Source organism: Paenibacillus rhizoryzae, from assembly GCF_059686995.1.
In genome coordinates this window covers 461374-519044 of record NZ_JCAALT010000002.1, presented here as the reverse complement: position 1 = coordinate 519044, position 57671 = coordinate 461374, and the positions used below count along the sequence as shown (strand labels likewise).

Sequence of the window (57671 nt, the reverse complement as noted above, 5' to 3'; positions counted from 1 at the left end):
GCTCCTACCTCAAGCAACCTCACACACCACCACCCAACCAGCATTAAATCAGACTCCTACACTGTTCAACCGCTCAGCTCACCGCCGCCGAATCGGAATGGAATCACTCAAGCAGAAATCCTCAGGACGCTTGATGCTTTTTGGCATGCCATGTTTTTGTAAACGCTTATATGCACGCAACCGCCAGGTGCTGGAATCACCCAATTAACAGATCAAGAGGAGGCTGCTTGAATGAAAATCGAGCACGTACGCGTCTTTATTGTGAATGGTGAGAAAGCCCATGCCCAGCAAGTGAGGCAGGGGAGCGTCAATACGGAGGGCTCCTGGTTGTCGGAAACGGTAATTGCGAATCCGATGTCCAATTACCCGGAATACTTCGACCGCAGGTCTAGCTGGCTTGGCATGGGAGGCCGCGTAATCGTGCAGATCATTGCCGACAATGGACTCGAGGGGTTCGGCGAGAGCACCGGAGGCATGGCGACGGCGTCGATCATTAACGAGCATATCAGCCGCATATTGCTGGGAAAGGATCCTTTTCAAATCGAGAAGCTGTGGGACATGATGTTCAAAATCACGCTGCCTTACGGTCGCAAAGGCATTCCGATCATGGCCGTTTCCGCTGTCGATTTGGCGCTGTGGGATCTGATTGCCAAGGCCAGGCAAGAGCCGCTTTATGTCAGCTTGGGCGGCGCAACGAAGGACAAAGTGCAGGCTTATGTCACGGGAAATGAATCCACCAAAATCAAAGACCGCGGCTTCATGGGCCAAAAGCTCGCCATGCCGTACGGTCCGTCCTCGGGCTGGGAGGGCATGAAGCGCAATGTGGCGCTGGTGGCGGAAACAAGGGATATTTTGGGTCCGGATATGGAAATTATGCTGGACTGTTATATGGCGTGGAATGTGGAATATACGATTCGGATGGCGGAGCTGGTCGCACCTTACCGCGTCAAATGGATCGAAGAAACGCTGCCGCCGGACGATATTGACGGCTACGCGGAGCTCAACCGCAAAGTCATCACTTCCGCTATTGCGACAGGAGAGCACGAATATACGCGTTACGGCTACCAACAGCTGATTCAAGCGCGCGGAGCTCAAATTCTGCAGCCGGACATTTGCTGGGTCGGCGGGGTATCGGAAGCGCGCAAAATATGCACGATGGCATCCGCATGCAATCTTGAAGTTATTCCGCATGCAGGAGGCCTGCAGCCTTGGGCGCTGCATCTGATTTTCGCGCAGGTGAACATTCCTTATGCGGAGTTTGCTTATTACCATGGTGCGGATAAAACCAACTACGACGTCGTGTTCGATGGCGTACAGCTGCCGCAGGACGGATGGTTTACGCTGCCGGAATGCATTGGCACCGGACTTTCGCTGCGCGAAGGGGCACTTGAAGTGCTGGATGAGCTGACTAAATAGGAGGCATCTCAAGTGAGCGTCTATACGATCAAATGCTTGCGAACCGCGACGCACAGCGCGCCGAAGCCGGTTTTTCTATTCATGGAAGGGTTCGGGGAGCAGGTGCATGTCAATTGCTATTTCTGGCTGATTCAAGGTGCCGGACGGAACATCCTTGTGGACACTGGGATGGGCGGTACGCATCAGCTCAGCTACGGCGGCGAATACGGTGAGGAGTTTCATAGGCTCGATCAGAATAGTCATGCCGGTTTCCCGGTCGCCGAGGGTGAAGATACGATATCGCTGCTTGCAAAATGCGATAGCTTGCAGCCTCAGGATATCGATACGGTCATTCTGACGCATCTGCATTATGACCATATCGCCAACATTCCGCTCTTCGTCAACGCCAAGATCTACGTGAATCGCAGAGGCTGGGATTTTGCGGTCGAACGTGGCGTTCCGATCTTCGATACGTTCCCCCATGCCCTCCTTCGGTACATGGACAACGAAATGAAAGAACAGCTTACGCTCGTGCCGGACGAGGCTGAAATTGTGCCGGGTATTCGGGTTATCCATGTGGGCGGACATACACGCTGCTCGCAAGCGGTGCTGATTCAAATGGAGGACGGCATAGCCGCCATTACCGGCGATGTTGCATTTTTGTACGAAAATTTGGAGCGAGAGCATCCGATCGGATTCGGGTTCAGCGCGGAGGACAGCGTATATGCGATTCGCCGATTGAAGCGGGAAGCGGATATTTTGCTGCCTGGGCATGATACGGCGATATTGGAACGATATCCGGATGGATGGGTGAGGGGGAATCGACCTTGAACTTGGACTTGAGCTTGAGCGGGAAATTGCAGGGGCAAGTCGCAATTGTAACCGGCGGAAGCCGCGGCATCGGCAGGGGAATCTGCGGGGAGCTTGCCGCTGCGGGAGCGACGGTTATCGTGAACTACGCCAGTCATGAAGAAGCTGCCCAAGAGGTGGTTGCCGAGATCCGGCAGCGGGGCGGGCAAGCGGAGGCAATTGGCGCGGACATTGGGGTTAAGGCGGAAATCGATCGCATGGTCAGCGATGTGAAATCGCGATATGGCCGCATCGATATTCTCGTCAATAATGCGGGCATTTGCCCATTTCGCGATTTCTTCGCTATCGAGGAAGAGACGTGGAATCGGACGATTGCCGTCAATCTGGCAGGCGCTTTCTTCTGTTCGCAGGCTGCCGGGGCAGTGATGCGGGAGCAAGGGCGGGGAGCGATCGTTCATATCAGCACTGTCACGACGATGAGGGGCGGACCCGAGCAGGTGCATTATGCGGCGAGCAAAGGCGGCATGAATTCGCTAACCTCGTCGATGGCAAACGCGCTTGGCAAGTACGGCATCCGAGTCAATGCGATTCTATGCGGCGGTGTGGCTACGGACATTAATCTTGAGCAGCGCAAGCAGGCCGGAGTACAGAGCGATGAATGGGCGTCGAATTTACCGGCCAGACGCGGGGGACGACCGAGCGATCTCGGTAAGGCAATTGTTTATCTGACATCGCCGGATGCAGAGTGGGTCACCGGTGCCTTGCTTGCTGTCGACGGCGGCGCACTGATCATGTAATAGGGGGAAGAGGGGATAGCCATGAAAGCAGTCATGTGGACAGGACCGGAGCAAATGTCGTTCATTGATTTGGCTTTACCGGAGCCGAAGGAACAGGAAGTGGTCATCAAAGTCAGCCATGCGGGCATCTGCGGATCTGACCTGGAGGGGTATCTCGGGCATAACAGCTTGCGGCATCCGCCGCTGCTGATGGGCCATGAATTTGCCGGCGAAATTATCGGCGCTGCTGCAAGCTTCGCGGTAGGCGAGCGAGTTGTCGTGAACCCGCTTATCCACTGCGGAACATGCCCGCGCTGTGTTCGCGCGCAGTATAACCTATGCGATCGCAGACAAATTATCGGCATCCACCGTCCCGGTGCTTATGCGGAGCAAATTACGGTGCCGGCGGCACAAGTGGTGCGCATTCAAGATGCGCTCTCCTATCGCCGAGCTGCGTTGACCGAGCCGCTGGCATGCTCCTTGCGCGCAACCAGGCGCGCAATGGCGACTGTTCCGTTTGGCAATGTGGCCATAATTGGAGCAGGCGCAATCGGATTGCTTTGTGCGTTTACGGCACGATTGCTGGGAGCGGGCAAAGTGTTCGTGCTTGATAACAATCCGCTGCGGCTGGAACTGGTCTCACAAATGGGCTTCGACGGCGCAGTGGACAGCACAAGCGATTCATCCCTTGCTGCTATGAGGCAGGCGACGAACGGCAAAGGCATTGATATCGTCATTGATGCGGCAGGGTTCAGCGTAACGCGAAGCCTGGCGAAGGCAATCGTCAATACCGGCGGTACGATCATGAATATCGGGCTCGGCAGCGCCGAGTCGCCGCTTCCGATCAACGATATGATTCGCTGCGAGACGAATGTACTCGGTTCGTTCTGCTATACGCCGCAGGATTTCGCCGATGCGCTGGAGCTGCTGACCGAAGGGAAAGTGACGGAGGAAGGCTGGACAACAGAAAAACCGCTGGAGGAAGGACCGAGAAGCTTCCAGCGGCTGGTGAAAGGTGAAATTCAATACGGTAAAATCATTCTGGCCGTCTAGGCGAAGGGAGCGAGAAGCTGTACATCAGCTCTCCTTCATCTTGGTCAGAAAAGCGGAAATCGCGTAATGAGCGGCGCCCCGCACAGCAGACTTGTCACCTTGCTCCGCATAGAGCAGGCAGAACTGTTCCCGGTGATAAGCAAGCGCGCGGCTGCCGACCGTGGCGGCGACGGCTTCGCGAATCCACGGTTCCGCGCGGCGCATCCGGTTGCCGATGATCACAACATTCGGATTGAATACATTGACGATGTTCGCAATCCCCGTTCCGATCCATTCCCCGATACGATGAAACAGGGCGATGACTTGCTCATCGCCTTTTTCGGCTGCGCCGATAAGAGCATCCAAATCCGAATAGCCAAGCGGCTCCGCCTGTTCAAGCAGCGCGTTCTCGGAGGCATACAGCTCCCAGCAGCCGCGGTTGCCGCAGCGGCATGGCGTGCCATCCGCCATAACGGAGAGATGGCCAAGCTCACCGGAGAAGCCGGCCGCCCCTTTATACAGCTCCTTGTTCAAAATAATGCCCGTCCCGATCCCGATCCCGATACTGACATAAATCTGATTCGCAATGCCGCGTCCGGCGCCGTATTTCTGCTCCCCCTGCGCCCCTGCGTTCGCTTCATTGTCAATCGTGGCCGGCACACCGAAACGTTCCTCGATCATCGCCCGAAGCGGAACCTGCGGCCAAGACAAGTTAGGGGCGAACAAGATCGTGCCCTCGCCATTGACGATCCCAGGCACGCCGATCCCAATGCCAACTAGTCCATAAGGACTCGCAGGCATGGATGACTTCAGCTCTTCGATGCAATCCATCAGCTTCGGCAGCACAATATCGGCCTCATGATTGTCGATGGTCAGCTCGCGTTCGAGCACGACGGCGCCTTCCAGATCCGTCAAGATGCCGCGGATATAATTAACCCCAAGATCAATGCCGATCGCGTAACCCGCACGGGCATGGAATAAGAGGAGAAACGGCTTGCGGCCGCCGCTCGATTCACCGGGGCCGATGTCGAGCACGAGATGGCGGTCGATCAAATCCTGCACGAGGCTCGACACCGTAGCTTTGTTCAGTCCGGTCCGCTCTGATATTTGAGCACGTGAAAGAGGCGCGTGACGAAGCACCGCCTCCAGCACGATTGCGGTATTCATTTGTTTGACTAAGGTCAAATCTCCGGTCTTCTTAATGGCCATAACGTCCCCCGAATCCGCCTTGCGGATGATTTGGGTACGATTTTACCACGAGGAAGATGAAGTTGCACTTTTTTTATTCCTCGTCGTCGTATACCTCAACGATCCACACATTGGACTCCGCTGTGCCGCTGACCGGATGTCCGCCTTCTGCGAACGTAAAGCTGGCATGCGCCTGGTTCTCTAATTTGTGGCCCGGCGGCTCCAGTTTTACCCTGGCCTTGAACGAAACCGTCGCGAATGTACCGGCTGGTATTGTGCCAATTGGAATACCAGGGAAGCCCGGAGTAGCATCAGGCAGCCGTTCGCCGTTGACCGATACACTGCCCGGAATAAAGGCGGCTTCCATCGGAAGCGGATCTCGCAGTACTACGTTGTGTGCGGCATATGGCGTCGGATTTCGAACAACAAGCGAATACGTGATGCGATCGCCGACAACTACGGAGATGGCGCTCGATGTTTTCTCGACAAGCAGACCAACGACCGTAACGAGCGCGCGCGCCTCGGAAGGAGCCGTTTCGTTCGAGCTGATCACAGCCGTGTTGACGACTTGGGAACCGATCTGTACATCCTGTGGCAGGATGAACCACAGCGATCCTCGTTGATTCGCGCCAGGCGTCAGTTCATCCAGATGGAAGTCATACCGGGCTGCTGAATCGGCCAAATGAATATTATGCAAGGTGACGTTTCCGCTGTTGATGAAGAACAGTTCCATTCTTAGCTTGCCGCCCGGAACTCCGATAATCGGCAGTCTCTTGGTCAAATCAAGCCGTGGCTGCGGAAGGACGAGCACGGATCTCTCCGCGACGGCAGGCGGTGTTTCGCTGGAAGTTACCGTCACAACGTTGGTGATAATGGTATACGCCAATGTGCCCGCTGGTACGATGTAGTCCGATCGCAGCGTAAAGGAATCGCCGATATCCAAGGTGCTGATCGTTTCAATGATGCCAATCAGCGGATCGCTTAACACCAGATTCGTCAAAATCGCATTGGAGGTATTGGTTACCTTCGTTTCGAACGTAATCGTTCCGCCCGGCAGCACTTCCGTTTGCGCCGACGTCTTCCGAACATCAAGCGAGTAAATCGGCAAAATATCCAGATTCGTCATGGCTTCTTGCGGGGTGGTTTGGTCAGAGACGGCCACAACGGTATTGAATATTTTGGTTCCCGCAGGTATTCCGAGAGGGACTAGATACGGAACGTTCAGAAGAACAGAGTTTTGAGGTTCCAGCTGCGATATGACCTCATTCAGATTGAGCAAGCTATCCGTTAAGCGAATGCCGGTTAAGGCCACATTGCCTGTATTGGTGACCGTGATCAAATAATTGACGAACTGTCCCGGGGTGGCTGCTCTCGTACTCTCGCGTTTCTCCAAACGCAAGGAAGGAGCAGCGGCCACGGTAACGGCAGCATCGGCGGAAGCGGGCAGCGTCTGGTCTGAAGTTACGGTTGCGACATTGTCAATAATGGTGCCTGCAGCCGTTCGCGCCGGAATCACGAAATCGACCGTAACCGCTCTTGCCACTCCTGCAGGAATGAACGGAGCAACAATGGATAAGTTAAGCAGCTCATCGGTAAGCATCACATTCGTTAAAACAATTGCAGAAGTATTAATGACCTCAATCGTGAATGTAACGGTTTCGCCCGGAGCGGCCGAAGCAGGGCTGACCGACTTCGTAATGGAAATGCTCGCCGGCGTATTTACGCTAATCGATGCGGATGCCGTGACCGGCGTCGGAGTTTGATCCGAGACGACAGATGCCGTATTCGTAATGACCGTTCCGGGAGGCACGGGAGGGACTAGGAATTGCACGACGGAAGGCACGCTTTGGCCGATCGCGAGCAATGGAATCAATTCCGCAAAGCCAAGTGTCGCATCGGTAACCGATACATTCGTCAGCGGAACGTTTCCGGTATTCGTGACCGTAATGGTGTAGTTAATAAGGTCACCCGGCAGGGCAGTCTGTTGACTGGCCGTCTTGGTCAAATTGACAGCCGCAATCCCGTTCACCGTGATTGTTGCAGTGGCCGTCTGGGTTTCACCGAGCGCATCGACGAAGACGGTATTGACGATTAACGTGCCTCCAGGTGTACCAAGCGGAACTGTATAAGGCACGCTGAGTGTATAGGCGCTTTGTGGCGGCAGTTCGGCCAATGTCTCGCTGATCCCAAGGACAGGGTCCGTAATAAGAAGATTGGTCACGAGCGCGCCGGAGTCGTTAAACACAATAATCGTGTAAAAGATCGTTTCGCCCGGATCGGCGGTTAATGTGCTGACAAGCTTCTGCACTTTAATATCTCCGGCAGGAATCGGCAGTATTTCGACCATGGCGCTTGCCGTGCGATCGCCGGTCTGTATGCTGCTCGCAGTCGCTGTGTTCACAATCGTCGAGCCGGGAACGGCATCCTCCGGAATGGTGAACGGAATCATATACGTCCGAACCGTGTTAGGATCAAGCTCCGTAATCACGGTCTGCAGGCCAAGGACGGGGTCCGACACCTGAACATTGAAGAGGGATACGTTCCCTGTATTTTCAACCTCGATGGTGTACGTAATGGTTTGACCCGGCAAGGCCGTTGCGAAATTGACCGACTTCGTAATCGTCATATCAAACACATTCTCGGTGGTGACGGAAGCTGATGCGGAAACCGGCGGCATCTGGTCGGAGGAGACCGTTACGGTATTCACAAACACGGTTCCTCCTAGTGCCTCAAGCGGAATCGTGAAATCTGCATTGATCGTTCGGGATTCACCCGGTGCGAGACTGTCGAACGTATAGTCCAAATTGAAGAACTCATCGACGAGCAGCACGTTCGTTAATACGACCGCAGACGTATTCGTCAGTGTAATCGTGAAGGTGACCGTTTCTCCCGGAAGCGCGGTAGGCTGACTTACGACCTTGGTGAGCGAAATGGTCGGCGGCGTACCGACGGTTACAAAAGCGTCGGCGAACACCGGAGTCGGCGTCTCGGTTGATGTTGCGTTAGCCACATTATGAATGATCGTTCCCGGCGGCAAAGCCGGAATTGCCGATGGGACGTTGAACACGGCCTGCCCGCCTTGCGCGATAAGCGGAATCGTAGTATCCACGCCAAGGAGAGGATCTTGAACGCGGACCTGGGTTAAGCTCGTGTTGCCGGTATTGGTGACGGTAAACGTATAGGTGAGCGGCGTACCCGCCGGACCGCTGGTTGGCACGACGGTTTTGGCTAAGCTAAGCGATGGTGCGGCCGTGATAATAACCATCGTCGTTGCCGTTGCCGGCTCTGTCTGATCAGAGTCGGCTGTTGCGGTATTCGTCAAGATGGTCCCGGCAGGCGTGCCAGCAGGAACAGTGTATGGAATGTCATACATACACGTAGCGCCGTCAGGGAAAGTGGCGATCGTTTCCGTAAAGGACAGCAGATCGTCCGTAATGGTCACATTTGTCAGATCGGCATTGGAAGTATTCGTGACCGTAATGGTGTAGTTGATAATTTGGCCGGGTACAGCCGTACTCACATCCGCTTTCTTATCCAGCGATAAGCTATATACCGCTGCGACAACCACTTCGGCCGTTTCAGAAATTGCGGGGGTTTGATCGGTTATTACGGTTGCGGTATTGATGATCTTCGTCCCGGCCGGCGTTCCGAGCGGAACCAAATAAGAGGCATTTGCGACATAGTGCCCGCCAACCGGAAGAATAGGCACGGTAACGGAGAAGGACAATACCGGGTCGGTAATGAAGACATCGGTAAGCGGGATGTTTCCCGTATTGGTTACCGTAATGTCGTAGAAGACGGTTTCGCCCGGCGTTACCAGCGTCGCGCTTGGTGTTTTGGTTATTGTGATGCTGGGGGCTGCGAGGATGGTGACATCCGTACTCGCGGTTTGTGTACCAAGTGATGAGACGAGTGTCGCGGTATTGTGAATGACCGTGCCAGCAGGCGTTCCGGCGGGAACCGTATACATGCCATGAAAAACGACCGACGCTTGCGGATCGAGCTTCGCAATCGTTTGATTGACTTGAAGCAGCGGATCTGTCAGTACGAGATCGAACAGTGTCGTTGCTTTCGACTCATTGCTGACGGTAAGGGTGTACGTAATGGTTTGGCCCGGTACTGCTGTGGCAGTATCCGCTGACTTGGTTAATACGACAGACGGCGTTTCGGTGATGAATACAGTAGCCATAGCGGTGAGGGTTTGAGGTAAATTGCTGGCCGTCAATGTGGCGGTGTTCACGAAGTTGCTGCCAATTGGCGTGTTTGGCGGAATGACGAACGGCACGGTTGCCAGCTGCCCATTCGTCGCAGTCGGAAACGTCACATCAAGGCCAAGGATCGGGTCGACCAGGTGCACATTCTGCAAGGTAACCGCATCCGGAAGAACAAGCGTAAAGGTGTACATGACCGTATCGCCCTGCATAGCCGAAGTAGGCTGTACGGATTTAATCAATTGGGCGTTAATCGGTCCGGTTATGTTGATGGTAACGGAGGCGGATAGCGGAGGTGTTTGGGCCGTTTGTACGGTTGCGGTATTTAAGTAGCTGCTGCCAGGGGCACCGGGCTTGATCGCGGATTGGATGGTAAACGTCGCTGATTGCCCGGCCAGGAGTTCCATGATCGTTTGATCAAACGATAGCTCTGGGTCGGTAATGTGAATGTTGGACAATGTGCCGGCGCCTGTGTTCGTAACTTTAATGACATAGGTAAGCGGAGTTCCCGGAGGACCGCTTACGGAGCTGCCTCCATTGACGGTCTTCTCGATCTTCACCCTTGGGGTACAGAACACTTCCGGCAGACAGCCTGTAAATGGGACGTGATGCTCTTCGATCGAGCCTGTCGTATTCGTCAGCGAATCGACAACAATCGTACCGTCGATGTTGCCAAATCCGGATGCGCTCCACGCAGCGAACGGTGCGAGTACAGAGCCTTTAATCGACAGGTTGAGGTTGAACGCATTTTGCGCTTGGAAGAAATTCCATAGAATGACGGCCCCGTTCGATGGGGAGGATTGACCGCCGTTGATGAATATCGCATAGCTCCCGAAGCCGACATTGGTCCCGGAAATATTCACAAGAACAGTGGAGCCGGGCGGCGTGATGATGTTGATGCCGTTTGCGGTGGCAAGCGAAACGCCTGAGCCCGCTACGTTATTGCCGTTGATGTTGAAAATATTCAGGGTAGGGCTGTTACCGCTTAATACGATTTGGCCGAAGTTGACGAAGGCGGTTCCGTTCGGACTGAGGGTGCCCCAGGAGCTTGAGGCACAGGTCAAATATTGTTCTGCTGCAGCAAAATCAATCGGCGTGGCCCGGAAAGGCTGTCCGGTGACGCCGTTATTGTTCGTCATCGTGTAGTTGATAATCGTTCCGGTAGGGCTGATGACGCTGTTTCCGCTGAAATTGGTCCCGCCGATAATGTTCATATTGCCGCCAACGATCAAGTCGGCACGCGTGGTCGATGAGGGGAGTGCATTACCGATGCCATAGGAGTTGTAAGTAGCGTTTCCGCCAACCGCAACACGCCCGCCGGAATCGACGAAGGATTGGGTATGGTTCGTCAGCACGAATACGTTAAAATCGTTTGCCACGCCTAAATTGCCGCAGGCCATCCACGTTCGCCTCCTGTATGTTAAAAATAAACTATGTACAATGTATGCGAGCAAGCCGGGATGAATGCCTGTATTTGGATTGCGGATTTTATGAAAAAAACTTACTTTGTTTAGTAGACAAACTAAGTTTGATGATGCTAGAATAGCTGTAAGAGCGTTTTCAATACATTTCATTCTAGGAGGAATTATTCATGGCTTATTTTCAAAATATCGGTAAAATCGCGTACGAAGGCAAAGGTTCCGACAACCCGCTGGCATTTAAACATTACAATCCTAAAGAAGTAGTACTTGGCAAAACCATGGAAGAGCATCTGCGCTTTGCGGTTGCTTACTGGCATACATTCACTGGAGCAGGTTCCGATCCGTTCGGCGTAGGCACTGCGGTTCGCGGCTGGGATTCCGCTAATGAGATGGACCAAGCGAAAGCTCGCGTAGAAGCGAACTTCGAATTCCTGAACAAAATCGGCATTCCTTACTTCTGCTTCCATGACCGCGATATCGCTCCTGAAGGCGCGACGCTGGCTGAAACAAACAAGAACCTTGACATTATCGTGGACCTGATGGAAGAGAACATGAAGGCTTCCGGCGCGAAGCTGCTGTGGAACACGGCGAATATGTTCACGAACCCGCGTTTCGTACATGGCGCAGGCACAACATCGAATGCAGATGTGTTCGCTTATGCCGGTGCACAATTGAAGAAGAGCCTTGAAGTGGGTAAACGTCTCGGCGCTGAGAACTATGTATTCTGGGGCGGCCGCGAAGGCTACGAAACGCTTCTTAACACAGATATGGCGCTTGAGCTCGACAACCTGGCACGTTTGCTTCACATGGCTGTTGCTTACTCCAAAGAAATCGGATTTGGCGCTCAATTCCTGATCGAACCGAAGCCGAAAGAGCCGACTAAACACCAATATGACTTTGACGCGGCAACGACAATTGCGTTCCTGCAGAAGTACGATCTGAAAGAATACTTCAAGCTTAATCTTGAAGCGAATCATGCAACGCTTGCGGGCCACACATTCGAGCATGAAATCCGCGTTGCTGCTATCAATGGCATGCTTGGCTCGCTCGATGCGAACCAAGGCGACTTGCTGCTTGGCTGGGATACAGATGAGTTCCCTACAGATCTGTACTCCACAACGCTTACAATGTATGAAGTGCTTAAAGCCGGCGGTATTGGCAAAGGCGGCGTAAACTTCGACGCTAAAGTACGCCGTGGCTCTTTCGAAGATGTGGATTTGTTCCTCGCTCACATCGCAGGTATGGACACGTATGCTTGGGGTCTGAAAGCAGCTGCGAAGCTGATCGACGAGAAAATCATCGACAACATCGTGGACAATCGTTACCGCAGCTTCAAAGACGGCATCGGTGCCGAAATCGTTGCCGGCCGCGCTACACTGCAATCGCTTGAGCAATATGCAATGCAAAACAACACAATCAAGAACGAGTCCGGCCGTCTTGAGCGGATCAAATTGGTGCTGAACGAAGTTATCTACAGCGTTTAAGTCGAGGGGGTCCATTAACGCATGTCCTATGTTATCGGAATTGACCTTGGTACAAGCGCCGTCAAAGCGCTTCTCCTGGATCGGAACGGCACTGTAGCTGCCGAAGCTTCCCGCGATTATCCGCTGTATCATGAACACTCCGGCTGGAGCGAGCAAACGCCGGATGACTGGGTGGAAGGTACGATCGGCGCGCTTCGCGAGCTTGTGGAGCAATCCGGCGTACCGGCTGATGCGATCGAAGGCATCAGCTTCTCCGGTCAAATGCATGGCTTGGTGCTGCTGAATGCTTCGGGAGATCCGGTTCGCAAAGCCATTCTATGGAACGATACGCGCACCACGGCGGAATGCCGCGAGATTGAAGCATTAGTGGGCCAAGAGCTGCTGCTTACGGTAACACGTAATCCGGCGCTTGAAGGCTTCACGCTGCCGAAGATTCTATGGGTGCGCAAGCACGAACCGGAAGTCTTCGCGCAGGCGGTTTCGTTCTTGCTGCCGAAGGATTATGTGCGTTATCGCCTAACAGGCGCACTGCACATGGACTATTCGGATGCAGCAGGCACCTTGCTGCTTGATGTGGCGAACAAACGCTGGAGCAGCGAGGTGCTCGAAGCGGTCGGTCTTCCGGCTTCCTTCGCGCCGCCGCTAGTGGAATCCCATGCGTTGACCGGCACATTGCTGCCTGATCAAGCTGCAGCTTCCGGTCTAACCGAGAGCACGAAGGTGTTCGCGGGCGGTGCGGATAATGCTTGCGGAGCCATTGGCTCCGGTATTCTGCAAGAGGGGCTGACGATGTGCAGCATCGGCACCTCCGGCGTCATCCTTTCGTTCGAGCAAGGCAGCGGCAACGATTTCCGCGGCAAAGTGCATTTCTTCAACCACGGGAAAGAGAATGCGTTCTACGCGATGGGCGTTACGCTCGCGGCAGGCTACAGTCTCAGCTGGTTTAAGAATACGTTTGCCAAAGGGGAATCGTTCGACGAGCTGCTTGCCGATATTGGCGATGTGAAGCCGGGGGCTAACGGACTTCTGTTCACTCCGTACCTAGTCGGTGAGCGTACGCCGCACGCCGATTCGGTCATTCGCGGCAGCTTCATCGGGATCGATGGTTCGCATGAACGGATTCATTTTGCCCGCGCGGTTATGGAAGGCATTACGTTCTCGCTGAATGAATCGGTGGATCTGTTCAGACAAGCCGGCAAAACGGTCGATACCATCATTTCCATCGGCGGCGGTGCCCAGAACCCAGTATGGCTTCAAATGCAGGCTGATATTTTCGGTGCGGATGTCGTATCCTTGGAGAATGAGCAAGGTCCGGGGCTTGGTGCGGCGATGCTCGCAGCTTATGGCTGCGGATGGTTCGAAAGCTTGGAAGCTTGCGCGGAACTATTCGTCAAACGCGCTGCTGTATATCATCCGGATCCGGCTGCTGTCAGCGCCTATGCAGGGCTGTTCCGTATCTATCAGGACGTTTACGCGCAGACGAAATCGTTGAACGCAGGATTGCAGCCTTATCGCAATTAGATGTCTTTGATGAAGCCGCTTCTCTCGAAAGTTGAGAGAAGCGGCTTTTTTTGCTGCGAGTGAAAATTCTTCTTTCTTTAATTATTTCACTTTAAGCAAAAATATGGTAGATTAACAAAATAGGTATTTGGCGCTAAAATGGAGGTTTTACTTGGCATAATCCGATAACGGGAAATGTCGAAAAATGTAATTATTAAAGTGAACAATTTCCAAGTATACTGGAAACATTACTGAAATGAATGGCGTTAACTTATCTGGGGCAGAGGCGGAGATCAACATGGGGAAGAAGAATGGAAAGGTTAGATTTACGGTTGGAGCCAAGCTGATGATTTCCTTTATCAGCGTTCTGCTTTTGCTGCTTGTGAATGGAGTATTGAGCTCCCTCATGATGACCAAAATCAATGACAACACGAAGCTGATTGCGGATAAGTGGCTTGTAGGCGTCGAAACGATCAACAACATCAACTACATGGCGGATCATGTGCTCACGCTGCAGTACAAGATTCTTCTTGAAACCAATGCAAGCTTGAAGAAGCAATATGTCTCCGATACCGAAGCAACGGTTAAGAAAGTCGATGAGAGTCTCGCAGCTTACAAAGCAATTATGACGGAGGGGGATCAGACGGATCAGGAGCTGTTCACGAAGCTTGAGGAAGCGTGGAAAGGCTACCAGGACGTGACGAAGAAAGTGTCCGCGAGCAACAAGCAAGCGCTGAGCACCGAAGAGATCGTTACGCTGATGAAAGATTCGGAGCATTCCTATTCGGCGATTCAGAGCAGCATTGATTATTTGGTCCGTAACAACCATACCGGCGCAGAAGAAGCGAAGGCGCAAAACATCACCATTAATGCGCAATCGCTGCGGACAAGCCAGATTGCGCTGGTTGTCGGTACGATTCTGGTCATTTTCTTGACCTGGTATGTACGCAGAACGATATCGAAGCCAATTAAGCAAGCGGCTGTCGTTGTCAATGAAGTCGCAAGCGGCAATTTGGTTACGCAGATGCCGAAGATTCGCAATAAGGACGAGATCGGCGCTTTGTTTAACTCGCTCTCCGGTATGATTCTGCAATTGCGCTCCGCCATGCAAGGCGTACAGGAAGCGTCGGCAGGCATTGCCTCTTCTTCCCAGCAGATGCTGGCGATCTCGGAGCAGAATGCAGGCTCGTCGCAGCAAGCCGCTGAATCGGTTGCGGAGATGGCTGCCGGAACAGAGATCACCTTGCAGCGATTCGAGGAAGTAAGCAAGACGACGCAGGATCTTGGCGAAGGCATCAACCGCATAGCGGAATCGACCTCGCTTGTTGCGAGCTTATCGGCAGACGCCAGCCGTCAGGCGGCGATCGGGCATGAAGCGGTTTCGCAGGCAATGGTACGTATGTCGGCTATTCACGATACCGTGCAGCAAGCAACCGAGCAAGTGAACCGACTCGAAATGCATACCCGCAACATTGGCGGCATTTCGAAGCTGATCGGTGAAGTGTCGAAGCACACGAACTTGCTCGCTCTGAATGCGGCGATTGAAGCTGCTCGCGCAGGCGAGCATGGCCGCGGTTTTGCCGTAGTCGCGGACGAGGTTCGGAAGCTGGCGCTTCAAACGTCGCAAGCGATCGAAGAGATTGAGCAAGTCATCGAGCATGTCACGAATGACACCCTTACAGTCGTGGAAACGATGCGCTCGAGCTCCGTAGAAGTGGAAGCCGGTCTGCGCAGCGTGCGTGAAGCGGGAGCATCCTTCGCCGGCATCGCAGCAGCGTCGGAGCGTGTATCCGGTCAGGTGCAAGAGGTGGCAGCAGCGTCGGAGCAAATGGCAGCAGGCTCGGAGCAGGTCATCAGCTCGATGCAGCGTTTGCAGGAGATTGCAAGAAACAGCTCCGAGACGGCGATGACGGTGGCAGCTACGACAGAGGAGCAGACGGCATCCGCGGAGCAAATTGCGAATTCCTCCCGTTCGCTGAGCGATATTGCGCTTGAGATGAATGAATTGACAGCGAAGTTCAAACTATAACCGTCCGAAGAAGGACCGTCTCAGAAGTGTGCAATACGACTTATGAGGGCGGTTCTTTTGTCTGCAGGCAGGTAATGGCTGGTTGCTGCCGAAAAAGAAAGGAGCTAAGCGAGTTAATCCGCTTAGCTCCATTTTACAATCTTAATCACCCCAAATTTCCCCCGGCTCCACGCCGAGCTCTGCCGCGATCAAATGGGCGGTTAATCGCTGCGGTTTCTTGATCTTACCGTTTCGAATATTGGAAATCGTTGTTAATGAGATTTGGGTGTTCTCAGCAAGCTGGGTGACCGAAAGCTTCTTCTCCACCATCAGCAGACGCAGCTTATAGGCCGGATCGATATCCGCTTCGCGCATTTCGCTCTTAAAGGCTTGGGTTTGTTTGCGAATGGCTTGTCCAAACTTGGATAAGTGAATGGCATTCATGGCAAGCGTTAAGATGGCATAGCATTTAAAGCTGTCATCCGCATTGTAGAAGGGCTGGACGAGTGCTGTCGTAAGGTACCGATCTTCAAATAGCTTCAGTGTGTACGTGATTTGACCTGACTGGCGGCTTGCACGTAGCGAGTGAAAGAAGCTGAGGACACGGGGTTGGTCCTCTTCGACTACAAAGTCTTTGTTATGTTTCAGGGAAAGCTTGTATCTGTCGTATGGAATCGAGCTGCGATAGCTGCGAAGCGATGTCATTAAGCCGCCGCTTGTATAAATGACCGATGAAACAACATTCTGTTTCAGCACCATCTCTTCAATCCATTTGTGCTCTGAGCGGTCAACAAGTTTCACGGTGTAGTAGACAGCGTTAATAATTTCAAGTTGTTGAATGTGAACTTCCGCGAAAATAGGTTTATCTTCCCGGACAGTAAGGTTGCATTCCGCGTATGCGCTGTTCTTCTGCTCCGAGATGGTGTCACAAAGCCGGTTAATAAGCTCCCACAGCGTGTTGGCAGTATCAGGCTGCAGCGTAGCAATATTTTGCCCGACCAGTTGCTCAGACGTAAAGCCGGTATTAGTCGTGAAGGCATTATTAATCGTATGTATTGTACGTACACCTTGATTCTCATGAATGATCATGATTGCATCTGTATAATACGTAAATAAATCATCCATTATTATGCACCCCTGCACCTGTTGTTCGTTTATTATAACATATAATTAATGGAAGGGAATGGATAAACATGCTTCACATCACAAATGGCGATCATGCCGCATCATTATTAGGACAAATTGGACGATTTGAATCAGACCGTATTCTGCCTTGGAGAGAGAGCTGGATCGATGGCCCCACGCCTCTGGAATGGTGGGGACAGGCAGAGACAAATAAGCGTGCGGCATGGATTGAACGTGATTTTGGCGTGCCGAGTCAAAGCTACCTTCGCGAGTGTGAAGCGCAATTAGCGGTGCTGGCTAGTGCGGTAAAAGAAGGCGAGGAAATCGTGCTCTGGTTCGAATATGATTTGTTCGATCAGGCGATGCTTGCGGCACTGCTGTATTGGCTGCGGCGCTCGGAAATGCAGCTTGGACAAGCTCTGAAGCTTAGCTGGATTATCGCTGTAGAGGTTGACGGCGTTGTGGATTTCCGAGGCCTGGGACAGTTGACACCGGAGCAGCTTGGCGGCTTGTGGCCGGAGCGTAAGCCGATTTCCGTTGAGGAGCTCGCTGCAGGAGCCTGTGCATGGGAGGCTTATGCGGCAGGAGGAAGAAAACCGATAGAGGCTTGGCTGCTGAGCGAAGATGCTGCTGTTCTTCCTGTGATGGCAGCCGCGTTTCGGTTCCATTTGCAGCGTATTCCTTCTGAAGCTGAAGGAGAGATCGGAATTGTGGAGCGTTTAACTCTGGAAGCACTGGCAGCGGGGCAAGGTCCATTGACCCCGGATCAGTTATTTCGTACCGTTTCGGCGGCATTGCCGATGCTGGGCATGGGCGATTTATCGTATTGGTCTGTACTCAATAGGATGGCAGCCGGTGATTCACCGCTCATTATCATTGATAGCGAAGAGGCGCTGCCTGGGTATGATGCGGTACATCCGATTGAATGGAGCAAGTGGCAAATTCGACCTGCAGCGAGCTGAATTGGCAGGTGGAGGAATGACTTCTCGCGAAATGGGTATTCTAAACGGGAATGGACTATTTTGCCGGAGAAGGGTGTGCCTGAAAGATGCAGAACGATACTGCGTTATTTTTTCAATTCGGTGACAGCAAGACCGCCGCGCTCGCGTGCAGCACGCTTCAGGAGTTAGGTTACGATCCTGTCATCCAGCAGGAGATGGGGGTGCACATTCATTTGCACGGCAGTGATCTCACTTCTGCACTTGAGATTGCGCAGGCGCATGGCGGCCAGCTCGCGGTCCAGTCCTCCATACCGGATATTGAGCTCACGAATGATGCTTACAATATGGAAAATATTACGATACCGGCCCATGTGGTCAACGAGGACCTCATCGCTCAAGAAGAAACGCAAACCGGATTGACCAATTGGGACGACGACGCCCCGCAGCAGGATGAGTTCTTCCCGGACGACGGCTCGTACGGGTATTTCTCCGGAGATGTACATACGTAAGCTCGCACAGGCTGCGAGTTCTTTTGAAAAGCTGACCGGCTGCTGCTGGTTGGCTTTTTTGCTGTTTCCAGAATTCAAGCTCTCAAACGCAGCGCTTGAGATGTGGAGTTTTCTAACGAACCGTACAGGTCTTATTTGACCGAATGTTGGTATTTGGGAGCCGATTATCCCGCAATAACGTCTCTACGGTTCGTTAGAATCTCAGAGCCTCGAAATACGGCCGAATAACGCCCCTACGGTTCGTTAGATTTTCGCGGCATGACCGACATACGGTACGCGTGCAGGTTCAGATGTCAAAATAACAACAGACACAAGTAAAGATATTCTATTAATGCGTTTTGCGAATCGCAGTACAATAGCTGTGAAAACTTGAAAGCGCTTCAATCGAGCGAAATACATACATGCTACTCACTTGAGCGGTTACAGAATCCATTGAAGGAGGCGTTGCAGCGGGGACAGGGAATGGCCCGAAACGCATAATGCTACTGGGACAAACAGATTGATGGAGCAAACAAACGGGAGGTTATATGAGCATGTTCAGACGAATAAATGCCATTATTCTTACAACCACAATGCTGATCGGCTTGATCGGCTTCGGTGTCGCTCCGGCGAGCCGGGCATACGCAGCTGATGATCAGGTAGTATCGGCAGGTCCGACTACGCAAGAAGAGGTTATTAACGGTTTCGAGAATGTTGCAGATTGGGAGGCTAACGATAAGGGCTCGATGACTGTTGCAGCAGATACGGTGAATAAGACGGAAGGTGCACAGTCTGTCAGCGTGACTTATCCGGTGCCGACATCGGGGGGTGACAACGCATGGCGAGAAATTCTATGGAAAACATCCGCAAATCCCATTGACGTATCAACTGCAACACAGTTGAAGGTCGACATTCGCCCCGTAAGTAGTCAAACGGCGGGAGATTATGAGCCGATCCGTTTCAAGCTGTACAACGAAACAACAGATAAAGTGTTGTTCGAGGCCGCACTTCCGAAACAAACGGCGGATCAATGGAATACATTCACTTTGGATTTAAGCGATATGTCAGTTGCTGACAAAGCTTCGATCAGCCATATTGTTTTCTACATTTGGAATAATGATTCTGCTGTGGAAGGCAGAACGACACTGCAATACGAGTTTGATAATTTAAGAGTGTTGAAGCCGATTCAAGTGGGCGAGACCGTTATTAACGGCTTCGAGAATGCGGCAGATTGGGAGCCAAATGATGAGGGCTCGATGAACGTTACAGCAGATACGGAGAATAAAACAGAGGGCACACAATCTTTAAAAGTGACTTATCCGGTACCAACTCCGGGAGGAGACAACGCTTGGCGCGAAATTCTATGGAACGTAAAGGATAATCCTCTCGACTTATCCACTGCCACACAGTTAAAGGTTGACATTCGCCCCGTTGGCAGTCAAACAGCAGGGGATTACGAGCCGCTTCGATTCAAGCTGTACAACGAAACGACCGATGAGGTGTTGTTCGAAGACGCGCTTCCAAAACAAACGGCGGATCAATGGAATACATTCACGCTGGATTTAAGCAATATGTCGGTTGCTGATAAAGCTTCAATCAGCCATGTTGTTTTCTACGTTTGGAATAATGATCCTTCTGTGGGAGGCAGGACGACGCTGCAATACGAGTTTGATAATTTAAGAGTAATGAAGCCTGTTGACACGTTAATGGAAAGTGTCCTAAATGGGTATGAAAATTTGGATGATTGGCAAGGTACAGCAGCTGTTGCCAATACAGAAACTAAAACGGAGGGAACGCAGGCTGCCGATGTCACATTTACCGTCCCGAGTGCGGATAAAGGAAATGCATGGGTCGAGTATCATTGGGATGTCACTGCAAATCCAGTCGACTTGTCCCCGGCAACGGAAATCAAGTTCGACATTCGCCCAGTAGGCAGCCAAACGGCAGGCGATTACGAGCCGATCCGTTTTAAGCTGATGGATGCAGTGGGCGGCGTTCTTTATGAAGAGTCGGTCCCTGTTCAGACGGTAGATCAGTGGCATACATTCACATTGGCTCTAAATAATATTCCGGCAGCGAAACGCTCGCATATTACGAACATCATCTTTTACGTGTTTAATGGCGATTCCGCTGTTGCCGGCCGAAGTTCGCTGCACTATCTGCTCGACAATATGAGAATACTTACGAGCCAAGTTCAACGTGTAACGGCAATGCCGGGTTCTTCGGTAGTTACGTCTGGCACAGCGGTAAGCCTTACTACGCCGTCTGTGGGAGCAAATATTTACTATACGCTTGATGGGTCCGATCCCAGGAGCTCCGTTACCAAAACGTTGTACAGTGCTCCGATTACAATCTCAGATGTAACGACGATTAAAGCGTATGCAGATATCCCTGGTAAACCGCAAAGTTCGGTTTCGGTCTTCGATTACAAAATTGGAACCGGTTTGCCGGGAGAAGAGGTTTATGGCATTCGCTCTGGAGTTGCAGATATTTGGACCAGCATGCTTGCGGGACTCCAGCGTCCGAGTGCAGTCGATTCAGACGGTTTTGTGAGTGATTGGAGCGGGCAGGCCACGTTCGATCTGCCGTCTGCAAGTAAACAAATCCAAATTTCCGGATGGAAAGGGATAGACGATTTGTCGGCTCAAGCATCACTTGCTTATGATGACAACAGCCTCTATATGCATGTAAACGTGAAGGACGCGAATCAGTTCGATAATAAGGGCGGAGATATCTGGCTAGGCGACAGTGTTCAGGTTGCTTTCTCCAAAGACGGGGCCATATACGGTCCGGAATATGGTTTCTCTTACGGCAGTGGCGCTCCGAGCAAATTCAGCTGGAATAGCGGAAGCGCTAAGCTTGGCGTCGATGCCATCAAAATGAAAGTCAGTCGGGATGAGGAAGCGAAAGTAACGGCGTATGATCTGGTTATTCCGTGGTTAGCTGCATTGCCAACGGCACCGGGAGATAAGGTTCCTTTTACAATGCTGATTAATGACAATGACGGTTCCGGCAGAAAAGGCTACATCGAATGGACGCCGGGCATCGGTAACGGCAAAGATGCAACCAGCCTTGGTTCTTTGATGCTTATGGGTAAAGACCAAACCTGGAGCACTTGGATGCATGGTCCACAAGATATCCTTCAGAATACGGAGTACGACTATTCGATTGCAGTAGCTAACTTCGGAGAAGAAGCGGAAACGTTCCGGATCTCCCTTCCGCATGTAAGTGGCTCAGAAGTTCAAGAAATCACTGTACCAGCTGGGAAAGTGCTCAAAAAAGCAATTCCGGCATCATTCCCGGGTGTCGGCGATCAGCAATTTGATGTCGTCATCATCAATAAAAAAACAGGTGAGTCCAAGCAAGAAACGATTGCCGTATCCGTAAAACGAAATGCGGAAGCCTTGTTAAGTTTGTTGGATGAGCTGAATGAGAAGCTGCCGGCGCTTGCGGATCTGCTGGCGACAGCCAAAGATCAGAATATTCCGGTAGACTACGAGACGGTGAATTACACGGTCATTAAGAACTTTATCCAGTATGGCAAAGATGATATTACGAACAATCTGTTACCACGGGCCGATTATGTCGTGAATGAGCTGGAACGCCTCTATAATGAAGCTACTGCGAATGTGCAAGCTTACTTGAGCGGCGAGAAAACAGCATTAAGTGTTCCGAGATATGTTACTGCTCAATCAAAACTGGACGGTTTCTCGTTTGTCGGTCCAACGAAAACATCAACTTCGACTGCAACCGTTGAACGACCGATTTTCTTCACAGGGTATGGTCACTTCAATCAAGCGAAAGCTGATATTCCGCAGTTTAGCGATTATGGCACGAATATCATCCAGATGGAGCTTGGTCCGGACGGCACGGTACTGGCACCGGGTACAATGGATAAGCCAGAAGCGGGAAGTACCGAGGATTTCGACATTTCCACAGAATTAATTAAGAACAGCGTTATCCCTACATTGGAAAATGCAGCGGAGCATAATATCGCTGTCAGCCTGCTCATTTCGCCGCATTATTTCCCGGGGTGGGCGACGAAAGAGTGGCCGGACTTGGTCAACAACAACGATGGCTTCTTGAAATACAACATAAACGCGCCGAAAGCGCGTGAAATCATTGAAGCTTACATCAAAGCCTTAGTTCCGCTAGTGAAGACTTCGCCTGCTCTGCACAGTATAATCATCAGCAATGAGCCGAAGTATGATACGAGAACGGATTCTTTCGCAGTGGCGCCTTGGCACCAATTCCTAGAGAACAAATACACGACGATTGCAAGCTTAAGTGAGAACTATGGCAAGCCATACGGCTCATTTGACGATGTTCCAATGCCTTCCGTCAAGGATGCAACTCCTTATTATTACGACTGGACGGTATTCAACAATGAGTATTTCTCATCATGGCATGCATGGATGGCAGAGCTGGTGAAGGAGCTTGCTCCTGATGTTCCTGTCAGTGCCAAAATCATGGCCAACCTGTCCGGTGCAACAACGTATGGGGTTGATCCGGAGGACTTCAGCGAGTTATCGGATATGAACGGCGATGATAACTGGAACTATCTCGGAAGCGGTATCGGCGGCTATATCAGCGAGAACCGGTTCTATGATTTGCAAGGTTCGTTTAGAAAGGCGCCAATCTTTAACTCTGAGACCCATGTGATTCCGGACAGAGATAAGGTATACACACCGGAGCAAGCCAAGCATGTAGAAACATCACTTTGGCAATCTGCGGTACATGGCAAGAATGCATCTGCGATTTGGGTATGGGAGAGATCCTATGATCCGAACAGTGATTTCTACGGCAGCGTGTTACAGCGTCCGGATGTTGTGCAGACAATCGGGAAATTGAATTTGGATTTGAACCGATTGGCTTATCAGGTTACTGAGTTGCAAAATATTGCGCCGAAGGCAGCCATTCTTTACTCGCTTCCGTCCATGGTTTACTCGAATGCATACTTAGAGACAATGGACCGCGCGTATGAAGCGCTGACGTTCAGCGGCCAACGAGTAGGTTTTGTGTCCGAGAAGCAATCGCAGGATGGCGATCTAACTAATTTCAAGCTGCTAATTATTCCACAAGCTACGAATGTTTCGGCTACTACATTGACAGCCATTAAAGCTTTCGTTGCTGCAGGCGGGAAGGTCATCATGATCGGTGACAATTCTCTGAGTGCAGATGAGAACAACAAGTCGTTGAGTGGTGCAGACAGAGATGCTGTTATAGCCGGTGCGAAGGTACTTGGCAGTGACACCGACAACGGCGCGTTGAAGCAATCCGTCAGAGCTAGCTTAACTGAATTAGGCTTAATGAACGTTGTTCTGAAGGATAAGGCAACCGGGCAGCCAATCGATGGAGTTGAATGGCTGAGCACGAATTATGATGGCAAGCTGCTCATCAACATTGCAAACTATGACCCGACTACAGCGTCCAAAACGATTTCAATCGAAGTGAATGGCAAAGCTGCAGGAAATGCACAAGAATTAATCAATGGCGGGACCATTGATACAAGTAATTTCACGGTTGCGCTTGAGAAGCCTTACCTGCTTTCTATTGATCAAGGAAGCAGCGGAGGACCCGTTTACTTTGGCAACCAAACAGAGGTCAAAGACACCGTAATAAAAGTGACGCCTACATTGAAAGATGGCAAAGCGACAGCTTCGATTTCGGAGGGTGATTTTGCCAAAGCACTTCAAGCTGCGAAGAAGGATGACCAAGGCAACAGCGTGGTTACCGTTGCAGTTGGTGCTCTTACAGGTGCAAATGGTTTCGTGCTGGATCAGCCGGCTTCCCTATTCTCGGAGAAGAATGCTGCGACTAAAGTGGAGATTCAAACAGGTGATGCTGAGGTCGTGCTTCCACTTAATATGTTTGCGGATAAAGAGATTGCAGGTGCGAAGACAATTTCGCTGTCGATCAGCCGTGTGCTGAAGGATGGCAAACCGGTTGTCGATATCAGCTTCACGGCGGATGGCAAAGCACTGCATTGGAACAATCCGAATGCGCCGGTAGTCGTATCGATTCCTTACGCACCAACGAAGGAAGAGCTTGAGCATCCGGAGCATATCGTCATTTGGTATCTCGACGAGGCTGGACATGCGATTGCTGTGCCGAATGCCAAGTATGATGCTGAGTCAGGCAAGGTCGTGTTTACGACAACGCACTTCAGCAAATATGCGGTAGCTTACAGCGTGAAGACTTTTGCAGATGCAGCGAAGTACAAATGGGCACTGCAAGCGATCGAGGCTGTAGCTTCCAAAGGTATCTTGAGCGGAACCAGCGAGACGCAGTTTAGTCCTGCGAAGAACATTACAAGAGCGGACTTTGTCGATGGTCTGGTGAAGGCGCTGGGACTGTCTGCGAAATTCGAATCAAACTTCAGCGATATCGACAAGTCGGCTTCGTACTACGAGTCGCTTGGTATTGCGAAGGCGATCGGTTTGTCGCTAGGAATAGGCGGCAATAAATTCAACCCGAGCGGTGAAATCACAAGACAAGAGATGGCTGCACTTGTTGTCAGAGCCATGAAGTTGGCGAAGGCTTCGTTGACTGCAGGCTCAGGCAGTGACCTTAAGGCATTTGCTGATGCTTCACAAATTGCCGGCTATGCGGTTCCAAGTATGGTATCCCTTGTGAAAGAAGGGATCCTAGTAGGCGACGGAGGCAAAATCTCGCCTACAGGTCACTTAACAAGAGCGCAAGCTGCAGTCGTGCTCTACCGACTGATTACTAGAGAGTAGCGGCAGGGTGAAGAACAAGTCCACGATGGATGTGAACTGCACCCCACTTGTTAGATGAGTCTAACAAATGGGGGTCACATCAATGTCGTGGACTTGTTTTTGTTGGGTCGCGATCGCTCGTATAGTAGCTCGATAGACGCTCGAAAGTCCCTCATCGGTACGCCGACAAGTCGCTCGCTGCTCTCTCAGTTTTTTCTTCCTGGAGCCTTTGCCAATCTCTTAACCACTCTAACGAACCGTAGAGGCCTTATTTTGGAGAAAAGGGCTCCTCAATTATTCTAACGAACCACTGAGACCTTATTTAGTCAAAATAGGCAGGAATACATGTACTTCTAGCCAAATAACGCCTGAAGGGTTCGTTAGAATTTCGGATCGATGTTTTTTGATCAATTAAGGCTTCTAGGATTCGTTAGAATAATGGAGTCCGCAAGGTGTAGGTACGATAGCGCAGTTTACCATTTGCGACAATAAGCAGTTGGTGTTCGACTAATTTGTGAAGTACAAGCCGTGCCTGATTGTCCGAAACTCGTAGATGGGAGGCCAATTCTAGCGGTGTAAACGGACGAAATAACCTTCGTGCGAAACGAATGGTCTCGGCTTCGAAACAATTCAAACTTTCGGGCACATCTATGGCAATAAACTTGCCGATAAAGGAAAGAATGAGCTGCTGACAGCGTTTGGGTTCATCTGTAATTGACAGATAGGCAATCGGTAGGAAAATCCAATCGTCAAGCGCCAATAAACAATGCCGCCAGCATAAGTCTTTAAAGCGGCGTACATCGAGATCCCTCGCGTGAGGACCGTATCCTTGAATTTCGATTCCTCCTTTTACATCGCTGCTTGGCATATAAGCTAGATCGAGATATCGATATCCATTAGTAGCATCTCGCACTTCCCATTCGGGATATAGATGATTGAAGTTTCGTAAGGCCGGAAACCAAACGGAGCGTAGAAACTCAATCGTGCCGTGGCCGAGTCCATTCTCCAACATTTCGCGTCTTCTGTGATTCTGTTCTTGGGCAATGTTTGATGATATCCATTCCTCGTAGGCTTCGTCAAATCTAGTAATAGCTCCTCGCATCCTTCCTAATTAGCCGCAGAAACAGAAAAAGCCGCTTCAACACATTCACACCTCTCAATGAGGTGTATGTGCTAAAGCGGCGTGTGCTTCACGACCGTTAATATACGACTAGTATAGCAAAACTGGAAGTCGCTGTCATAAAAAAGTCCTAACGAGATTTCTAACGAACCGTTGAGGTCTTATTTTGGAGAAATTGGCACTTCAAAAATTCTAACGAACCACAGAGGTCTTATATAGCCGAAATAGGCAGAAATGCGCGAGTATTTGAGCGAATAGGACCTGTAGGATTCGTTAGAATTTCAAAACGATGTTTTTGTATCAAATAAGGCCTGTACGGTTCGTTAGAGGTGGTGGTGGTTAGGGGAGCGTGAGGTTGGGAGCGGATTAGTTAATAAAGGATGAGTGTAGTTGCGGAAATGCGGTTTGGTGGGGAGTGGGGCAAGACGCATCTCCAACAAAGAACCTTTTATGCTATAATTCCCATAACTATGTATGCCTAAGGAGCGTTGGTGGAAGTGCATCAGATACGAGGGGCCAACAACAGGCGGGTCAAAAGCCTTAACCGAAGCGCGGTACTGCAGTACATTCGCAAGCAGGGACAAGCGTCCAAAGCCGACATTGCGGCGCAAACACATCTGAGTTTTACAGCGGTAAAGGGCATAATTGATGAATTGCTCTCCTATTCATTCATCTGTGAGGTAGGCTATGATGAATCAACAGGCGGCAGGAAGCCGCTCCTATATAAGCTCAAGGAAGACCGATTCTACTCGGTTGGTCTTCATCTCAGTGTCGCCCGCATTCAGGTTGTCGTTCTGAATCTATCAGGCGGCGTACACGCACAATACGAGACGGAGACGAATTCGGATGCACTGCAATCGACCGCTATCGTCGATCAGATGATCAGCTGCATCGAAACAGCAATCGCAAAGTCGAACGTGGAGCGCTCTCGAATACTCGGTATTGGCATGGCGATTCCCGGACCGCTTGATCCTTTCGGAGGCGTCGTGCTGTCACCGCCAAACATGAAGGGGCTTGCGGGGCTGCCGCTTAAACAGCTGATGACGGATCATTTTCACATTGAGACCTTTATTGAAAAGGATGCTAACTTGATCGCGCTGGGCGAATATTGGCATGGCGCCGCGCAAGGGAAGCAAAATGCATTCTATCTCGATGCTGACATTGGGATCGGAAGCGGCATGATTATTGACGGTAAACTGCACTATGGATCGCCGTACGGTGCAGGTGAAGTGGGCCACGGAACGATCAATATTGATGGCCCTCGCTGCAACTGTGGGAATTACGGGTGTCTCGAAGCAGTTGCGTCGGGTCTCGCGATTGAGCGGCGTGCGGGGGAAGAAATTCGTAGAGGGGCAGAAGCACCGTATCGAGATCGTTACCTTGCGGATGAGGAATCGGTCTCAGTTGCCACGATTCTAGATGCGGCGCGTGAGGGAGATGCATTGTCGATGCAGCTGTTAACGGAATCAGCGCGCTATGTGGGCATTGCGATAGGCAATGTCATTCATCTGCTGATGCCGGAAATCATCATTATTGGCGGGGCGCTTACGCATGCGTATCCTCCGTACTTCGAGCATACGAAGGACATTGCGATGAGCCGGATTTTTGATTCCTTTGCCAACCATATTCGAATCTACAAAGCCGAATTAGGTGTGCTGGGCGGGGCAATCGGTGCGGGAACGCTGGTGCTGGAGCAGTTTTTTCAAAAGGAGTTAAGCGAAGGGATAGACATGAAGCCGCTGCTTAGTTAAGGGTGGCTTTTGTATTGCTATCTTCTTAAATGCATATTCAAAAGGTGGAGAAATTCCATTGACGCACGAATAGGTCAGTTGTAAAATCTATCCTATAATCACTACTTATTAATATCATATTAATAAGATTAGCGAAAGGAATCGATTGCTTATGAACCCGCATCTGAATGTGCTTCAAAGCAAATACCCGGAGCTTGCAGGTTGCCTCACGGATATCCAGCGCAGCTTCGAGCTGATGGAAGCCTGCTACCGGCAGGGTGGGCAAGTATTGGTAGCCGGCAATGGAGGCAGTGCTGCCGACAGCGAGCATATCGTCGGGGAGTTGATGAAAGGGTTTATGCTGCCGCGTCCGGTTCCGCAGTCTTTCAGAGAGTCACTAACCAAACTGTTCCCGGCAGAAGGGGATTCGCTTTGCAACAGCTTGCAAGGCGCGCTTCCCGCAATTTCGCTCGTCAGCCACAGCGCGCTTATTACGGCATTCGCCAACGATGTAGCTGCTGATATGGTCTTTGCCCAGCAGGTATATGGCTATGGCCGGGCAGGGGATGTATTCCTCGGGATCAGCACCTCGGGCAATTCCCGCAACATCATTCAAGCGATTCAAGTAGCCAAAGCGAAAGGGATGATCAGCATCGGCTTAACCGGCGGCTCAGGCGGTAAAATGAAAGCGCTTAACGATTGTGCGATCGTTGTCCCGCATGCGGTAACGCCGGACATCCAGGAGCGTCATCTGCCCATCTATCATACGCTGTGCATCATGCTAGAGGAGGCGTTCTTTGGATGATAGAAGAGACCTATGCCGGGCTTGATATCGGAGGCACGAAATGTGCGGTTACGCTGGGGCGTGCAGCAGGGGCAGCGGGTGAGCTAATCGAATTGGTAGATAAGGTTACGTTTCCAACCGAATCCACTCCTGAAGCTACGCTAGAAAAGTTAAAAGCACAAGTGGAACTTCTCCTTGAGCGGCATCCAACTGAGAAGGGACAACTCAAGGCGATCGGCATCAGCTGCGGTGGTCCACTGGATAGCCGTAGCGGGCTAATTCTATCGCCGCCGAATCTACCGAATTGGGATCGCGTAGATGTCATCACGCCGTTCAAGCAACGCTTCGGCGTCCCGGTCGGCCTGCAGAACGACGCCAATGCATGTGCGCTCGCAGAATGGCAGTGGGGAGCGGGACAAGGGACGCGGAACATGATCTTCTTGACGTTCGGTACGGGCATGGGAGCCGGACTCATTCTGGATGGCCGCCTGTATACCGGAACGAACGATAATGCAGGCGAGGTGGGGCATATTCGCCTTGCGGAGGGAGGACCGGTTGGGTACAACAAGGCCGGTTCCTTCGAAGGATTTTGCAGCGGAGGCGGGATTGCCAGACTTGCGCAGTCGAAGGTAGCTGAGCGTATTGAAGCTGGCCACGAACTTCCGTCCTACTACCAGCCATCACAAGAGATTACGACTAAAGCTGTCGCGGAAGCGGCAAGGCAAGGGGATCCACTGGCCTTACAAATCTTTCAAGAGGTTGGACGGATGCTGGGGCGAGGAGCCGCTGTCCTGATCGATATTATTAATCCGCAGCGTATTGTCATTGGCAGTATCTATGCTAGGCAGCAAGAATTGCTGGATCCCTATATGTTCGAAGAGCTGCGCCGTGAAGCGCTGAGCGGTTCCGCAGCCGTTTGTGAAATCGTTCCTGCCGGACTTGGAGAGCATGTCGGCGATTATGCCGCGTTATCCGTGGCCCGGAATCTAACGGAGAAGAGGGATTGAATCGATGAATAACAGCATTCAGCTGCATATGATCGGCAATGCGCATTTGGACCCGGTTTGGCTATGGCAATGGCAGGAGGGTTATGCGGAGATTAAAGCGACGTTCCGCTCCGCGCTTGATCGGATGAACGAGTTTCCGGACTTTATTTTTACATGCGCAGGGGCTGCTTACTACGAGTGGATAGAGCAAAATGCACCCGAGATGTTTAAAGAGATTCGCGCCAGAGTGAGCGAAGGCCGCTGGGTTATCGTAGGAGGCTGGTGGATTCAGCCGGATTGTAATCTGCCTTCGGGCGAATCGTTCGTTCGGCATGGTTTGTACAGTCAGCGTTATTTTCAAGAGAAATTCGGCGTGATGGCGAAGGTCGGCTACAATGTCGATTCCTTCGGTCATAACAATATGCTGCCGCAAATCTTGAAGAAAAGCGGCATGGACAGCTACGTCTACATGCGCCCGCAAGAGCAGGAGAAGAGCATGGAGCGCAATGTGTTCTGGTGGAAGAGCCTCGACGGCAGCCAAGTGCTGGCTTTCCGCAATCCGATCAGCTATAACAACTCATCCTCTATCAAACATGACGATCCCGTTTATGGAAAATCGCTGGAGGTCATGGAGCTGGCTGAACAGCACGAGCACAATTTCATGGGTTTCTATGGCGTTGGCAATCACGGCGGCGGTCCGACCATCGCTAACATTAAGTCTATTCATCGGCTGCAGTCGGATCTGGGCCGCGAACGCTTCCGTTTCAGTTCTCCGAATGCTTATTTTGAAGAGATGATACATAGCGGTGTGCAGTTCCCGGTATTCGAGGATGATTTGCAGCATCATGCGAGCGGCTGCTACTCGACCCATTCCGAGTCCAAGGCGTTGAACCGCAAAGCGGAGCACCGGCTCATCACAGCGGAGAAGTTCGGTACACTCGCTCACTTGCTCGCAGGCTACGATTACTCCGCACAAGACATTCAGCGGGGCTGGAAGAATGTGATGTTCAATCAGTTCCATGACATCATGGGCGGCTGCTCCATCCAGGAGGCTTTTACCGATGCAAGGGAAGCGTATGGGGAATCGCTGAATATTGCGGCCGTCACCCTGAATGCGGCGCTGCAACGAATCTCGTGGTCGATCGATACCATGAAGGACGAAATCCAGTCGCTCAGCAAAGATATGGATTGGGTGCTCTGGGAGCAGAAGGACGCTGGCGTTCCGGTTGTCGTGTTTAATCCGTTGTCCTGGGAAGTGAATGCGCTGATCCAAGTGAACAAGAAAGTGACGAGCGTCACCGATGACCAAGGCGTCGTCGCCCAGCATCAAATCGTGCGCGGTTCGCGGACGAACGGCAGTGATGACAAGTTCGATACAGCGTTCATGGCGCGCGTTCCGGCACTAGGCTACCGAGTATATTGGATCTATAAGGAGAAGAACCTTGGAGAAGCAGCCAAGTCGGAGCATCAGTTGATCGCAGAACCGGCAGCACTTGAAAACGACTGGCATCGCGTAGAATTTGAACCGCAAACGGGGCATATCCGCAGGTTGTATGACAAGAAGAATGCAGTGGACGTGCTCAGCGGAAACGGAGCAGTGCCGATTGTAATCGACGAGCATCATTGCGATACTTGGGCGCATGGCGTGTTTGAGTTCCGCAATGAAGTCGCGAGATTCGGAGACGCGGAGGTTAAGCTGCTAGAGTCAGGGCCGCTGCGCGCGGTCATGAGAGTGACGAATCGCAGCGGTCAATCGGAGCTGCGGCAGGACTTTATCCTGTACCGCGACAAGCCGGGCATTGAGGTTCGAGCGAAGCTGGATTGGCGGGAGAAGCACAAGATGCTCAAGCTGTCCTTCCCTGTTCGTGTCAGTCAGCCGAAGGCGACGTACGAAATCCCGTACGGCTATATTGAGCGTCCGGTGAACGGCGAGGAAGAACCGGGCCAGCAGTGGCTAGATGTGAGCGGCTCCCCTGATGTAGCGGGACTATCGCAATACGGCTTAACGCTGCTGAACGATTCGAAGTACAGCTCGGATGTGAAGGATAACGATCTGCGGATGACCGTCGTTCGCAGTCCGATCTATGCGGACCACTTCGGCGAGCGAGATGAATACTGCGAATATATGGATCAAGGGCTGCAGCAATTCCGTTACATGCTCATTCCGCACGAAGGTGAATGGCAGCAAGCGCAGGTGTCCAAGCAGGCACTCGAGCTCAATGTCCCGCCGATTCATATCGTGGAAACGTACCATAAAGGCTCGCTGCCTCAGACGTCGGAGGGAATCCGGGTTTCCGCTGATAATCTGATCGTTACGGCATTTAAGCCTGCGGAGGATGGCGATGGTTATGTGCTGCGATGTTATGAAGCGTGCGGGCATGGCGGCGAGGCTGTCATCGAGGTTCCGGCGCTGAAGCGAAAATGGACGCTGCAGTTTGGCCCATGCGAGATTAAGACATTCCGAATTCCTTCGGATCCGCATCAAGACGTGACCGAGGTGAACATGATCGAGTTTCCTATTTAGCGTGTTCCATCAGAATAGTCCGTTCCTGGGTGGCAGGGACGGACTGTTTGCGCTGTTCATCGCGAAATCTATCACGAATTTAGTAGCAGGAAGTATAAAATCTAATGAACGAAAGGCCCTTCTCCCTTTATAATTTAAGTAATTAAGGTGAGATGAGGTTCAGGATGCAGAAGATGCGGACTAAAGTGCTGCTATTTCCCTACCATTGGATAACCAAGTCGCTCTATCGGAAAATTTGGTTCTGCTTCTTCATTACGATCTCGATCACCGTTTCGGCGCTGGGGCTGGATTACTATATCCAAACCTCCTCGGACATCAAGCAGCGAGCAGTCGGCAATATGGAGCAGATCAGCAGTCAGTCGGCCGCTACACTGGAATCGTACATGCTGAACGTGAAGAACTTCGCATGGGACTATTTTGGCAATAAAGATTTCCAGCAGTTTGTGAACAAAATGGGAGCTGATCCGGATGCCTACTCCCACTATTCCGCGAAATTCAGCCAGTTTCTGACCGATAACCCGGTCGTGGATTATATCATGGTCAGCCAATTGGACGGCTACATGCTCTCGAGCGGCAGAATGAACGAAACGAACGAGCTGGACTTTGATTTCGAGCCGATCGAGAAGGCCGCTGTCGCCAAGGATGGGAAAGGCATTTGGGTGCCGACGCATACGATCGACGCGGCGACGAATCAACAGGTCAATACATTGATGTTCGCGCAAGCGGTCAAAATCATCAATTTCAATATCGACACCCCGATTGTCGGTGTCCTCTATATTCGGCTCTCGCCGGAGTATCTGAAGAAATGGCTCGGCGATATTGCGAGCGACGAACAAGGCAATTATATGCTGGTCGACTCGGCAAGCGGGCAGGTGATGCTTTCGGACCACGAACGGACAGACGCGCAGCTGCAAGGTCTGAGCGGACTCTTCCGGTTCAGCTACGGCATTTCGTCCAGATACATGTTCGGCGATGACCATGGCGTGGAGACATTGTTTGTTTCCAACGAGCTGAACAATACGTCCTGGGCGCTCATTGGGAAAGTCCCTCTGCAGGTGCTGCTGAAGCAGGTGAATACGTTTGCCCTCCGCACGCTTGTAATCGGGATGATCTGTCTGCTTGGCGCGATGGTGATCGCGAGCGTTCTGGCCAGCCGCATTATTACGCCGCTTAAGCTGCTGAAGAATGGCATTATTTCCATCGAGCAAGGGAATTACGAGGTTTCTGTGCCCGTTACCTCCAAGGACGAGATCGGCTACTTTATCCGACATTTTAATCAGATGGCAAAGGAGATCAACTCGCTCATCGTGAAAGTATACGAGACGGAGCTGGTGAAGAAGGATGCGGAGATCAAATCGCTGCAATCCCAAATCAATCCGCATTTTCTCTACAACACGCTTGGGATGATCGACAGTCTGGCCTCGCTTCACGAGGATGACCGAATTAGTCTAATCAGCTCCTCTCTTGCCAAAATGTTCCGGTATAACATCAGCGGCGGCCACATGTCCACGCTGCAAACCGAAATTCGGCAGCTCGAAATCTATCTGTCGATTCAGCAAATCCGGTTCGGCGAACGGCTTCGGTATTCGATCGAGATCGAGGAGGGACTTCACGCGACGCTGACGCCAAAGCTGCTCCTGCAGCCGCTTGTCGAGAACAGCTTTATTCACGGGATTGATCACCTGACGCAAGGCGGGGAAATTCGCATTCGGGCTTACAGCCTCTCGGATACGGACGCCGCTATTACGGTTTGGAATAATGGCCCTGCGATTGAAACGGAGAAATTAATGGTGCTGCAAGGGAAGCTGGAGCAATGCCAGCAGCTTAACTACTCGGATCACACGGCTTCATCCATCGGCCTGTTCAATGTGCTATACCGCATCAAGCTTGTCTTCGGCAGCAGCTACGGGTTAACCGTTCAAAGCAGCCAAGATCAGGGGACGACGGTAACGGTTCTGATCAAAAAAACGCGAGTGGAGGAGCCTTCCTATGAAATTGCTAGTCGTAGATGATGAACAGCTGATGCGGCAGGGCATTATAAAGAAAATTCAGATGTCCGGACTGCCGCTCACATCGGTCACCGAAGCGGGAGACGGAGCGGAAGCGCTGCGAGTGCTGCGCGAGGCGAAGCCTGATATCGTCATCACCGATATTCGGATGCCGCTAATGGATGGGCTCACCTTCTTGAAGGAAGCGGCGCAGGCGATGCCTGAGCTGCAGTTCATTGTCATCAGCGGCTACGGGGAGTTCGATTATGCCCGCAAAGCGATTCAATTCGGCGTGACGGATTATTTGCTTAAGCCGGTCGACAAGGAAGAGCTGAAGGAGAGCTTGCTGCGGGTCATGGGCAAAATCCGGCAGCGTCTTGAACAGTCCGAAGCAGGCGAGCAGATCAAGCATCTGCAGAGCAGCGCGGAAGAGTCGATCCGCGAGCGGATGCTGAGCAAGCTTATCCAGTACGGTCCCGGCGGTGAGCCCCAGGCGGAGAGAGACGAGCTGCTGGCGCTTCGGGAGAGCTGCAGTTATTTTGTAGCGGTGGTCTTCGTACTGCAGTCGGTGAAGCTGCCGCACCTATCCTTTCGGCAAGGAGACGAGAAGCTGTTATCATTTGCCGTACAAAATATGATCTCGACCGTACTCGAATCAACGGAGCGCAAAGGTGTATTATTCCGACACGCGATGCTGGAAAATGAGCTTGTTTACGTGCTGGGCGGCCACTCGCCGGTGGAGACGGACACGCTTCATCGGGAGCTTGAAGAGATTCTCGGCGGTATTCAGCGCCATCTCAAGCTGCAAGCTACAATCGGATGCGGCGGTGCCGTGAATCAGATGGAGATCATACAGCAGTCGTACCAGCAAGCGAAGCAGGCGCTACGCAACTGCATTATTCACGGCAATGGCCGTATCTATATGAACGACGCCGGCGAACAAGTGAAGGCCGGGTTGCATTCCGTTATCTCCAGAGAAGATGAAGCACTGCTGCTGCGCTTCCTGAGCGAGTGTAACGTCACTGCGCTGACCGGATGGATTGATGAGCGTGTACAGCAGATTGCGACAGGCAAACAGGTGTACTTCGCCCATATGGAAAGCTTCTGCGTCGAGTTTCATCTGCTGCTGCGCAAATACCTGCTCACCCAAACGAGCATCCCGGAGTGGATTATCGGGGAGCTGGATGATTTGCTTACCTGGCTGCATGGTCTTACGCAGTGGCAGGACATTCAAGAGCATTTAAGCGAAATGGTCCACAATATCGTCGGACACTTGTACAAACTGCGCCATTCCTCGGAATACAGCGTCATCGACGAGGTGAAGCTTTTCATCGACAGCTCCCTGCATGAGCCGATTAACCTACAAACCATTGCAGATCGTTTCTACTTCCATCCCAGCTATTTCTCCCGCCGCTTCAAAGAACGATTCGGCGAGAGCTTCGTGAACTATCTGACGGCTGCCAGATTGCGTAAATCCGAACAGTTTCTCCGAGATTCCAATCTGAAAATTCAAGAGATTGCCGAGCTGGTCGGCTTCAAGGATGCTGCTTATTTCAGCAGCGTCTTCCGGAAGTCTACCGGCATGACACCGGTACAATTCCGTGCCACGGTATCATCAAAATTTTAATAGCGCAAAAGTTCGTTATTTCCATTAACGAGTTCAGCCGATCCAGCTATGATTAACCTGTAACCGGCGGCGGTGATGGTGACCGTGCTGTTTACGCTCAGGAGGTAAGGAATGAGAAAGCCGGAGATTCCTAACAGGCTGTCCACTTTCATACTGGCAGCTGCCTTATGCCCAGTACTGCTTAGCGCATGTAATTCCAATAATAATCTTTCGGGCTCGGCTGTAGGCGAGGCTAACAATGGGGCTGCGGCGGCGGAGAATAACGAAGCTGCCGTAGATTCCTCGTTGGATGAGAAGGAGCCAATCATCGAGATTACCGCTTGGGATCAACCGGCGCCGGACGATCCCGGCAAGCCATTCGTAGAGAGCCGGTTCAAGCGATTCGAGGAGCTTCATCCGAACATTAAGGTTAAGCATGTCGAAGCGTTCCAGACGAATGTTCGCGAGAAATTCATGACAGCGGTTGCAGGCGGAGAAGGACCCGATGTGATGGAGCAGCCGTTCCCGGACATGCAGCTCTATATGCAGAAGGGAATTGCCGCAGACATTACGGAGATGATGAATAACTCGCCGGATAAGAGCCGTTTCATCGACGGCGCGTTTGATCTGGCAACGAAGGACGGCCGAATTTACGGCATTCCAAGCTTCATGTATTCATCCGGCTTGCTCTACAACAAGTCGATGTTCAAGAAAGCGGGGATCGACAGTCCGCCTAGGACGTGGGATGAATTTGCAGAGGCAGCCAAGAAGGTGCAGCAGTATAATCCGGATACGATCGGCTTTGATATTCTGGGCATGGACTGGGCCGATTGGCATTTCGAATATTATGTATGGCAGGCAGGCGGCGACTTGACGGAGCTTCAACCTAACGGGACCGTTAAGCTGATGTTCAGCTCGGATGCGGCCGTAAAGGCGCTCCAATATTATAAAGATCTGAAGTGGACCCATAAAGTGACGCAGAAGAACGTCGTTCAAGATTATAACGAGAATTTGCGAGACTTCTACACCGGTCGTTCCGCGATGATTCTTGGCAGCTCCGACAGCTTCGGGAACTTCTTGAAGCAAGGGATGAAAGCGGAGGATATCGGGTTTACCCCTTTCCCAATGGGACCTTCCGGCAGAGCGCCTTCGCAAGTAGGCGGGAACTTCTGGATGCTGAATCCGAAATCGACGCCGGAGCAGCAGAAGGCCGCATTCGAATATGCGATGTTCTTCCTATCGAAGGAGCATATGGATGCATGGGCGCAATTCTGCTTGGATAATGGTTTTGCGATAAATCCGCTGTCCATTGTCAAAGATTTCGACGTAACGAAGTGGGTCAAGGATTTACCTCCCGATTATGTAGCCGCCGTCCAGGCGACGGCGAGGAACAAACATCTGGAATATTATTTGAAAAGCAGCCTGAGCAGCTACCTCGTGAAGCCGATTCAGAAGATTCTGCTTGATCCAAGCGCCGACCCGGCCACAGAGCTCAAGGCGGCTGAAGCACTTGCCCAGAAGGAAGTGATTGATAAGTATAACAGCGATATTTTGGCAGGTGCCAAATAGCTGATCTGATCCGAGCAATTCATTACTGCACCGCGCCGCGCGGCTTGACGATCCAATAGAGCGGCACGGTGCAGCAAGTAGGTGGTGAGGAAATGGTGAATAAATGGAAGATCCCGTGGACACCGATTTTGTTCCTGCTTCCTTCTGTCGTCGTATTTTTCATATTCAAATATTATTTGCTGTTCAAAGCGGTCTATATCAGTCTCTTTAATTACGATATTATGACGCCGCCCGGCAAATTTGTCGGCCTTGGCAACTATTTCGAGTTTCTCGGCAGTCACACGTTCTGGGTTGCGATGAAGAACACCTTTATATTCTTCGGCCTGTCGGTGCTGCTCGTATTCTGGGTTCCGATTGTACAGGCGCTTTTCCTCAGTCATCTTAAGCGGCATAGCGGATTCTATCTGGTGCTCTATCAAATTCCGAACGTGCTGCCGCTTGTTGCAGGCGCATTGCTGTGGAAGTGGATGTATAATCCCGATCATGGATTGTTCAACTATCTGCTAGGCAAGCTCGGGCTCGGCCCGTATGGTTTTCTGAACGACCTCCGCATGACCAAGCTTGCGATTGTACTGCCCGGCTTCTTCGCCAGCGGCGGTATCGGTGTGCTGCTCTACTATGCAGCCATCAAATCCATTTCATCCGAGCTATTCGAAGCAGCGAAAATTGACGGCTGCGGACCTTGGCGGCGCATGCTGATTATGATTTTGCCGAACCTATCGTTTGTCATCATCATTCAGTTCGTTGGGTTTATGTCAGGTGTTCTGCTGTCGTTTGATACCATTTTTGTCATGACGCAAGGCGGACCGGCAGATGCTTCGCTAGTGGTGGCGCTGATGATTCAGAAGACGGCCTTCGAGCAATCGAGATTCGGCGTTTCGGCGGCGCTCTCCTTCTTCATGTTCCTCTTGATCGCCGTTCTGACCGTGATTCAATTCCGTTTGCAAAGAGAGGACGACTGAATGTAAATGAGACCTAACCGCATTGTGGAAAAGGGCGAACGCAAGCTGGACGTCGCTTCCTATCTGGTTACGATCGTGTTCGTCGTGCTTGGACTGCTTCCGCTGGTTTGGCTGCTCGTAACGTCCGTCATGGATAACGAATCGATTGAATCGACGACACCGAGATTTCTCCCGAGGATTCCGCATTCGATTGAGCTGACGCTGGATTACTCCGGGCAAGCGAATAGAGAGCAAACGTTCTATGAGAAAGATGCGATGAAAGCGATCTGGTATCCGTGGCGAGCCTTCATGCGGGACAATATCGGAGAGATTACCGTCATCGGCATTAAGGACGGGCTCAAGCTGTACAGGGCGAAAACCACCGCAGCGGAGTTCTATGTCGGTCAGCCCTTTATCGTGTCAACCGATCGTTTCTCTGACAAAATCATGAATACGAAGCTGACCCAAATTCGAGAGCGCCGCCTATCGGACTTCGCGTGGTATGGGATTTCGGAAGGAGATGCGTACCGAGGGCAGCCTTACTTATCGGGTGAGCCGCTGAGTACGCAGCTGCGAGCTTATTTCGACGAAAGTGGATTACTGGACGGCAAAGTGGTGGCAATGGAGCAATCTCGTAATTGGCTGCGTTTGTTCGATAGCTTTCGAAGCTTGAATCTACTTGCGGTGGAAACAGCGGGCAGCCTCGGATTCTACCGTTTCTTCCTAAACAGCCTCATCATTTGTCTGGTGGTTATCGCGTGGCAGCTCTTCTTCGGGGCGTTGTCCAGCTATGCGCTGTCACAGCTCATTCCGAATCGGCGGATTCGATTCATCGTCCTGATGTATTTCCTCGCGACAATTATGATCCCGAGCGTTTCCGTGCTTATTCCGCAATATTTGCTTATGCAGAAGCTTGGCCTCGTGGACAATATCTGGGCGATCATACTGCCCCATTTTGCATGGGGGTTCGTCATCTTTCTGTTCAAAGGGTTCTTTGATCAATTGCCCAAGGAACTGCTTCAAGCAGCACGCGTAGATGGCGCATCGGAGCTTCGGACCTTCCTGCGTATCGTAGTTCCGATGTCTGTTCCGGTCTTTACGATCGTGGCTGTGCTGACCTTCATTCCGGTATGGAATGATTTCCTCTGGCCTTACGTTGTATCGAGGTCGCCGCATAATTGGACGTTCACGGTGGCGATGAACGATATGCAGAGCGGACAGAACCCGCGGCCCAACTGGATCAGCGCGAGCGGTGTCATCTCCATTCTGCCGCTGCTGCTCGTATTTATGGGCACGCAAGGCGCGCTGGAGAAGGGGATTTTGTTTAGCGGTGTGAAGGGCTGATAGGGCTAGATTTAAAAAAATGGCGGCAATAGGGTTCCCCTTATCGCCGCCATTTTGTGCTGTGATAATCTATTCACTCGTACCGGTCTGCATCGCGGCATGACTGCCTGCAGTGTAGCCGGTCGAGAAAGCAGCCGTGATGTTGTAGCCGCCGGTATAGCCATGGATATCCAGGATCTCGCCGCAGAAGTAGAGTCCTTCTTTGCATTTAGACTGCATCGTCTTCGGATCTATTTCTTTCAAATTCACGCCGCCGCCCGTAACGAAAGCCTCTTCTATCGATAGAGTCCCGTTAACATAGATCGGGAATGCTTTCATGAGTTTGCTGAGCTCACGCCACTCTTGTTTTGGAATATTATCATAGGTGACATAGGGATCGAGTGTGGTTCGTCCAAGCACAATCGGTAGAATGCGTTCAGGCACATACCCTTTAAGCACATTGATAATGGCTTTCTTGGACTCCGATTTCGCGGCATTCAACGTTTGATTGTAGAGGTCCTCTACGGTTAAGTCCGGGAAGAAGTCGATCGTTAGCTGAATGGGCGCTTTGGTTTTGACCCGCTGCTTCACGACGAATTGACTGCAGCGCAGTACAATCGGGCCAGAGATCCCGAAGTGCGTAAACAGCATGTCGCCTCGGTGCGTGATGATCGATTTGCCTTTCTCATTATGGACGCTGAGCGCGACGTCTCTTAAAGCAAGTCCTTGAATCTCCCGTTTCACGATAAAATCTTCCTTCGATGTCAGCGGAACCTCAGTCGGGAATAACGGCGTTATGGTGTGTCCTGCTGCTTCTGCCCACGCGTATCCATCTCCGGTCGAGCCAGTGTGAGGCACCGATTTGCCTCCGACAGCGACGATAACGGCGCTGCCGTCGATTCGTTTGCCGCTGGCAAGCTTTACGCCAAGCACTTTCTCTTCATCATATAGCACACTCGCAACCGGTGAGTTGACGAGCAAGTCCACGTCGTAGCGTTTCACTTGGCCCACCAAGGCATCGACTACCGTCTTCGCTTTGTCCGAGACGGGGAACATGCGGCCGTTATCTTCCTCTTTAAGCGCGATGCCAAGTCCCTCGAAGAACTCGATGATCTGTTTATTGGAGAAATTGCTCAGTGCGCTGTGAAGGAAGCGTCCGTTGCCTGGGATGTTTTTGATAAGCTCGTCGGTATCTTTATTGTTCGTTACATTACAGCGTCCGCCGCCGGAGATGCCGAGCTTGCGCCCGAGCTTGTCTCCTTTGTCGAGCAGCAGTATTCTGGCACCGAGCTTGCCGGCTGCGACAGCAGCCATCAGACCGGCAGAGCCTGCACCGACGATGATAATATCATAGGATTTCATTTCTAGTATTCCGCCTTTATAGAGTGGGACCGTGTCCACGAATTTCGCTAATTATTTACCGTATAATACTGCGATTTGCCGTTATTTATCATACTACCCGGAACATGCCGCGTCTACTCACTAGTCAGTTTGAAAACTACCATTTTGAAACGTTGTAAATTTCCAAGACCTATGTTTTAATCGGATTAACAGGTTTTTTCTATTACATATACTGGGTTTCTAGGTGCTAGTAGGAAGGTGGGACTTGTTTTTGTGTGGAAGCTAATACTCCTGCAAATTATCGTAGCTTTATTGCCTGTATTCGCCTTTCAAGTTTGGTACGATTATTCGAAACCGCGCAAAAATATTCCCAACGTTCTCATCCTCATCTGTGGTGCTTGCGTCCTTCTTGGACTCGAGGTCTGTATCGAAATTAAAGAGTTTTACTTGGATTATCACTATGTGCCGCTCTTGCTAGGTTCGTTGTATGGCGGCCTCGGAGTGTTGATTCCACTGGCAGCCATTTTCATCGCTTCGGAACTGTATATGATGGACGGATTATGGACTTGGATTGACGTTATTGGCATGCTGCTTCTGCTTTTTCCTATTATTTATAAGTATCATAAAGGATTTCTGAACTTCTCCAGACAACGGAAACTTGCGATTGTCATGGCTTCTACAGGAGTTATTCTAATGATTCGCGCAAGCGCATTCATTTATTATTATCGGGCCGAACAACCAGACCTGACCTCCACTGAACTCTTCTACATCATCGGCCATGAGCTTTTCTACTTCGTGCTCATGTGGATGACGCTTTCCTTTGCCGATAATTTTATCCGCAGGCAAATGGTCGCGTACGAGCTCAATGGCATTTCCAACAACTATCGCATCGAGGTTCAGAAGCTGCAGCAATTTATTGATGAAACGCCGCTCGGCGTTATCTTCGTCGATCAGCAGGGGACCATTACGCATATCAACGAAATGGCGATTCACCTGCTGCGCGATAAAGTAGGCGGCAAATCGCGACACGAGCTGCTCGGCCAACCATTCACGATTATGTACGATCATATCGAGAAGGATGTTCTGGGCAGGCTGCTCTATCAGGCGCTCAACGGGCATCGGCTGACGACGGAGTATGTGCAGGAGCAGGGCAAAATGTACGTTAACTCCGGCATCTGTGTTCGTGATATGCAAAATAATGAAATCATCGGAGCCGCTCTCATCGCTCACGATATAACCGAGCTAAGCCGTCTGCGCGATGAAATCGGGCGGATGGAACGATTGAGTTTGGTCGGGCAAATGGCGGCCAGTATTACCCATGAAATCCGGAACCCGATGGCTGTTATTCGCGGCTTTGTCCAATTAATGCGAGAGCGGAGTCCGGAGAATCAGCATGAATATTTCCGTATTGTAATGGACGAGCTGGACCGAGCTAACAGTATCATTAATGACTTTCTCTCTCTGGCACAGAATCGGATCATTGAGAAAGAAAGCTGCTCCTTGCATGATATTTTAAACGAGATTATGCCGCTGCTCTGGGCAGACGCCAATTTGCGCGGACAGTCGATTGAGCTTCGTTTGGCTGAGCGGATACCGTCTTTAATGTTGAATGAGAAAGAAATGAAGCAGCTGATCTTGAATCTGGCCCGCAACGGGATGGAGGCTATGGATCAGCATGGCGTGCTCACGATCCAGACGGAATCGCACACGGATTATGTGGAGCTTCGAGTAAATGATAACGGAAGCGGGATTCCGCAGGAGAAGCTGGAGCGTCTGTTCGAACCTTTCTTTACGACTAAATCCCGCGGTACCGGCCTTGGCTTACCATTATGTTTGAGTATTATCGAGCGTCACGGCGGTGGCATACAGGTGGATTCCAAAGAAGGAATCGGTACGACGTTCATTGTCAAGATCGACAGAACCCGTAATCACAATGAAGCAGCCGCAGCACTGAGCAGCTACTAAGGAGAGCAGAACATGTCTGAAGTGATCGAAATCGGCCCTCTGCGCCTGGATGCGATGCTGCTTGCCAGTCTTCTATCTGCGGCAGCCGGGCTGGCCTTGTTTAAGCTATGGATTGCGCGCTCGTCCCTTCAAGGTGAGAGCGGTTGGCTGGATATCGGATTAAATGCTGTTATTTGTACAATTATTGGCTGGAAGCTGGCTTTTCTTGTCCGCGATCCGGAGATCCTGTGGGAACGGCCCAGTGCACTGATTCTCGTTCGCGGAAGTGCATCCGATACGGTTGTCGGCTTTCTTCTTGCTTGCGGGTATATCGCGTATGCGGGCTGGAAACGTAAAATTCCGCTTAAAAAGCTGCTGGATGTGTGGCCTTATGCGATATTGCCCGGCTGCTTCGTGTGGACGTTGTTAACGGACTTTCCTTATGGAATTCCATACGCGCCGCTGCTCGCTTGCGTGTACGGAATCTTGTTTCGCACCGGGGCTTCAAGCCGAATCGGCAGCGGAGATTCCGCATCGCTCAGCCTGCTTGGCTCGGGTATCGGCGGATTGTTCGTTAGTTTGTTTGCGGCTTATCCTCCAGGGGCGTTACCGCCATTGACTTTTGGTTTGACAATGCTGCAATGGCTGTTTATCGTGTTGTCTTTCATCGGTATTTTCATGCCCAGGATGGGACGGATAAGCTGATTGCGACCCGCGCATACTAGCGGTGGAAGGGGGTGCCAGCATTGGGAAACAAACAACGGCAGCACAATGCCGGGGCACAAGAAGCCGCAGCAAGCAATAAGCAGCGCAGCAGCGGTAAAGCACCGGAATCGGAAGGTTACGACAAGAAATTAGACGGCCCTAATCGCCCTGCGGACTAAGGGGGACTGAGCATGAGCAAGGATAAAGAGCGGGACTCGGACGCTTATCCGCTAGCATTCAGCAAGGATGATCCGGGTTTGGATCCTTACGAAATCAACTTCCTACCGGAGTTCCGCAATAATAGGGGGCCGCGGGGTCCGTTTGTGAACAGCAGCGGCGTCGTTATCGGGGATCATCAGTATGAGTCGCCGGAGTCTCCGCTCAGTCAATGGACGGAGGAAACGGATCCGGCCATTATGGCAGGCAGTGAGTGGGTGCATCCGTTTAAGGATATCGGATTTCTCACTAGCGAGAACCGGGATTATTTTGAACAAGGAATCGCTCCGCAAGGCGGCATTTTCTTGCATGAAGATAAGAATGCGGCTTCCGGAATTGCGGAGAATGAGCCTGCCGAGGATAAGTAAAGTGGTAAATAAAGAGCAATCGGGCGCAGGTCCGGTTGCTTTTTCTTTGCTTTCAAATTGAGCGGGGCGTATAATAGAAAGAAAAATGAACTTTTAAGGAGCGATTATACATGTCGATGTCTTTTGAAAAATACATGGTGGATATGGTGCAGCCAATGCGCGATGATTTAACTCGAATCGGAATTGAGGAGCTTCGTACACCTGACGAGGTTGCTGCTAAATTGACGGATGCCAAAGGAACTGCGCTTGTCGTTGTTAACTCCGTTTGCGGTTGTGCCGCAGGTCAATGCCGTCCGGGCGTTGCGCAAGCTTTGCAACATGACATCACTCCGGATCACCTGTACACGGTATTTGCCGGTCAAGATAAAGAAGCAACTGCCAAAGCGCGTGAATTCTTCGCGCCATACCCGCCGTCTTCTCCTTCCATCGCGCTGATGAAAGACGGAGAGCTTGTTCATTTCATTGAACGTCATCAAATCGAGAACCGTTCGGCTGCTGACATTGCTGCAGATTTGACATCTGCTTTCGAGCGTTTCTGCCGTTAAGAGGTGTAGGAGACATGGGGATGAGCTTGCAGGACGAAATTATTAAGCAATTGGGCGTAAAGCCTGAAATCGATCCAGAGCAGGAAATTCGCCGCAGGGTTGATTTCCTTAAGGAATATGTGCGGAAGTCCGGCACGACGGGGTTGCTCATTGCGATCAGCGGCGGGATCGATAGCGCGGTAGCAACAGGTCTCTGCAAGAAAGCAACCGATGAATTGTCCGCTGAGACGGGCAAAGAATATATGACGCTCGGCGTATTCCAGCCATACGGTGACCAGGTGGATATTGCAGACAGCTACGCGGTTGCGGAAGCGTTCAATCTGAAATACCGCGTGGAAACCAACATTCAAGAGGCCGTCGATGAGATCGCCCTTGAAGTGGAACACAGCATGAAGTCGATCGGCATTTCGCGCCACATCAGCCGTGGGGGCAAAGGCAACGTAAAAGCCCGTACCCGCATGGTGGCCCAGTATGCGCTCGCGTTCGAACTTAATCTGCTCGTTGTCGGGACAGACCATGCATCCGAAGCCGTCACTGGCTTCTACACCAAATGGGGCGACGGCGCGGTCGATATTACGCCGCTCACGTCCTTGAACAAGCGGCAGGTTCGCCAGCTGGCAGCTGCACTCGGCGTACCGGGCGCAGTCGTCACCAAGGCGCCGACCGCCGGCCTCTGGGATGGCCAAACCGACGAGAACGAGCTCGGCATCACCTACGATGACAACAGCTCCTACCTCGAAGGCAAACAAATCGATGACGCGACTCGCGAGAAGCTCGAGAAGCAATTCATCAAAACCGCTCACAAACGTGACCCGATCCCGGGGATCTAATTGTAAACCGCCCCGCCGGCTCTCGGCGGGGCGGTTTTTTGTGTTGGGGTTGGCGTGCGGCGCTGGTGCGCCAAGTGCGAAATACGCATAACCGCCGCCAAAACCGGCTCTCAGCGTCCAAACTAACCCCAAATCTCCCGTTCTTGGTGCTGAGAGTCGCCAAATGGAACTCTCAGCACCAAAACTAATCGAAAAGAAGCTGAGAGTATGGAAATGGAACTCTCAGCGTCCAAACTAACCCCAAATCTCCCGTTCTTGGTGCTGAGAGTCGCCAAATGGAACTCTCAGCACCAAAACTAATCGAAAAAGAAGCTGAGAGTACGGAAATGGAACTCTCAGCGTCCAAACTAACCCCAAATCTCCCGTTCTTGGTGCTGAGAGTCGCCAAATGGAACTCTCAGCATCGAAAAAATCCAATCCATTTCATTAGCTTTGTGATTGTCATAAGGTCATGGTACAATCAAAGCAAATCTTTAGGTTGTGAAGCACACACCGCCCGATTGGACGCGTCTGTCCGATTGTGGCGGTTTTTTTATGTTCATTTTGAGGGAGGATGAGTGGTATGTCGTTTCAAGCAGCGTATCAACAATGGTTGGATCATCAATTGCTGGTGCAGAAGGGGGAAAGAAGACGCAAGTTAGAGGAGGGGCAAGGCCATGCGGAACGTTTGTTTTTGCAGCAAGTGTGGTATCCGGCATTTCGAAATTTCGATCATCTATTCGGTGAATATGAAGTGGCCGATTTCAAGGACGGCAATCGGTATTTGGACTTTGCTTACATTCGGGAACCAATCAAGCTGGCCATCGAAATCGACGGATATGGTCCCCATTCATCCAAAGTCACCCGCTGGCAATTCTCCGACTCCTTAATGCGTCAAAATCACCTCATCATCGACGGTTGGCAGCTCCTTCGCTTCTCTTATGATGACATCAATGAACGTCCACGAATGTGTGAGCAGATTCTCCAACAGTTTATGGGTTGCTGGCTTGGCGGCGTCCATGGTCGCAGACGTCTGCGAGGAGCAACGGAGCTTCTCGAGGCGGAGGTTCTTCGGCATGGCCTACGCCTAGATCGTCCTCTGCGACCACGGGATGTCATGGAGGTATTGCAGATCCCTAGGGTGAAAGCTTATCGACTCCTTCATCAGATGCTCCAAAATAATCTCTTGATCCCAGCAGGCAAAGGTACCAAGACGATTCGTGGCTTCCTAATCAATCGTGAACTAGTAGGAGAGCAGCGCTGAGAGTTCGATTTCCGCACTCTCAGATACTTTTTAGCTTGGTTTCGGAGCTGAAAGTTCCATTTAGAGACTTTCAGCTACCGAAGCGTTGGGTTTGGGGTTAGATTGAATGCTGAGAGTTCGATTTCCGCACTCTCAGCACCAGTTTGGCTTGGTTTTGGAGCTGAAGGTTCCATTTGGGAATTTTCGATTCGGAAAGGCAACGATAGGGGAGTTAAGACATCTATTTCGCCATGAAACTATATTGCACAAGTGGTATGATAAGGAAAGTAACGCATGTAAATCATCTTGGAGATGCAGCGCCGCGAATCAAAGTTGTGTGAGTTCAATAGAACCTCATGGGGAGGAAGCTCAGCAAATGAATGCAGCCGTGTGGAAACATCGCAATCCATTAGTACATACGCGCAAGGCACTGTCCGAGGGACAGTTGACGGTTGGTTTTATCGGCGGTTCGATTACAGATGCGCGTCCTCGGCACAATTGGCCGGAGCCCGTTATTGCTTGGCTGGTTGAGCGATACCCTGGTGTAAGAATCATTGTTGAAAATGCTGCAATCGGAGCAACGGGCAGCGAGCTTGCGGTATTCCGTGCAAAACGCGATCTTATTGATCGTGGCTGCCAGCTCGTTTTTATCGATTATGCGGTAAATGATTATGGGGATCCGTCGGATCAAAGACGGCGTACAAGAGAAGGGTTACTCCGAAAGCTGCTGGCTGATGGGGACCGCGATATCGTGCTCGCTCATACGTTTATGCAGAACATGTACGCGGTGATGAGCGAGGGAGGCGTACCGGACTCGATCGCCGAGCTGGAGGAGCTCGCCGATCATTACGGGACAGGCTCGGTGTGGATGGGACTGTATGCCCTTGAAGAAGTCCGCAAAGGTCGAATGCGCTGGGAAGAGTGGCTGCCGGACGGCTTGCACCCGACTCACAGAGGCAGTTTGAGCTACGGGCAGAGCATTATCGCCTTTCTAGAAAAGGAGCTGCAGGGGGAGGCGGCCATCGCTACGTCGTATTCCGCTTCGCTCCCCGCACCGCTGCATCCGCAGCACTGGGGAGCCGCGGAGCTGCTGCCGCTCACGCAGGTACAAACCGAAGGGCCATGGGTCATCCGCCGCTGGCCGTTCTATGAATGGATCGACCAAGTGCTGGAGACAGCCGCAGTAGGCGCGAAGCTGTCCTTCTCCTTCGTAGGTCGCGGTCTGTCGCTGGGGTTTGATTTTGGCAAAATGTCCTCTGAATTCCGCTATCGGTTTGACGATGGAGACTGGGTGACCATGTCGCGCGAGCGCCCGGAATGGTGCGGCGATGACGGCTGGTATCGAGCCTGTTTCCTCGGAGATGAACTGCCGCAAGGCACGCACAAATGTGAGCTGGAAGTCACGCATGGCGACGGTCCGGAATGCAGAGGGACGAATTTCAGATTGGCACATATCGGCGTCATCCGCTAGCGTGAGTAACTCGCACATGAACAGAAACAGATCAAATCCAATAGCAAGTCGGATTATTATCGTACTACTGCTGAGCGCAATCTTGTCTTCATGCAGCAAGCAATCGCATCAACCTGTCGAGTTAACCGTTTCGGCGGCCTCGAGCTTGAAGGATGCACTTACCGAACTGAAAACGGCATACGAAGCGCAGCAAACCGATGTACGAATCACGTACAATTTCGGAGCCTCGGGCACACTGCAGCAGCAGATCGAGAAAGGTGCTCCGGTGGACCTGTACATTTCCGCGAGTGAGAAGCAGATGGATGCCCTCCAGGACAAGGGACTGGTGGGCGTAAGCCCGATTTTGCTGCGAAATGAGCTGGTATTGATCGTGCCTAAGGATACAACATCTGCCACACCTTCGGAGTTGCTGGCATTAACCGATGCCGTTTACAGGACAATCGCGATCGGCGAGCCCGAGAGCGTTCCGGTCGGAAACTACACGAAACAGTCGCTGACGGAAGCAGGCATTTGGGACGAAATTGAGCCCAAGATGGTATACGCGAAGGATGTTAGGCAAGTACTGTCATACGTAGAGACCGGCAACGCAGACGCAGGTTTCGTCTACTTGACGGATGCGATGACATCGACAAACGTTACGATCGCGTTAACGGTGCCCGCAGAGACCCATAAGCCAATCGTGTATCCGGCCGCAGTAATGAAAGAAACGAAGCATCAAGACCAAACCATGGAGCTATTAGGTTTCCTGCAAAGCGAAGCGGCGGGTAAAGTATGGAGAAAATACGGGTTCATACTGCCTTAGTGCAGAAGAACACGTGAAGACTAGACAGGTACTCCACAACCACAAGTAAGGCGGTAGGCAGAAGTGATTATCGGAATTGGGCATGACATCTCATCGCTTGAGCGAATGGACAAAATGATACAAGGCGAGAGCGGCGCAAAGTTTATGCGCCGCATTCTGACCGAACGCGAGCTGGAGCTTGCCGAAGTGAAAGGCGGAAAACGGCTGGTCGAGTTTACAGCTGGCCGGTTTGCGGCGAAGGAAGCGGTGTCCAAGGCGTTTGGCTGCGGCATTGGAAGCAAGCTTTCTTTTCGCGATATCGAGGTGGATCGACACCACAGTGGAAAGCCGGTATGCCGTCTGACAGATGGAGCTTGGGAGCGGCTTGGCTTGATGCAGGAGAAGACGGTCATCCATGTTACGGTTACGCATGATCAGGCACTGGCCTCGGCTTTCGTGATCGTGGAACAGCTGGATTGAAAACGGATGCATAACATCGTCACCTTTTGCCCATAATTGGAATAAACCAATAGGAAAAATAACAGGGTAGAGGGACGGTGGAAGCATGACGACTCACTCTGAACGAAACGATAAGCGCTACTATAAGAGCGGACAGCTTGTTCCGGCAGACGGTGTGTACGGTGACGCTTGGGGCTGTTGGCTGCCGCTGCTTGCAGGCGATCTGTTTCCGGCTCATCCGAAGATGGGCGCATCCAAATGGTACTATGAAGGAACCTTGGCATCCGGTTTGCCCCAAATGCGCCTAGGCAGGCGAAACACGCACAAATAAAGATAAAGACCCTCTGCTCAAGCAGCATCATGCTATATGCATCATGCAGCTGTGACAAGGGTCTTTTTATTATTTCTTCGCACTGAGCCAGCTCGCCAGCTCCTGCACTTCGTCCGGTGTAAGCTTCCCGGAGAAGGCAGGCATACCGCCGCCGCCTTTATTGATTTGAGCGGTGATTTGATCCTTTGTCATTCTTTTGCCGACATGCTGTAGATTGGTTGCTGGGCCCATCCGGCCTTGAAGCTCCGATCCATGGCAGGAGATGCAATTGGATTTATATACCTTTGGCACGTTTAAGGCTGCCGTTGAAGTCGGCGAGGACGAGCCGCACCCTGTTAGCAGAACCACGATAAGCAAGGCAAGCAACGGAAAAAAGCGCGATACATCAGTGTTTCTAGTAGTAGAAGTGCGCATAGGTGAGCGTAATCCTCCTCCTGTTGGTGGACTTACTATCGAATCTTCGGCCTGTACAACCGGGGCAGTAAGGTCAGGGCCGAGGTGTTCTTTTGGTCGAATAGTGCGCTATAATAGGGAAATGCGCGTACACTCGCAAAATCTGAAAAGTGGGAGACGCAGGTGAAAAATAATGAAACACACCTACAAGACCATCATACAAAATTATTTTCACCGCTTTCAAGCGGATGTAACCATCGCGGCATTCTCAGCACCGAAGAACGGACAGGCCATGGAGCAGGTTTCTGAATTTTATCGGCTCTGGTTCATTATAGAAGGCGAAGGCGAGCTGATGCAAAGCGGCCGCTTATATCATACCAAACCCGGACAGCTGCTGCTTCTGCCGCCCGGTAAGCAATCATTTAACACAGGGACAGCGCCGAATGCGGTGTATTGGTGCAATTTTCGAGCATCCATCGGGGATATGGAAATGTTCGATTTGCTAAAACTGCCACTCATCGTGGAGCCGACGGAGCAGGTTTACCTGCGGACGTTGTTTGAACGGTTGATCGATGTTTACAGATCGTCGATGATAACGAGGGAGCTGCGCATTCGGGCAGCTTTGTTTGATATTATGGCTATTTATTTGGAATATGGCGGCATTAGCGAAGAGTCGCTTCAGCAGGTTGAACCGCTGGAGAAAATCGACCGAGTGCTGGATTATATCGAGCTGCATTTATCGGATCAGATGGGCGTGGAGGATCTAGCTAGGCTGGCCTATCTCCATCCGAATTATTTTATAGGCTATTTCAAAAATATCGTCGGGTACGCGCCTACGCAATACGTGAACATGCGGCGTGTGGAACGGGCCAAGCAGCTGCTGGAGAAGCCGGAATGCAACATATCCGAGGTTGCTCAGCAGGTTGGGATGCAGAATCATTACCTATCGCGGATGTTCAAGCAGTACACGGGCGTAACGCCCAGCCGCTATCGGCAAATTTATTTGAGCAAAAAACAGAACAAATCATAATGTCGTGCATGGCCGAGAGGATGAAACAAACATGGGGTCGGAGGCTTCTCAATATTTCAGCAGAGAGCTGCTGAGTTGGTATTTAGCAAATAAACGTGTTTTGCCGTGGCGGATGAATCGTGATCCCTACCGAGTATGGGTCTCGGAAATTATGCTGCAGCAAACACGGGTGGATACGGTGATTCCGTATTATGAACGATTTATGGAGAAGTTCCCGACAGCTGCCGCACTGGCAGAAGCGCCGGAGCCGGAAGTGTTGAAATGCTGGGAAGGGCTCGGTTATTACTCGCGTGCTCGTAATCTGCAGGCCGGTGCGCGTGAGGTATTAAGCCTCCACGGCGGCATTGTGCCGGATAATAAAGAAGCGGTTGCTGCGCTGCGCGGCGTAGGGCCGTATACGACCGGGGCGATCATGAGCATCGCGTTCAATCGGCCGGAACCGGCGGTGGACGGCAATGTTATGCGGGTGTTATCTCGTTACTTCTGCCTGGAAGAAGACATTGCGAAGCCGTCTACACGGATCGGCATCGAGAAGCTGGCCGCGTCGCTGATTCCCGAGGGATCAGCGGGAGACTTCAATCAAGCGCTCATGGAGTTGGGAGCGCTTGTGTGCACGCCAAAGTCACCGGGCTGTCTGACTTGCCCGGTGATGATGCACTGCGAAGGCAGGATGGCTGGGAAAGAGCACATCCTGCCGATCAAGACGAAGGCGAAGCCGCCGCGGCCGGAAACGCGGCTTGCCGCCATCATTACAGGCAGCGGCGCGCATGAAGGCAAGCTGCTCGTGCGGCAGCGGCCGGAGAGCGGCTTGCTCGCCCAGATGTGGGAGCTGCCGCATGTGCTCGGGCTGCCGGGCGATGGCGGCGCGAAGCGCAAAGGCCGCGGCAAAGCCGGCGCAGCCGCTTCGGCGGAGCTTGAAGCAGCCGCAGCAGCGGGTGGCATCGCTGCCGGAGCCGAGGCTTCAGCACCAGCGAGCGGCGACAGCCTGATGGACCGCCATGCGGCGCAAGCCGATTATCTGAGCCGCATGCTATCGGCGGATGAAGGCTTGCTTGTCAGGCCGACGAGCTGGTGGGGCGAAACGGAGCATGTGTTCAGCCACATCGTGTGGGACGTGCAGGTATTCCGAGCGGAATTCGGATTCTGGCAGCAGCTAGCCGAGAGCGAGAGTGCGGCCGTAGCTTCAAACCCTGCAGAAGCACCGGCACATCTAGCAGCAGCATCAGTCTCATCATATGGACTGCCACAAGGGAAAGCGCCAGCCAACTATCGCTGGATTGGACCTGAGCAGATGAAGGAGCTTGCGTTCCCGAACGTGTTTGTGCGTATTTTGCGAGATTATTGGCATGGTTTGGATTGATTTTCGCAAAGGTCTCGTTCTACAATGATCTATAGGATTGTCCAAAGTGATGAGGAGGCTGCTTAAACGTGAGTCAAATGCTGGAACGATTACGGCAAGAGAAGGTTGTAGCTATTTTTCGTTATATCGAGGATCAATATGCAGATCAGGCGGCCGAAGCGCTGATTAGCGGCGGCATTACCCTGATGGAAATTACGATGAATACCGAAGGTGCTGCCGGTATGATTAACCGCTGGCGCGATAAATACGGTAACCAAGCGGGAATTGGCGCCGGAACCGTTCTTGATCTGGATATGGCGAAGGAAGCCGTAGCAGCGGGCTCTCAGTTTCTGATTTCCCCGAACTTGGATGAGTCAGTCGTGGAATATGGGTATGCGAACGGCGTGCCGGTATGGCCCGGCGTGATGACACCGACTGAAATCGTTCGTGCATGGAAAGCCGGTGCCGAAGCGGTGAAGATCTTCCCGATGGGCACACTGGGCTGGAAGTACTTGTCCGAAATCCGCGCGCCACTGGACAAAATCCCGATGCTCGCAACGGGCGGCGTCGATCTGGATAACATTGCGGATTACTTCAAAGCCGGCGCATGTGCCGTCGGTATGGGGAGCAAGCTTGTGAATTTGGATTGGGTGCGCAGCGGGCGGTTTGACCTGCTGACGGAACGTGCGCGCCAGTTTGCGGACGCAGCTAAAGCATTGTAAGCCTCTAATCATTTAAAATAGGAACGAAAGCGCGGTAGCCTGCCGCGCTTTTTTTTATCACACAGTCAATTTTTCTGCAGGCTGGTGATACACTAATAAGGGTGATGCATGTGGAAGAAAATAGGAGTATTATCGAAATTCTCGCTGCTTCTACCGACGAGGACAGGGATTGGCTGAAAGCCTTGTGGATAAGCGAGTTGGGCGGCGAAATTGTTATAAGCAAGGGCCAAGTCCATCATCTCCGGGACGTGGAACCCGTCATTGCTTGGAGGGATGGAGAACGTGTCGGCGCAGCTACTTATCGAATCCATAGCGATGAGTGTGAAGTGACGAGCCTTCATGCGACGTTCAAAGGAAAAGGGATTGGAAGCAAATTGTTGGCTGTCGTGGAACAAGCGGCAAAGCAGGCTGGGCTTAATCATGTTTGGCTCGTTACAACGAATGATAATCTAGATGCATTACGTTTTTATCAAAGGCTTGGGTACCGAATGATCGCGGTAAGTCCAAACGCACTTGATGGGATAAGGAAGCTCAAGCCAGCAGTCCCGCTTATAGGCTATTACGGTATCCCCTTGCGTGACGAAATTGAGCTCAAGAAATTCATATGATGGGATAACCGCCCTTGCAATATGAGGGCGGTTTATTTCTATTCTATTACTATTCATTCGAAGCTGAAGCGACAAAAAAGAGGCCTGCGGCATCTCCGCAGGCACTAGAGAAAAATATATTTTAAAAGGGGGGTCATGTCACTTATTATATAGACCGATTATGAAGAAAAGATGAGGAGAGTATGAAAGAAGTATGAAGGGAATATTACAGTTTGATTACGAGCATCAAAACGATGCAATCGCTTCATGTAACTGCTCGGATCGGCTGCGGAACATGCCGTCTCTTCCATTGCTTTTTGCCGTATAAAGGGCTTTGTCGCAAGTTGCGTATAACGTCTCCAGCTGTGTGTGTTTATTCGGCACTACAGTAAGTACGCCCATGCTAATCGTATAAGGTACCCGTGGATCTTCGCTAACCGAGCCGTTTATCGATTGTTTAATCCGTTCGGCTAGTTCGGTGGATTCGGCTTCATTCTTCCCAGGGAGCATAAGTCCGAACTCATCGCCTCCATACCGAACAAACAAATCCTCGCTGTCCAACTGCTGCTTGATCCGTGATGCCAAATCCTGCAATACCAGATCGCCGACGTGGTGGCCATACGTATCATTAATGGTTTTGAACCAATCAATATCGAAGAGCAGATAGGATACAGGTTTCCCCTTCTTCGCGTAGTGAGCCAGAGCCAGCTTTGCTTGGAGCGTAAAGGTTCTGCGGTTCAGTGTACCTGTCAAGTCATCGTAGCTGGCTAGCTGCACTAATTCTTGATTGGTTTTCTCCTTCAATAGCAATGCAAATGCTATACTCCCCAGAACGGTAAGCAGGAAAATCCCCAATATCGAAATCAATTGAAAGATTCCCGGAATGAAGAAACTAGCTGATTCCACGGACTGTAAAGCAATGATCCCTCTTGCCACAAAAACGACAATTGCAATCATATATAGACTACCGGTAACTCTCCTAAGCATAGTTGTTCCTCGCTCGAGAATGAGCCGATAGGCTGGAATTAACATTGCTGCAGTTACCCAAGAGATATAGGCGATTCGGATATCTTCCTTGTTATGCAGAAGGAGAATCAATTGAAAGCCGATAATGCTGCAAATCGTCATAATCGTATATCGTATATTGGTCTTGAGTCCAATAGGTTTATGAAGATTCAAGAGGGTTACCATTTCGATGGCAGTCCCTGCTAATAGAATAGAGTTCGCGAAACTGATGGTTACTAAGTCCGGTACGATATCTCCTCGAAACGCCATACTAAACCAGGCTATAATTTGCAAGCATTTCGCGAATAGGTAGCTTTTAATAGATGCTAAATTCGTACGATCCAGCCAATAGGAGCTGCCAAGAGATAATGCCAATAAGTAACCGATTCCAAGCGCAACGATAATCGTGCGTGAATCTAAATATAAATTCATGTTGTGCACCTGCTTAAATGGGAATATCTACTCCCTCTAATTATAACAAATACAAGGGGAGTGTATATACATCCATCTATGCCGCTATCTTCATACAGTCACACATGAACTGACGGATTCCTTACAAAAGAATTACGGCATTCCGTCGAAGTCTTCTATTCTCCGCGAAAAGTCTCTTAAAAAACAAAGAGGCCTGCGGCATATCCGCAGGCGCAAGAGAAAATATATAATAAAGGGGGGTCATGTGTTTATTATAAAGGCTCAACATGAAAGGAATATGAAGGAAATATTACAATTACATTACAAAGTTAAAATTTGGACACAAAGGGGGATTTTCTTTGCATTTTGAACCGATAGATGTAGTCAAACATAGAAAGTTTATAATTCCGTTTCGCAGAGAGGCGTTCATTGTTAGTTTCGGTTCAGATAACGACTTCGGGAATGAAGAAGAATATCTCAATTGGGTACATGCAAAGTCGAACCAATTCCCGGGTGGATTGGTTTTAGCTATGGAGAATGAAATCCCCATCGGTCAACTAGAGCTTACAATACAAGAGTACAAAGATAGCAAAATCGGCTATGTACATCTTTATTATTTACTTCCTGAAAAACGCGGGATTGGATTAGGCAAGGAACTCCACCAGTACGCGCTTAAGTTCTTTGAAAACAATGGAGTAAACGAATATCATCTTCGTGTTTCTCCTTCTAATCGGAACGCCCGCCGTTTTTACCATAAAATCGGAATGAAGGAAATGGGATTCGAACAAGACGGAAAAGTAATCCGAATGAAAGGGAGTTTGCTCTTGGCGGGGGATGAAGCAACATTGAAAGACTCTTTAGTTAATCAAGCAGCACGAATTGCAGGCGAGTATCTTCAGGAGCAAGTAAAAACCGCCTATCAAATCATCGGTAAAGGCATCGCAAATCAGGTTTGCGTAGCCGAAACAGAGATGCATAAAGTTGTTGTCCGCATGAACGATAAAGATGCATTGCCAAGCTTTCTGAAAGAAAAATGGTGTATCGAGCAAGCTGCGGCAGTTGGCGTTCCGGGACCTGAAGTGTTGTCCGTTGGTATCGTGGATGAAACCGCCTATATGATTCAAGCCTTTGTTGAGGGAGACAACGGAGCAGACAGTACTGTACCTAAGTTAGATGTTTGGCGGAAACTAGGCGAATATGCTAGGCTTATTCATTCTATTTCTGTGAAAGGCTATGGAGAAAATCTGATTGATCCGGTCCAAGGTGAGTTTCAGTCACCGCCTCATGCCGGATCAGATGGTAGTTGGCAAGGGTATGTGCAGCATAATATTAATGCTTTGACTGAGCACGATCGCTTGATTGAGCTTGGAGTAATCACTCCGATGGAATCGCAGAGAATAAAGAGACTGTTTGAAGATTTAAAGCGTAAACCGTTCCGTTTCGGCTTAAATCATGGAGATATCTCTTTAAAGAATACGATTGTCAATCCGGCTAACCAAGTGATATTGCTGGATTGGAATGCGAAAGTAAGCGTGGTGCCACATGCAACTGTTGCTCAATTATTGCACTACCAAATCCTCGGTCTAGAAGAAGGTCCAACTACTGAAGAATTCAAAGCCTTTATAGACGGGTACGGAATAAGTGAAAAAGACCTATCTGGCATTAAACATTATCTGCTATTAAGAGCTTTCGATAACCTCAGGTGGGCGATTAATCGAAGCCCGGAGCATATCGAACCCTTCGCTGCATTCGCGAAACAAGTCGTAGACCTTATAGCGGAGGAGTCGGCATGAACGAATAGAAAGTACTACTTAATAGGAGATTCAATGTGGTAAATTGAAAGGGGTTCCAATATAGCAGAAGCAGAACGGCTTGGTTGAGATTATGCTAGGAAAAATGAGGAGGAGCTTCATGAAGAAAATGACTGCATCAGTCGTTGGCGGAGGAGCTGGCGGGCAGCTCAGCATGAATGCCTTACAGAATTCAGAGCATTATGAGTTAGTAGCAATCGCAGATCTTCGGCCGGAAGTGTGTGAGAAACTGCAAAAACAATTTCCCGGCATCCGCACGTATTTGGATCATAACGAGATGTTTAAGGACTGTCCGACGGATGTCGTATGTGTAAGCACGTTCCCGCCTTCTCATGAAGAAGTGACGCTGGATGCGCTTAAGCTTCCGCTCAAGGGGATTCTCGTGGAGAAACCGCTTGGGCATACGGTGGCGTCCGGCCGGCGGATTCTGGAAGCAATCAAGAATCGCGATTTGCCGATGGCTGTGCCGCATGGCCTGCTGGCGAAGCAGA

General features: G+C 51.2%; 43 protein-coding genes (1 of these 43 running past the window's edge). 36 read left to right on the top strand and 7 right to left on the bottom strand.

Going from position 1 to position 57671, the window contains the following annotated elements:
* Positions 1–231: 231 nt before the first annotated feature.
* The 4 genes from AC6ESO_RS07565 to AC6ESO_RS07550 are packed head-to-tail and all read left to right on the top strand — an operon-like array spanning position 232 to position 4034.
* Positions 232–1416 (top strand): enolase C-terminal domain-like protein, encoded by a 1185-nt coding sequence (locus AC6ESO_RS07565; protein WP_497090838.1) that lies wholly within the window; start codon positions 232–234, stop codon positions 1414–1416.
* A 12-nt stretch (positions 1417–1428) separates the two neighbouring features.
* Positions 1429–2226, top strand: a complete 798-nt coding sequence (locus AC6ESO_RS07560; protein WP_497090837.1) for an N-acyl homoserine lactonase family protein — start codon at positions 1429–1431, stop codon at positions 2224–2226.
* Positions 2223–3002, top strand: a complete 780-nt coding sequence (locus AC6ESO_RS07555) for an SDR family NAD(P)-dependent oxidoreductase (RefSeq protein ID WP_497090836.1) — start codon at positions 2223–2225, stop codon at positions 3000–3002. The genes AC6ESO_RS07560 and AC6ESO_RS07555 overlap by 4 nt, the downstream gene beginning before the upstream one ends.
* 21 nt (positions 3003–3023) lie before the next feature.
* The gene (locus tag AC6ESO_RS07550; protein ID WP_497090835.1) at positions 3024–4034 is read left to right on the top strand and encodes a zinc-dependent alcohol dehydrogenase; all 1011 of its coding nucleotides are present in this window, start codon (positions 3024–3026) and stop codon (positions 4032–4034) included.
* Positions 4035–4058: 24 nt separating this feature from the next.
* On the opposite strand, the gene AC6ESO_RS07545 is transcribed toward AC6ESO_RS07550, so the two are convergent.
* Together AC6ESO_RS07545 and AC6ESO_RS07540 are read right to left on the bottom strand one after the other, a co-directional pair.
* Complete coding sequence (locus tag AC6ESO_RS07545; RefSeq protein ID WP_497090834.1) at positions 4059–5222, bottom strand: ROK family protein; 1164 nt, start codon at positions 5220–5222, stop codon at positions 4059–4061.
* Positions 5223–5295: 73 nt separating this feature from the next.
* Complete coding sequence (locus AC6ESO_RS07540; RefSeq protein ID WP_497090833.1) at positions 5296–10812, bottom strand: CLIPPER-2 domain-containing protein; 5517 nt, start codon at positions 10810–10812, stop codon at positions 5296–5298.
* A 191-nt stretch (positions 10813–11003) separates the two neighbouring features.
* Here AC6ESO_RS07540 and xylA point away from each other — a divergent pair, with 191 nt between their 5' ends.
* From xylA to AC6ESO_RS07525, 3 genes are all read left to right on the top strand, one after another.
* On the top strand, positions 11004–12317 hold the full coding sequence (gene xylA / locus AC6ESO_RS07535; RefSeq protein ID WP_494818169.1) for a xylose isomerase: 1314 nt from the start codon (positions 11004–11006) through the stop codon (positions 12315–12317).
* A gap of 21 nt (positions 12318–12338) precedes the next feature.
* Entirely contained in the window at positions 12339–13838 is a 1500-nt protein-coding gene (gene xylB, locus AC6ESO_RS07530) for a xylulokinase (protein ID WP_497090832.1), read from the top strand.
* Positions 13839–14115: 277 nt separating this feature from the next.
* The gene (locus AC6ESO_RS07525) at positions 14116–15846 is read left to right on the top strand and encodes a methyl-accepting chemotaxis protein (RefSeq protein ID WP_497090831.1); all 1731 of its coding nucleotides are present in this window, start codon (positions 14116–14118) and stop codon (positions 15844–15846) included.
* Positions 15847–15987: 141 nt separating this feature from the next.
* On the opposite strand, the gene AC6ESO_RS07520 is transcribed toward AC6ESO_RS07525, so the two are convergent.
* Entirely contained in the window at positions 15988–16950 is a 963-nt protein-coding gene (locus tag AC6ESO_RS07520) for a helix-turn-helix domain-containing protein (protein ID WP_497090830.1), read from the bottom strand.
* Positions 16951–17018: 68 nt separating this feature from the next.
* On the opposite strand from AC6ESO_RS07520, the gene AC6ESO_RS07515 reads away from it, so the two are divergent.
* The 3 genes from AC6ESO_RS07515 to AC6ESO_RS07505 all read left to right on the top strand — a co-directional run bounded on the left by AC6ESO_RS07515 (position 17019) and on the right by AC6ESO_RS07505 (position 25119).
* Positions 17019–17912 carry a DUF1835 domain-containing protein gene (locus AC6ESO_RS07515; protein ID WP_497090829.1) on the top strand — a complete coding sequence of 298 codons (894 nt, stop codon included), beginning with the start codon at positions 17019–17021 and terminating at the stop codon, positions 17910–17912.
* A gap of 86 nt (positions 17913–17998) precedes the next feature.
* Positions 17999–18400 carry a hypothetical protein gene (locus tag AC6ESO_RS07510; RefSeq protein WP_497090828.1) on the top strand — a complete coding sequence of 134 codons (402 nt, stop codon included), beginning with the start codon at positions 17999–18001 and terminating at the stop codon, positions 18398–18400.
* Between the two features lie 533 nt (positions 18401–18933).
* Entirely contained in the window at positions 18934–25119 is a 6186-nt protein-coding gene (locus tag AC6ESO_RS07505; RefSeq protein ID WP_497090827.1) for an S-layer homology domain-containing protein, read from the top strand.
* 409 nt (positions 25120–25528) lie between these two features.
* Here AC6ESO_RS07505 and AC6ESO_RS07500 read toward each other — a convergent pair whose 3' ends face one another.
* Positions 25529–26200, bottom strand: a complete 672-nt coding sequence (locus AC6ESO_RS07500; RefSeq protein ID WP_497090826.1) for a transcriptional regulator — start codon at positions 26198–26200, stop codon at positions 25529–25531.
* Between the two features lie 515 nt (positions 26201–26715).
* Between AC6ESO_RS07500 and AC6ESO_RS07495 the strand changes: the two genes are divergently transcribed.
* From AC6ESO_RS07495 to AC6ESO_RS07455, 9 genes are all read left to right on the top strand, one after another.
* The gene (locus AC6ESO_RS07495; RefSeq protein WP_497090825.1) at positions 26716–27969 is read left to right on the top strand and encodes an ROK family protein; all 1254 of its coding nucleotides are present in this window, start codon (positions 26716–26718) and stop codon (positions 27967–27969) included.
* Positions 27970–28120: 151 nt separating this feature from the next.
* Positions 28121–28753 (top strand): D-sedoheptulose-7-phosphate isomerase, encoded by a 633-nt coding sequence (locus AC6ESO_RS07490; RefSeq protein WP_497090824.1) that lies wholly within the window; start codon positions 28121–28123, stop codon positions 28751–28753.
* Positions 28750–29739: an ROK family protein gene (locus AC6ESO_RS07485; protein WP_497090823.1), complete on the top strand. Its 990-nt coding sequence runs from the start codon at positions 28750–28752 to the stop codon at positions 29737–29739. The genes AC6ESO_RS07490 and AC6ESO_RS07485 overlap by 4 nt, the downstream gene beginning before the upstream one ends.
* 4 nt (positions 29740–29743) lie before the next feature.
* On the top strand, positions 29744–32242 hold the full coding sequence (locus AC6ESO_RS07480; protein ID WP_497090822.1) for an alpha-mannosidase: 2499 nt from the start codon (positions 29744–29746) through the stop codon (positions 32240–32242).
* Positions 32243–32406: 164 nt separating this feature from the next.
* On the top strand, positions 32407–34254 hold the full coding sequence (locus tag AC6ESO_RS07475; protein ID WP_497090821.1) for a cache domain-containing sensor histidine kinase: 1848 nt from the start codon (positions 32407–32409) through the stop codon (positions 34252–34254).
* Positions 34232–35857: a response regulator gene (locus AC6ESO_RS07470; protein ID WP_497090820.1), complete on the top strand. Its 1626-nt coding sequence runs from the start codon at positions 34232–34234 to the stop codon at positions 35855–35857. The genes AC6ESO_RS07475 and AC6ESO_RS07470 overlap by 23 nt, the downstream gene beginning before the upstream one ends.
* Positions 35858–35968: 111 nt before the next feature.
* The gene (locus tag AC6ESO_RS07465; protein ID WP_497090819.1) at positions 35969–37405 is read left to right on the top strand and encodes an extracellular solute-binding protein; all 1437 of its coding nucleotides are present in this window, start codon (positions 35969–35971) and stop codon (positions 37403–37405) included.
* Positions 37406–37497: 92 nt separating this feature from the next.
* A complete protein-coding gene (locus AC6ESO_RS07460) occupies positions 37498–38367 on the top strand; it encodes a carbohydrate ABC transporter permease (protein WP_497090818.1) in 870 nt (289 codons plus the stop codon).
* Between the two features lie 6 nt (positions 38368–38373).
* Positions 38374–39690 (top strand): carbohydrate ABC transporter permease, encoded by a 1317-nt coding sequence (locus tag AC6ESO_RS07455; RefSeq protein WP_497090817.1) that lies wholly within the window; start codon positions 38374–38376, stop codon positions 39688–39690.
* A 69-nt stretch (positions 39691–39759) separates the two neighbouring features.
* Here AC6ESO_RS07455 and AC6ESO_RS07450 read toward each other — a convergent pair whose 3' ends face one another.
* Positions 39760–41040 carry a BaiN/RdsA family NAD(P)/FAD-dependent oxidoreductase gene (locus tag AC6ESO_RS07450; RefSeq protein ID WP_497091071.1) on the bottom strand — a complete coding sequence of 427 codons (1281 nt, stop codon included), beginning with the start codon at positions 41038–41040 and terminating at the stop codon, positions 39760–39762.
* A 243-nt stretch (positions 41041–41283) separates the two neighbouring features.
* On the opposite strand from AC6ESO_RS07450, the gene AC6ESO_RS07445 reads away from it, so the two are divergent.
* From AC6ESO_RS07445 to AC6ESO_RS07395, 11 genes are all read left to right on the top strand, one after another.
* Positions 41284–42975: a two-component system sensor histidine kinase NtrB gene (locus AC6ESO_RS07445; protein WP_497090816.1), complete on the top strand. Its 1692-nt coding sequence runs from the start codon at positions 41284–41286 to the stop codon at positions 42973–42975.
* Positions 42976–42987: 12 nt separating this feature from the next.
* Positions 42988–43659, top strand: coding sequence for a hypothetical protein (locus AC6ESO_RS07440; protein WP_497090815.1), 672 nt, complete (start codon positions 42988–42990; stop codon positions 43657–43659).
* A 41-nt stretch (positions 43660–43700) separates the two neighbouring features.
* Complete coding sequence (locus AC6ESO_RS07435; protein ID WP_494818189.1) at positions 43701–43838, top strand: hypothetical protein; 138 nt, start codon at positions 43701–43703, stop codon at positions 43836–43838.
* Between the two features lie 12 nt (positions 43839–43850).
* The gene (locus AC6ESO_RS07430; RefSeq protein ID WP_494818190.1) at positions 43851–44243 is read left to right on the top strand and encodes a DUF3905 domain-containing protein; all 393 of its coding nucleotides are present in this window, start codon (positions 43851–43853) and stop codon (positions 44241–44243) included.
* A gap of 110 nt (positions 44244–44353) precedes the next feature.
* Positions 44354–44788 carry a BrxA/BrxB family bacilliredoxin gene (locus tag AC6ESO_RS07425; protein ID WP_497090814.1) on the top strand — a complete coding sequence of 145 codons (435 nt, stop codon included), beginning with the start codon at positions 44354–44356 and terminating at the stop codon, positions 44786–44788.
* A gap of 20 nt (positions 44789–44808) precedes the next feature.
* A complete protein-coding gene (gene nadE / locus AC6ESO_RS07420) occupies positions 44809–45618 on the top strand; it encodes an NAD(+) synthase (protein WP_497090813.1) in 810 nt (269 codons plus the stop codon).
* Between the two features lie 562 nt (positions 45619–46180).
* Entirely contained in the window at positions 46181–46861 is a 681-nt protein-coding gene (locus tag AC6ESO_RS07415; protein WP_497090812.1) for a putative endonuclease domain-containing protein, read from the top strand.
* Between the two features lie 355 nt (positions 46862–47216).
* Positions 47217–48311: an SGNH/GDSL hydrolase family protein gene (locus tag AC6ESO_RS07410; protein ID WP_497090811.1), complete on the top strand. Its 1095-nt coding sequence runs from the start codon at positions 47217–47219 to the stop codon at positions 48309–48311.
* A gap of 16 nt (positions 48312–48327) precedes the next feature.
* A complete protein-coding gene (modA, locus tag AC6ESO_RS07405) occupies positions 48328–49113 on the top strand; it encodes a molybdate ABC transporter substrate-binding protein (protein ID WP_497090810.1) in 786 nt (261 codons plus the stop codon).
* Positions 49114–49176: 63 nt separating this feature from the next.
* Entirely contained in the window at positions 49177–49572 is a 396-nt protein-coding gene (gene acpS, locus AC6ESO_RS07400) for a holo-ACP synthase (protein ID WP_497090809.1), read from the top strand.
* 85 nt (positions 49573–49657) lie between these two features.
* Positions 49658–49882, top strand: coding sequence for a hypothetical protein (locus AC6ESO_RS07395; RefSeq protein WP_494818196.1), 225 nt, complete (start codon positions 49658–49660; stop codon positions 49880–49882).
* Between the two features lie 69 nt (positions 49883–49951).
* On the opposite strand, the gene AC6ESO_RS07390 is transcribed toward AC6ESO_RS07395, so the two are convergent.
* Positions 49952–50296: a c-type cytochrome gene (locus AC6ESO_RS07390; protein ID WP_497090808.1), complete on the bottom strand. Its 345-nt coding sequence runs from the start codon at positions 50294–50296 to the stop codon at positions 49952–49954.
* Between the two features lie 172 nt (positions 50297–50468).
* Here AC6ESO_RS07390 and AC6ESO_RS07385 point away from each other — a divergent pair, with 172 nt between their 5' ends.
* The 4 genes from AC6ESO_RS07385 to AC6ESO_RS07370 all read left to right on the top strand — a co-directional run bounded on the left by AC6ESO_RS07385 (position 50469) and on the right by AC6ESO_RS07370 (position 53974).
* Complete coding sequence (locus AC6ESO_RS07385; protein WP_497090807.1) at positions 50469–51305, top strand: AraC family transcriptional regulator; 837 nt, start codon at positions 50469–50471, stop codon at positions 51303–51305.
* Positions 51306–51336: 31 nt separating this feature from the next.
* Complete coding sequence (gene mutY / locus AC6ESO_RS07380; protein WP_497090806.1) at positions 51337–52665, top strand: A/G-specific adenine glycosylase; 1329 nt, start codon at positions 51337–51339, stop codon at positions 52663–52665.
* 68 nt (positions 52666–52733) lie between these two features.
* On the top strand, positions 52734–53366 hold the full coding sequence (locus tag AC6ESO_RS07375; RefSeq protein ID WP_497090805.1) for a bifunctional 4-hydroxy-2-oxoglutarate aldolase/2-dehydro-3-deoxy-phosphogluconate aldolase: 633 nt from the start codon (positions 52734–52736) through the stop codon (positions 53364–53366).
* A 104-nt stretch (positions 53367–53470) separates the two neighbouring features.
* The gene (locus tag AC6ESO_RS07370) at positions 53471–53974 is read left to right on the top strand and encodes a GNAT family N-acetyltransferase (RefSeq protein ID WP_497091070.1); all 504 of its coding nucleotides are present in this window, start codon (positions 53471–53473) and stop codon (positions 53972–53974) included.
* A 225-nt stretch (positions 53975–54199) separates the two neighbouring features.
* On the opposite strand, the gene AC6ESO_RS07365 is transcribed toward AC6ESO_RS07370, so the two are convergent.
* Positions 54200–55390 carry a GGDEF domain-containing protein gene (locus AC6ESO_RS07365; protein ID WP_497090804.1) on the bottom strand — a complete coding sequence of 397 codons (1191 nt, stop codon included), beginning with the start codon at positions 55388–55390 and terminating at the stop codon, positions 54200–54202.
* 338 nt (positions 55391–55728) lie between these two features.
* Here AC6ESO_RS07365 and AC6ESO_RS07360 point away from each other — a divergent pair, with 338 nt between their 5' ends.
* Entirely contained in the window at positions 55729–57162 is a 1434-nt protein-coding gene (locus tag AC6ESO_RS07360; protein ID WP_497090803.1) for a GNAT family N-acetyltransferase, read from the top strand.
* 118 nt (positions 57163–57280) lie between these two features.
* A protein-coding gene (locus tag AC6ESO_RS07355; RefSeq protein WP_497090802.1) for a Gfo/Idh/MocA family protein crosses the window boundary here: on the top strand, positions 57281–57671 show its 5' end (the start). The gene runs 668 nt beyond the window's last position; the window shows 391 of its 1059 coding nt (coding positions 1–391); it begins with the start codon at positions 57281–57283; its stop codon lies beyond the right edge, outside the window.

What these genes read in the sequence shown, in the direction of transcription:
- xylA (WP_494818169.1), top strand. Translation starts at nt 11,004, where the DNA reads ATGGCTTATTTTCAAAATATCGGTAAAATCGCGTACGAAGGCAAAGGT.
- AC6ESO_RS07385 (WP_497090807.1), top strand. Translation starts at nt 50,469, where the DNA reads ATGAAACACACCTACAAGACCATCATACAAAATTATTTTCACCGCTTT.
- modA (WP_497090810.1), top strand. Translation starts at nt 48,328, where the DNA reads ATGAACAGAAACAGATCAAATCCAATAGCAAGTCGGATTATTATCGTA.
- AC6ESO_RS07565 (WP_497090838.1), top strand. Translation starts at nt 232, where the DNA reads ATGAAAATCGAGCACGTACGCGTCTTTATTGTGAATGGTGAGAAAGCC.
- AC6ESO_RS07425 (WP_497090814.1), top strand. Translation starts at nt 44,354, where the DNA reads ATGTCGATGTCTTTTGAAAAATACATGGTGGATATGGTGCAGCCAATG.
- AC6ESO_RS07490 (WP_497090824.1), top strand. Translation starts at nt 28,121, where the DNA reads ATGAACCCGCATCTGAATGTGCTTCAAAGCAAATACCCGGAGCTTGCA.
- AC6ESO_RS07395 (WP_494818196.1), top strand. Translation starts at nt 49,658, where the DNA reads ATGACGACTCACTCTGAACGAAACGATAAGCGCTACTATAAGAGCGGA.
- AC6ESO_RS07415 (WP_497090812.1), top strand. Translation starts at nt 46,181, where the DNA reads ATGTCGTTTCAAGCAGCGTATCAACAATGGTTGGATCATCAATTGCTG.
- AC6ESO_RS07515 (WP_497090829.1), top strand. Translation starts at nt 17,019, where the DNA reads ATGCTTCACATCACAAATGGCGATCATGCCGCATCATTATTAGGACAA.
- AC6ESO_RS07480 (WP_497090822.1), top strand. Translation starts at nt 29,744, where the DNA reads ATGAATAACAGCATTCAGCTGCATATGATCGGCAATGCGCATTTGGAC.
- AC6ESO_RS07505 (WP_497090827.1), top strand. Translation starts at nt 18,934, where the DNA reads ATGTTCAGACGAATAAATGCCATTATTCTTACAACCACAATGCTGATC.
- nadE (WP_497090813.1), top strand. Translation starts at nt 44,809, where the DNA reads ATGAGCTTGCAGGACGAAATTATTAAGCAATTGGGCGTAAAGCCTGAA.
- AC6ESO_RS07500 (WP_497090826.1), bottom strand. Translation starts at nt 26,200, where the DNA reads ATGCGAGGAGCTATTACTAGATTTGACGAAGCCTACGAGGAATGGATA.
- AC6ESO_RS07520 (WP_497090830.1), bottom strand. Translation starts at nt 16,950, where the DNA reads ATGGATGATTTATTTACGTATTATACAGATGCAATCATGATCATTCAT.
- AC6ESO_RS07550 (WP_497090835.1), top strand. Translation starts at nt 3,024, where the DNA reads ATGAAAGCAGTCATGTGGACAGGACCGGAGCAAATGTCGTTCATTGAT.
- AC6ESO_RS07525 (WP_497090831.1), top strand. Translation starts at nt 14,116, where the DNA reads ATGGGGAAGAAGAATGGAAAGGTTAGATTTACGGTTGGAGCCAAGCTG.
- AC6ESO_RS07545 (WP_497090834.1), bottom strand. Translation starts at nt 5,222, where the DNA reads ATGGCCATTAAGAAGACCGGAGATTTGACCTTAGTCAAACAAATGAAT.
- AC6ESO_RS07430 (WP_494818190.1), top strand. Translation starts at nt 43,851, where the DNA reads ATGAGCAAGGATAAAGAGCGGGACTCGGACGCTTATCCGCTAGCATTC.
- AC6ESO_RS07540 (WP_497090833.1), bottom strand. Translation starts at nt 10,812, where the DNA reads ATGGCCTGCGGCAATTTAGGCGTGGCAAACGATTTTAACGTATTCGTG.
- AC6ESO_RS07485 (WP_497090823.1), top strand. Translation starts at nt 28,750, where the DNA reads ATGATAGAAGAGACCTATGCCGGGCTTGATATCGGAGGCACGAAATGT.
- mutY (WP_497090806.1), top strand. Translation starts at nt 51,337, where the DNA reads ATGGGGTCGGAGGCTTCTCAATATTTCAGCAGAGAGCTGCTGAGTTGG.
- AC6ESO_RS07370 (WP_497091070.1), top strand. Translation starts at nt 53,471, where the DNA reads ATGCATGTGGAAGAAAATAGGAGTATTATCGAAATTCTCGCTGCTTCT.
- AC6ESO_RS07365 (WP_497090804.1), bottom strand. Translation starts at nt 55,390, where the DNA reads ATGAATTTATATTTAGATTCACGCACGATTATCGTTGCGCTTGGAATC.
- AC6ESO_RS07455 (WP_497090817.1), top strand. Translation starts at nt 38,374, where the DNA reads ATGAGACCTAACCGCATTGTGGAAAAGGGCGAACGCAAGCTGGACGTC.
- AC6ESO_RS07440 (WP_497090815.1), top strand. Translation starts at nt 42,988, where the DNA reads ATGTCTGAAGTGATCGAAATCGGCCCTCTGCGCCTGGATGCGATGCTG.
- AC6ESO_RS07475 (WP_497090821.1), top strand. Translation starts at nt 32,407, where the DNA reads ATGCAGAAGATGCGGACTAAAGTGCTGCTATTTCCCTACCATTGGATA.
- AC6ESO_RS07460 (WP_497090818.1), top strand. Translation starts at nt 37,498, where the DNA reads ATGGTGAATAAATGGAAGATCCCGTGGACACCGATTTTGTTCCTGCTT.
- AC6ESO_RS07410 (WP_497090811.1), top strand. Translation starts at nt 47,217, where the DNA reads ATGAATGCAGCCGTGTGGAAACATCGCAATCCATTAGTACATACGCGC.
- AC6ESO_RS07510 (WP_497090828.1), top strand. Translation starts at nt 17,999, where the DNA reads ATGCAGAACGATACTGCGTTATTTTTTCAATTCGGTGACAGCAAGACC.
- AC6ESO_RS07390 (WP_497090808.1), bottom strand. Translation starts at nt 50,296, where the DNA reads ATGCGCACTTCTACTACTAGAAACACTGATGTATCGCGCTTTTTTCCG.
- xylB (WP_497090832.1), top strand. Translation starts at nt 12,339, where the DNA reads ATGTCCTATGTTATCGGAATTGACCTTGGTACAAGCGCCGTCAAAGCG.
- AC6ESO_RS07465 (WP_497090819.1), top strand. Translation starts at nt 35,969, where the DNA reads ATGAGAAAGCCGGAGATTCCTAACAGGCTGTCCACTTTCATACTGGCA.
- AC6ESO_RS07470 (WP_497090820.1), top strand. Translation starts at nt 34,232, where the DNA reads ATGAAATTGCTAGTCGTAGATGATGAACAGCTGATGCGGCAGGGCATT.